Below are 52,859 nucleotides of genomic sequence, written 5' to 3' on the forward strand. Positions count from 1 at the left end.
CCCACGACCAAGACGGCGACTGTCAAGACTCTCGACCAGCTCAACACGGCGCTCGCAGTGGCGGGAGTCAACCTGTCGGCTTCAATCACCGGCCCGGACGATCTGACCTTCACGTCGACCAACGACGGTGCAGGCCAGACGATCACCGGCACCGCGGCTGCAACTGCGCCGGTGACGCTCGACGCGATCAACATCAGCGCCAACGCGTTCGGTGGCGGTGCCGGCGGTGCAGTCGTTGCAGCGATTCCCGACGCAGTTTCGCAAACCGCGCGCGCCACCCTGGTCAGCCAGTACAATCAGGTCATTGACCAGATCAAGACCACGGCGCAGGATGCATCGTTCAACGGCATCAACCTTTTGGACGGCAACTCGCTGAAGCTGATCTTCAACGAAACCGGCAAGTCGACGCTGACGATTGCAGGCGTCAGCTTCGACCCGAATGGCCTTGGTCTCGCAAAGCTCGCCGCCGGCACCGACTTCATCGACAACGTGTTGACCGGCAAGGTGCTGACGGCGCTCAACAACGCCAGCAGCACGCTGCGCTCGCAGGCCTCGGCGTTCGGCGCCAACCTCTCGATCGTGCAGATCCGCCAGGATTTCGCGAAAAACATCATCAACGTGCTGCAGACCGGTTCGGCCAACCTGACCCTGGCCGACTCCAACGAGGAGGCGGCCAACAGCCAGGCGCTGTCGACCCGCCAGTCGATCGCGGTCTCCGCGCTCGCGCTCGCCAACCAGTCGCAGCAGAGCGTGCTCAAGCTCCTGCAGTAAGCGGAGAAACGTTTCGAGCCATCAAACGGCGGGGCAGGGCCCCGCCGCTTTTCCTTAAGCCACGATGGAGCCGACGGACGACGCCCAAAACTCGCTCCGTTGATGAAGCAAAAGCCTTTTTTTTGATGCAGTTTTGCATTCGAATGTTCGGGTATTGTTCATGGTGATTCGTGTAACTGTTTCCGGACACGCGCGCCGCGCTGCGGCGGTTTGCAAGGGATAAGGCGATGGCGCTGAAGGTTGAATTGAAGCCGTTCGAGCGGATCATCATCGGTGAAAGCGTCATCACCAATTCGGAGACGCGAGCCCACTTTTTGATCGATGGCGCAGCGCCGATCCTGCGCGAGAAGGACATCCTGACGGCGGAGACAGCCAATTCTCCGGTGAAGCGGCTCTATCTCTGCGCGCAGATGATGTACCTGGAAAAGGACATCCCGAAGTACCAGGAGCTTTATATGGGCTTCGTCAAGGATTTGCTGGAGGCGGTGCCGAGCTTCAGGCCGCAGATCGAGGACGCAAGTAAGCTAATTTTAAGCGGCCAGCTCTACAATTCGTTAAAGGAAATCCGCAAGCTTATCAAACTGGAAGAGGAGTTGCTGAGGTGACGAATGTCTAGTGCTGCCGCCAATGCCTACGCGCGTGTTGCGACCACTACCTCCTCCCCCCGTGATATCGAAGCCCAGGCCCTGCTGAAGGCGGCGAACAAGTTGCAGGCCATTGTCGGCAACGAAAACGCGACGAGCGAACAGATCTCCGAAGCGCTGATGTTCAACCGCAAGCTATGGGCCATCTTTCTCAGCGACGTCTTGCGCGACGAAAATCAGCAACCGTTGGCAGTGCGACAGAACATCGCCAACCTCGGTATCTTCGTTCTGAGCCAGACCATGGCGCTGCAGATCAGCCCGCAGGTCGAGCACATCAAGCCGCTGATCGAGATCAACCGCAATCTCGCGGCCGGCCTCAGCGGCCGCGCCTGAACAGCAACGGGCATCAAGCAGGAAGGTTCAGCTATGGGTGATATCTTCAGCACTCTTGCAGCCGGCTACACGTCCAAACCCCCGACGCCTCCGTCGCATACGAAGTATGTCCCCGTCGATGCCACGCAGTGGGAAGGGACCTGGAAGGGGACCTATTCGACGGGCGAGAAGTTTTCCTTCTCGGTGTCCAACGTGGAGGGATTTCGCGGGAAGGTGAGATATCAGAGCGGCAACGGTCCGATCAAATACCAGGACATCCTGATCAAGGACAACGCCTTCAAGATGGGCGACTCCAAATTCCTGCTGTCGAAGGAGGGCCACGGCACGATCAAGACCGTGGTCACCAATCCCGCCACCGGGCAGTCGACCCTGAACTCGGCGCCGGTCGATCGGGTCTGATTGTCCTGAACCTCGCTTCGCCGCAATCGACGTCACGACCGTCAACGATGCAGCTCATCGACGATCGGCGCGGTCGCCGGTGAAAATGCCGCGAGTCCGTCACATTTGGTAACCGTTCCTAACCACATTTAAAGGCACGGACTGTATGAAAGTTGGGCAGTTTTGAAGTCCCCCCAGCGCGAACCGCTCCCATCGAGGTCGTGAATGTCCAATGCAGCCCAAGCCTACTCGCGTACGTCACATACAACGGCATCCCCCCGTGAAATCGAGGCGCAGGCGCTGCTGAAGGCTGCGAGACAGCTTCTGGATGTCCAGGCCAATTGGGCGGGCCCCGACAAGAACATGCACAATGCGCTGCTCTTCAATCGTCGGCTGTGGTCGATCTTCATGAGCGCGGTGGAGACCAACGACAATCCGCAGCCGCTGGAAATCCGTCAGAACATCGCCAATATCGGCGTGTTCGTGATGAAGCAGACCATCGATATGCAGATGAATCCGGATCCGGCGAAACTGAAGTCGCTGATCGACATCAATTGCAACCTCGCCGCGGGCTTGTCAGGCAAGGCTTGACGGTTTCGCGGCTTGACGGTTCGCGCGTCAAGCCTTGCGATCGGTGGCAAGAGCGCGCGTCGGCGCGCCCTTGGTCAGGTCGAGGGCGTGGAAATAGGCGCGACGGCGCAGCACCGCTTCATCGGGAAACTGCTGCACCACTGCGCTGGTCCTGGTATCGACGACCTGGTAGACGATCGAGGCGGCTGCGCGATCGAAAACCACCTGGCGCGATCTGGAAGCATTGACCGCATCTGACTCCGAACGCGCACGTGCGCTCGCATCCGCCGCCGTGACGCTTTGCGCCACCGGCAGATCTGTCGTGACCGCCTTATGCACCGCTTCGCTCACGGGCGGTGTGATCGGCGTTGCAACCGGGGCCCCTACCGGTTTGATGCTGAAATCCGTACTCATGGCAGCCTCCTGGCTTCCCTCGAGTCAAATCCCAACCCCTCATCGATCGCAATATAGCTCCACACCTCTCAATGGGATGTTAGGGAATACGCTAAACCCCGCGCTGACGCTGGTGCGGCAATTTAGTGAAAAATTTAGCGACCGCATGCCCCCGGATGTGAGCGGCTTGGCGACGAGATCAAGCGCGCTTAGAGGTTTACAGCGAACGGCTGACCGTGAGCGGCGTGATGTTGCGCGGTCCCGGCGCGGCGCGCTGTCCCGAAGCTGTATAGGTGCTCGGAATGTTCTTGCGCTGGATCTCGGTGTTGACGCCGCGCACGATGCCTTCGGATACCGCGTGCGCGGTCGCAAGAACGGTGAGATTGATCTGCAGCATCGCGCGGAAGGTGTCGTGATGACGTCGGAGCGTGGTCAACAATTCAGGCGATACCTGCGCCAGATATTTTTGCGCGTTCTTCAGGTTCTCGACCGCGACCATGTAGCGGCGCGACAGCTCGCCTTTCTGCTCTTCCAGCCGCATCGCTTCCGGAATCTTGCCGGCGCGAACCAACTCGGTTTCGCGCTCGATGATGCCGAGCAGGGCGCTCATCACGTCCATCAGCTCTTCGGCGAGCTTGCGCGCCTCGGCCGGCGTGGAGATCGCTCTTGCCGGTGCGGGTGCGGGACTGGCCTGAGGACGCTGATTCATGTCGGGGTTTCCTTTTGGATCAGCCGGCGCGGTTGGCTTGCTGCAGGATCAAGGAGCGGAAGACGTCGTTGGAAATGCCGATGCCGCCGGATTTGGCGAACGATTTCGAGTATTCGTCCGTCAGCATCGAGCGCCAGACGCCGGTGCCGGTCGTGTCGCCGAACGGTCCTTCGCCTTTGACGCCGGTGGTCATCTGCGAAAACATCGAGTTGAGGAACATCGCCTCGAACTCCTGGGCCTTGGCGCGCGTCTTCTTCTGCGCCTCGGGCGAGATCTTCTTGAGCGCGTCGGCGAGTTGCGGATCGTTGCGGCCGTTGATCAGCGAAGTCTTTTTCTTCGAGTATGCACCTATGCCATTGATAAGGCTCGTGTCCATCACATCACCTCGATGTCGGCCTGGATCGCGCCGGCGGCCTTGATCGCCTGCAGGATGCCGATCAGGTCACGCGGGCCGATGCCGAGGCCGTTGAGGCCGTCGACGAGCTGCTGCAGCGAGACGCCGTCTTTCACGACCGCGAATTTCTTGCCGTCTTCGCTGACGCTGACCCCGGTCCGCGGCGTCACCACAGTGCGGCCGCGCGACAGCGGATTGGGCTGGCTCACTTGCGGGCTTTCCGTAATCGTCACGGTGAGATTGCCTTGCGCTACCGCCACGGTGGCGACGCGGACGTCGCGGCCCATCACGATGATGCCGGAACGTTCGTCGATGACGATCTTCGCGGCCAGGTCGGGATCGACCTGCAATTGTTCGATCTCGGTCAGGAAGGCGACGACGTTGCCCTTGAATTCGGCGGGGATCGCGAGCTGTACCGTGGAGGGATCGATCGGCTCGGCGGTCTTGACGCCGAGGAAATCGTTGACGGCCGCCGCAATGCGCTTGGCGGTGGTGAAGTCGGCGTTGCGCAGCGCCAGCCGGACATTGGGCAGGCGATTGAGCGCGAATTCGATCTCGCGCTCGATGATGGCCCCGTTGGCGATGCGGCCGACGGTCGGCACGCCGCGGGTGATCTTGGCGGCTTCGCCTTCGGCCTGGAAGCCGGAGATCGCAAGCGAGCCCTGGGCGACCGCGTAGACGTTGCCGTCGGCGCCGAGCAGGGGGGTGACGAGCAGGGTGCCGCCCTGCAGATTCTTGGCGTCGCCGAGCGCGGACACGGTGACGTCCATCCGCGTGCCCTGGGTGCCGAACGCCGGCAGGTTGCCGGTGACCATGACGGCGGCGACGTTGCCGGTGCGGATGGTGGCGCCGCGGATGTTGACGCCCATGCGCTCCAGCATCGCCTGCAGCGATTGCTTGGTGAAGGGGATGTTGTTCAGGGTGTCGCCGGTGCCGTTGAGGCCGACCACGAGGCCGTAGCCGATCAGCTGGTTCTGCCGCACGCCTTCGATATTGGCGAGATCCTTGATCCGCGACGTCGCGCCCGCGGCCGAGGGCGATAGCACCAGCGCCACCAGCGCGGCGCAGGCCACCCAAATCAGTCTTGCCGAACGGACGCCGGGCATCCTGTGCTCCCCTCGAGATCTTCCACTGGACCGCTGATGCCACTCCCATGGCGGCGGTCCGCCATTAACTATGCGAGCGCCGTGCCATGTCGCGCGTCTGATGCAATGCCTTGATATTGCTGAATGTTCGCGGAGGTGCGATGCCGGCGCGGCTTCACCATGATGGGCGAAACTGCCGCGCGTCGGCAGATTTTGCCGAGCTGTTTACGCGTCATTAACCATAAGAAGGCGAAGGTCTCGCTACTCTCACGGCGAGACCATCCCGATGCGCATCTACGGACCGAACGGCACCACGCTTGGATCGCCCGCGAGCCACACGCGGCGAACCAGTTCGACCGGCTTCTCGCTGCCGGAAACGCCGACAACGCCCGAAGAGCCGCGCTCGGCCGCGGCACCGAAGGCAGCCGGCAACATCGATGCGCTGCTCGCCCTGCAGGGCGTCGAAGATCCGACCGAGCGCCGCAAGCGTTCGGTGGCGCGGGGCAGGGGCGCGCTCGACGTGCTCGACGAACTCAAGATCGGACTGCTCTCCGGCAATCTCGATGCTTCGACGGTGCACCGGCTGCGCGACGCCGCGGCCAATCTAAAATCCTCCTCAGGCGATCCCGGCCTCGATGCCGTGCTGTCCGAGATCGAGCTGCGTGTTGAAGTTGAGCTCGCAAAGGCCGGACAGTTCTAAGATTTACGCCGCTATGTCCTTGCGCGCCGCGTCGTAACGGCGCTGCGCGTTCAATACCTCCTTCAGATTGTTCTCCGCCCACTCCCGCAACGGATCGACCGCACCGGCGAGTGTCGCGCCGAGCGGCGTGATCGAATACTCCACCGTGACAGGCACGGTCGCGATCGCGCGTCGCCGGATCAGTCCGTCGCGTTCGAGCGACTTGAGAACCTGGCTGAGCATTTTCTGCGAGATGCCTTCAATCGTCCGCCGTAACGCATTGAAACGCATCGGCTCGTCGCGCACGAGAAGTAGAATTAACACCGCCCATTTGTCGCCGACGCGATCGAGGATCTGGCGTGTCGGGCAATCGGCCGAATAGGCGTTCGGGGTTTTCGAATTGGCGGCTTTCACGGCGGTTACTCCGGCGTAATCAGGTGACCCAAAAGTGCTCTCTTCACACTTACATCCATATGGCTATCTAGTCACTATTGGATACCACATTCGCGTATCGCAAGGGAGACTTCCATGAAAATCGCCGTCATCGGCGCGTCCGGCAATGCCGGTTCGCGCATCACCGCTGAGCTCGCCCGCCGCGGCCATGCCGTGACCGCCATCGCCCGCCATCCCGAAAAGATCGCTGGCGAGGCCAACGTCACGCCGGCCAAAGGCGACGTGATGGACCAGGCCGGCCTTGCCCGGCTGCTGGCCGGCCACGACGCCGCAATCAGCTCGGTTCATTTTCTTGCCAGCGATCCGGCCAAGCTGATCGGTGCCGCCAAAGAATCGAAGGTCGGCCGCTACCTCGTCGTCGGCGGCGCCGGCAGCCTCGAAGTGGCTCCGGGGGTCCGGCTGGTGACGACCCCGGGCTTTCCCGTGGCATACAAGGCGGAAGCCGAGAAGGGCGCCGCCTTCCTCGACCTGCTCCGGGCCGAAAAGGAACTCAACTGGACCTTCCTGTCGCCCTCGGCCTTGTTTGTGGCCGGCGAGCGAACCGGCAAGTTCCGTCTCGGGACTGAGCAGCTTTTGACCGCCACCGACGGCAAAAGCTCGATTTCCTTCGAGGATTTCGCAGTCGCACTCGCCGACGAGATCGAACGCCCGGCCCATATCCGCCAGCGTTTTACGGTCGGATATTAAGGCAGCGGACCGTCCCGATAGCTTTGCCTGTGCAAGGCCTTGGGGGCGGTACTCCCACGGGGACGGACGATATTGTCTGTCACAACCCGCCGCTATATAAGGCCGGCGCGGACGGACAATTTTCCGCCCCGCCTTGTACGTAAAGATGGGCTGGCCTTGGAAAAGTTGAAGAATTATCGACCCTCCGAAAAAGAGCCTTTCATGAACGACCGCCAGCGCGATTATTTTCGCGCCAAGCTGCTGGCGTGGAAGGATGAGATCCTGAGGGAATCAAAGATCACCCTGCAGACCCTTCAGGAAGAGAACGTCAATCATCCCGATCTGGCTGATCGCGCCTCTTCTGAAACCGACCGCGCCATCGAACTGCGCGCCCGCGATCGCCAGCGCAAATTGATCTCCAAGATCGACGCCGCGCTGCAACGCATCGAGGACAACACCTACGGCTATTGCGAGGAGACCGGCGAGCCGATCTCGCTCAAGCGGCTGGAGGCCCGCCCGATTGCAACGCTGTCGGTGGAAGCGCAGGAACGTCACGAGAAGCGCGAGAAGGTTTATCGCGACGAGTAGGGCAACGCCTGATGTCTGACCGCGTCCGGTCAGCGTTGCAGGTTGCAAACGAGAAAGCCGCCGCTGATGGACAACATTCTTGCGGCCGCACAGATCATCGCTACTGCCCGCCGCAACCGCACGCCGCTGGCCTCGCTTCCCGTTGAGCTCGTGCCCGGTGATGAGGCGGCCGGCTATGGCATTCAGCGCGCCGTCCACGACCTGCTGCTGCCGCAGACCGGCAGCCTGGTCGGTTACAAGATCGGCTGCACCAGCGCGGTGATGCAGCAATATCTCGACATCCCCCATCCCTGCGCCGGCGGCGTGTTTGCCAAGGGCGTTCACGACAGCGGCGCCAAGCTGCGCTACGGCGACTATGTCCGTGTCGGCGTCGAATGCGAGATCGCGGTGCGGCTCGCGCGCAATCTTGCGCCGTCGGAGGCCCCGTTCACCGCGGAATGGATGATGGAGGCGATCGAGGCCTATCACCCCGCGATCGAGATCGTCGACGACCGTTACGTCAAATGGGAGACGATGGGCGCGCCGACGCTTGTTGCCGATGATTTCTTCGCCGCCGGCTGCGTGCTCGGCAAGGCCGTGGCGCGCACCAGGGCGCCGGATTTGCTGAAGGTCGCGGGCCGCGCCCTCATCAACGGCGAGGAAGCCGGCCGCGGCACCGGCGCCGACGTGCTCGGCCATCCCCACAACGCGCTGGCCTGGCTCGCCAATCATCTCGCCGACGAAGGCAAGGGACTGCATGCGGGCCAGATCGTGCTGACCGGAAGTCTGGTGAAGACCGTGTGGCTCAATGCTGGCGACCGCGTGAAGATGGAGCTCGACGGGCTGGGGACCGTGGAAGCGAAGTTCGCGTAGATTTCGCATGGTGGGCAAAGCGACTTGTCCGCCGACCTCAACAAGCGAAGGCGGAAGCGTGCCCCACTATTCAGCACAATGATTTTGAGAGATGATGGGCACAGCGCAAGGCGCGCCCTTGCCCACCCTCATGGACGAGTGGGTACGATGGCTGAGAGCGTTCCGTCGGTTCTCGAATCTGACGCCAGGGGTGAAATCGCCGACATCTATGCCGACATTCGAAAAATTCTCGGCACCAGCGTGGTCAACCTGATCTGGCGCAACCTCGCGACCATGCCGGGCGCGTTGGAATGGACGTGGTCCACCGTCCGTCCGCTCTATCTCGGCGACGGCCCATTGCATGCCGAAGCCGTCAGGCAAACGATCGCGCTGCCGGACTGGCCCGGCTTCTCCACCGACACCTTGCTTGCCGCAGGCGTGGACGAGGCCGAACGCGGGCTCATTCGTGACGTGCTCGACAGCTATCAATATACCAACGCGCTCGCACTCGTCGTGCTCTCGGCGCTGCTGGCGCATTACGAGCCGCGCCCGGCCAATACGGTGACGGCCGCCGATACCGCGCCAAAACCGTCCGGCGCCAAGATCCCGGAATTGCCGCCGATGGACGCGCTCGATCCCGAAGTGGCGGCGCTGGTCAGCGAATTGAATTCCTTCGGCGAAGACGCTGAACCGCAACTGATCGCGAGCATGTACCGGCACCTGGCGTATTGGCCGGCCTATCTGGCGCTGGTGCGAACCATGCTGGCGCCGCTGCAGCGCCAAGGCCGGCTGAATGCGCTTACGCTTTCGACTCGCGCGCTTGGCTATGCCCATGGCGGTGTTCTCGCGTCGCAACTGAAACCTGCCACGCCGCCGGACACGCTGAAGGGTGCGCTCGCTTCCTGCCGCCTGTTCGTTGAACATCCGATCGCGCGGATGACCGGACTCTGCGCCCTGATCCGGCGCGCGACGCCGCAGTGAGGCGTCAGCTATCAGAGCACTTCAGATCGGACTTGTCCCAGAATGCCTTGATGGCATTGAAGGGAACGGTAAGGCGTTCCCGATTCCCCATGAAACGCAGCAGGACCTCGAAGCGGTCGTCCTTGATGCTCAACTGCTCGAAGTCATTCTGCAGGATGATCGTCATATCGTCGGGATACTTCGACTTGAGGCCGATCGACAGTTTCACGCCGTCGGCGTGGGTGCGGAACGTGACATTGACCGGCCGCTGCTCCGAGGCGAGCTTGAGCGTCTCGGCAATCCTGGTGCGTGCCGTCGGCTTGCTGCACGGCTCGGCGAACGCAGACGAGGCCGGGATGAGGATCGCGAGGAGGAGAAGCAGCATCGCTTCATAAGAGATGGCCATGCTCCGCGCTTGCGGGGTATCCGGTACGCCGCGACCTGTCGTTTCCATCACTGCTGTCTCTGGAATACTCGATCGCCTGCCTTCACGGGCGAATCACAACGAGGTCGGCGTTCGCGTCCCGTGGCTCGCCCTTGCCCGCGGTTATGCTAACGGGTTCCCTCAAAAAGGAAAGAGGGCGCAGGGAACGTCGGCTCGCCGCGCACCCGCCGCCCGTGTGTATTGCGAGCAGGCACACGCCGGTTACCACAGGTACCAGCGCTTCCTTGCAATGGCTTTAACGGGTTGAGTCGTGTTCTCGCGGCCGGCGAATTCGTCTGCCACCGTCGCTGGGGAGTTAATGGTTAATTGAAAAACCGGTCGGGACTGGAAGAGAGGGTTCGCGTGCATGGCGCTAGTAACGGTTGCCAGGACACCCGATCTTGTCGCCCGCAGCCTCGTTAGCCAAACGATCGGGCGGGCATGCGCTGCTGACTGATGCTTAGGGGGTTACCGTCCTGCGACAAACTTGCACACCCGGCCTACCGCATCGTCCGCGACGATCGCAGCATGTCTGTTGTCGGTACTGCTGCGCCGCGCTTGCGCGCACCGCCGAGGAGAGGCGTAAGCGCGGTTTCGCTTCTTTCGCGGCGGCGATGGCGGCGGCTGCGTCCCTCTGGCGCGCGCGATGCGCGCTCCTCATCGGGGTGAGGTTGTAGGAGCGATGGTTTGGGGCGACGCGATTTAATAAGCGGTATCGGGAAATGACGGTGGCCGATTCCGCTTCTTTTTGTCGGGCGGTCGGCAACCGCATCGCCGTCACAGGCTGATGACATACGCGCTCATCGCCAACAGAACGGCGACGCTTATGGCGATAATAATCAGGAAGAATTTTCCCATTGCTCTGCCTCTTTAGGTCCCCAACGCAAAGCAACAGGAATAGTTCTGTGCTGACGGACGAACATACCTGCGTTCGCAGAAGGCCCGCCCATCTTGGCGGGCCTTCCGAGGTCAGGGCGTGACCGCGATCAGATCGCGACGCCGTAATAGTCGTTGACGGCGCGGGTCCTGGTCGGGTCGCTCCAGTTCCAGGTGTTGTCGTTGCGGTAATGCGGTGCGCCCTTGAGCTGCGCTTCCGTCACGCCGGTCACGTAGCCGCCGAGCGAGGTATCGTATTTCAGCGATTGCCAGGGCAGCGGATAGTGGTCGTCGCCGATGCCGAGAAAGCCGCCGAAAGAGAGCACGGCGTAAGATACCCTGCCGCTTTTCTTGTCGATCATGACGCGCTCGATCGAGCCGATCTTGTTGCGATCGGCGCCATAGACCGCAGTTCCCTCGACCTTGTCGCTGCCGATCAGGTTGCCGGTTTCGTTTGCTTCCAAAGACATGGTTCCCTCCGTCGAGGTTGATGGATGAAAAACGAGGAGGGGCGGGGAAACGTTCCGGCGGGAAAAGTTGCGCATCGAAGCACGCCCACGACACCCGAGTAGCGCAGCATCCTGTCAATGATTTTCAAATCGACCACGGCTTCCGCAGTAGTGCTGATGCCATCAACTAACAGTGACCCTCGCGATGTGAAGTACCTCATGCGGCCACAACGGGCCTGGACCTACGAAGGCGCTGTTAGCGTAGGAGGGAAACATGCGTATGGTATTTCTTGCCCTCGTGACATCGGCATTTGTCTTCTTCACCGGTCTTAGCGCGGCCTCTGCGAAGGATTACCGCATTCAGGGTGATGACTTCGCCGGCGGGTCGGGCGAGTGCATTTCGCGACCAACACGCAGCTCGTCGACAAAAGCCGTGTGGGGCGTCGTCCGAACTGACATCGGACCGCGCGAATAGCAACGTCCATCACCAGCTCGCAGTAGCGGGCATGCGAGCCCTGCAGGGCTTTCCCCTGCGGGGCTTGGCTGTTATTGTCCCGACAGAGAGCCGGAATGGCCCGCGAGACGACACCGGGAGATGACGGATGGCAAGGACGTTGGTGACGATGGCCGGCGCTGCCGCGCTGACCGGGGTGCTGGCTGTTTTATCGGCGCCGGCGATGGCGCAATATCCCGACCGCCCCATCAAGATGATCGTGCCATGGGCCGCGGGCGGCGATACCGACAATATCTTCCGGCCGTTCGCCGCTGAACTTCAGAAGCACATCGGCCAACCAGTGGTCGTCGCCAATGTCAGCGGTGCATCCGGCACCACCGGCGCGCGCGAGGCCAAGGCTGCGGCGCCCGATGGTTATACGGTCTACGCGGTGCACGACTATATCCATCTGACGTTCTACGCGGGCATCAGTGACGTCAAATACAGCGACTTCGAGCCGATCTGCCTGGTCTCAGCGACACCCTCAGTGCTGACCGCGAGCGCCAAAACGCCCTGGAAGAGCTGGCAGGAGCTCGCCGACGACGCCAAGAAGCGGCCGGGCGAGATCACGGTCGGCGCCACGCTCGGCTCGACCAGCCATATCTTTCCGGCAATGATCGAGAAGGCGGCCGGCGTGAAGTTCAAGTTCGTGTCCTATGACGGCTTGGCCCCGCGGATGAACGCGCTGCTCGGCGGCCACGTCAACCTCACGGATTCCAACCTGACGCAGAAGGGCAAGGTGGAGGCCGGCCTGCTGCGCTACATCGCGATCGCGAGCGAGAAGCGCGATCCGGAGGCGCCCGACGTGCCGACGCTCAGGGAGCTCGGCATGAACATCGTGTACGAAGTGGCGCGCGGCATCTTCGTCCCCAAAGGGACGCCGGCGCCGGTGCGCGCCAAGCTCGAGGAGGGTTGCGCCAGGGCGACCAAGGAGCCGAGCTTCGCTCAATCGATGAAAGTGCAGGGCACCCGCGTGGCGTTCCTCAATGCCAATGACTATGCGCAGTTCCTCGCCAAGATCGACAATGAGAACAAGGTCGTCATGACCGATCTCGGCCTGATCAAGAAATGAGTATCGGCCGCGATGGAATTGCCGGGCTGATCCTGCTCGCGGTCAGCTTGTTCCTCTTGGTCAAGTCCTTTCAGCTTCCCTCTCTTCCCATCGTTCCGGTCGGGCCGGGCTTTTACCCGGCCATTGTACTGTCGTTGATGGCAGCCGCGAGTGCGCTGCTGGTCCTGCAAGACCTCTTGAAGCGCCGCGCATCGGCCGGCGCGGGCGCCGCGCCGCGACGAAACTATCGGCTGGTCGTGATCGCATTCGCGATCGTCGGCATCTATGTGGTGCTGCTGCCGCTTTTGGGATTTCGCGTCGCCACTGCCTTGTTCGTCGGCGCGTTGCAGGCCGCATTGGACCGGCCGCGAACGGTGCGGCAATGGGTTGTGCTCGCCACGATCGCGCTCGGCACCGCCGTGGTGAGCTATTTCGTCTTCGAACGATACCTGCTGGTGCTGCTGCCACGCGGTGCGTGGACGGATTTCTGATGCTCGATTTGCTCTGGAACGGCCTCGTCAATATCGCCCAGTGGAAATACTTGTTGCCGCTGTTTGCAGGCACGTTCATCGGCGTGGTCGGCGGCTCTCTGCCGGGCGTCACCATCACCATGACTGTCATCGTGGTGCTGCCGTTCACCTACGGGCTGGATCCGCTGGCGGGCCTTGCGGCGATGACCGGCGTCTATGTTGGCGGATCGACCGGCGGCCTCATCACCTGCTGTCTGCTCGGTATCCCGGGCTCGCCCGCTTCGATCGCCACCACGTTCGACGGCTTTCCAATGGCGCGCAACGGCGAGCCGGGCCGCGCCATCTGGCTCGGCGTCTGGGCTTCGGTCTGGGGCGGCCTGCTCGGCGCTTTGTTCCTGGTGTTCCTCACCGGGCCGCTCGCGGCGATCGCGTTGGAATTCGGGCCGTGGGAATACTTCTCGCTGTTCGTGCTCGCCATGGCGATGGTAGCGGGTCTCACGGAATCATCGCTCCTCAAGGGACTGATCTCGACCGCCATCGGGTTGTTGATCACGGTGGTCGGACACGATCCGATCGGCAGCGTGCCGCGCTTTACCTTCGGCTCGCAATTCATCGGCGGCGGCTTTCCGTTCCTCCCCGTGCTGATCGGCATTTTCGCTTTCGCGCAGATCATGACCGATTTGGAAAAGCTGAATTCGCCGCGCGGCCAGGCGGTAGAATCGCTGGTCGGGACCAAGCTGGAGCGTTTCTCGCACCTCAAGGTGAACCTGGAAATCTTCAGGCAACCCTTCCTGCTCGCGTGGGCAACGATCGTCGGGCTGATCATCGGAATCCTGCCTGCCATCGGCGGCAGCGCATCGAGCGTCATGGCCTATGACCAGGCCAAGAAATTCTCGAAAACGCCGGAGCGTTTCGGCAGGGGGCACCCCGAGGGCATCATCGCTTCGGAAGCCTCGAACAACGCCAATGTCAGCGGCTCGCTGATGACCATCATGGCATTCGGCATTCCCGGTGACGCTGTCACCGCCGTAATGCTCGGCGCGATGACGATCCACGGCATTCAGTCGGGACCGCTATTCATCTCGCAAAACCCCGACATCGCCTATGGCATCTATGCGGCCTACATCCTGGCGCACCCCTGCATGCTGCTGATCTGCGTTGCGCTGATGCCGCTGATGTTGCGCGTGACCTCGGTGCGGATGGCGGTGCTGGCGCCGGTCGTGCTCGTGCTCTGCATCGTCGGCGCTTATGCACTCAACAACACGATGCAGAGCGTCTACGTGCTGCTGCTGTTCGGCTTCGTCGGCTACGTGCTGGTCAAGCTCGGCTTTCCGCTCGCGCCCCTGATCCTCGGCTTGATTCTCGGCGACCAGATCGAGATCAACCTTGTGCGCGCGATCATGACCGACGCGAATCCCTGGCTCTTCCTGACGCGACCGATTTCCGGCTTGCTGCTGCTCGCGGCGGCGACCTCGGTCGGGCTGGCGATATGGCAGCATTGGCGCCACCAGAATCGGATGGCTGAGGAAGATCCGGATTTTTGAACCGAGGTGATGGCGCTCTTTGGAGATTGCGACGGCGATGTCGCCATTCCAGACATTCAGACAAACGACCACGGCCTCCGCCAGGGGAGCTGGCGGAGGCCGCGTTGATACACTTCATCGCGCCTAGGTTCGCGATGCAGTGTGGGAGCTCGGAGAAAAACTAGAACGGCAGCAGTACGTCCATCACCTGCTGGCCGTAGCGGGGTTGCTGCACGTCGGTGATCTGGCCGCGGCCGCCATAGGCGATGCGGGCCTGCGCGATCTTCGAGGAATCGATGGTGTTGTCGCTCTGGATGTCTTCGGGGCGGACGATGCCGGCGACGATCAGTTCGCGGATTTCGAAGTTGACGCGGATCTCCTGCTTGCCTTCGACCACAAGATTGCCGTTCGGCAGCACCTGCGTCACCACGGCGGCGACGTTGGTCTGCAATGCTTCCTGGCGGTTGACCGAACCCTTGCCGTCGGTCGACGACGTCGAGTCCGTGGTCAGGATCTTGCCGGGCAGGATCTTGTTTGCCTGCGTGATCGTGCTTGACCCAATGAAGTCGGTGATCCCCGAATCTTCCTTGCTGGACCGGCTGCGTTGGGTCTCGTTGGACAGGTTGGCCTTGTCGGTGATGTTGACGGTCACCGTCAGCAGATCGCCGATCCGCGCCGCGCGCTGATCCTTGAAGAAGGCGCGAGAGCCGTTCCGCCATAGCGAGTTGGCATTGTAGGAAGCCTGCTCCGGCTTTGGCATCGGCATCTGCACCGGCTTGTAGCCGGGCTGCGTGGTCGGGTTTTCGATTTCCGTCAGCTTCGGCTTTTCGCCGATCTGCGATAGACGGTCGATCGAGGAACAACCGCTGGCCAAGGCGGCCAACGACAGCATGGCGCCCGTGAGAATGATGCGGTTGAGACGTATGACTGACATTTACATTACTCGGCTTTTGGAGCGACTGGCGAACTGACGGTGGCGACCGCAACGGGCGCGGCTTGTATTGTGCCGAGCGAGGAGGTGGCATCGCTGGTCTGCGGGGAGCGGGACGCCGCCGGCGTGATCGAGACGGGAGTAATCGAGACGGGAGTAATCGAGACGGGAGTAATCGAGACTTGGCCACGGCCGATGACGGTGCCGGACAGCGTGCGCTTCGACTGCAGGTTCATGACGTTGACGACGTCGCCTTCGGTGCCGCTCTCCAGCGCCTTGCCGCGCATGGTGAGGTAGATGCCGGGCGCCTCGTAGATCAACGTGACGTTCTGGTCGCGCTGTACCAGATCGGGCTTGGCGAGATCGGCGGTCCGGATTGCCTGGCCGGTGCGGAGCTGGCGGCGGGCCTGCATGCCCACCGTGCGATCGCGCGCGGCGGCATCCACGCCGACTTCCGCTTTCGGGCGGCGCTCGAGCACCACGTCGGATGATTTTAAGATCTCATTGCGTTCGATGGTGCGCGTCAGCACCGCGGCCTCGACGGTCTCGATCGCCGTGCCGGTAAAGCGCAGCTTGGCTGGGGCGCCGTTCTCGTTGGCGATTTCAAAGGTGAGGTCGAAGCGGCCGTTGCGGTTGTCGTAGCGCACGATGGTTGGTTGCATGCCGCCGGTGAAGCCGGCGTCCAGCCTGACGTCGCCGGGATCGCGGTCGAAGGTCAGCGATAGATTGGCGGCTTCGCCGAGACCGTTGCGGCGCTCCAGCGCGCGCGCGACCTGCAGCTCGATGTCCTTGCCTTCGAGCGTGCGGGCCAGGCGCGTCACCGAAATTTCCCTGAGGTCGCGGGTGTCGACGCCGATCACATGATGGGTGCGAAGGGTGTTGAGTACCTGTGCGACCGGCAGCGAGCCCGTGGTGCCCAGATCCGGCGCGCGGTAGATCGCGATCTGCCCGGCGCTGCCGGCATTGTCGATGACGTCGCCGATCCGCACCAGATCGCCCGACACCTGCACGTTGGCGCGCAGCACGGGCGCGGCAATCATGTTGCGGTTGGCGAAGGTTTCCCGGGTCTGCGCGACCGCAGCCGCGCTCGATGCGGCGATCAGGGCTGTGGCCAGGAGGAGGGCGCGGGCGATCATGACCAGTCCTTTAGCGGAACATGTTGGAGGTGGATTGCAGCATCTGGTCGGCCGCACTGACGACCTTGGCGTTCATCTCGTAGGCGCGCTGGGCGGCGATCAGGTCGGAGATTTCGGTCACCACCTCGACATTGGCCTGTTCGAGATTGCCCTGCTGCATGTCGCCAAAGCCGTCGGTGTTTGCGACGCCATCCTGCGGCGTGCCGGAGGCTGGGGTATCCGTGAACAGATTGTCGCCGATCGGGTTGAGGCCGGCCTTGTTGATGAAACGCGTCAGGCCGATCTGGCCGACCAGGGTCGGCGTGGTCGAACCCGGCAGCATCACAGTGAGTTGGCCCTGCGCGTTGATGGTGATCTGCGAGGAATTCTGCGGAATCGTGATCGTCGGCTGCACCGGATTGCCCTGCGCGGTGACGACGCGGCCCTGCGCGTCCATCATGAACGAACCGTCGCGGGTATAGGCATAGGTGCCGTCGGGCACCTGGATCTTGAAGAAGCCTTCGCCGCGGATGGCGACGTCGAGATCATTGCCGGTCGGCGACAGCGTGCCCTGGCTCATCAGGCGCGGCGTGCCGACGGTCTTGACGCCGCCGCCGACATCGACGCCGACCGGCAGGATGGTGCCCTGGTCGGAAGCCTGCGCGCCGACGCGGCGCACATGGTCGTAGATCAGGTCCTGAAACGCCGCGCGCTGCTTTTTGTAGCCGGTGGTGCGCATGTTGGCGATGTTGTTGGAGATCACCTGAACATTGAGTTCCTGTGCCGCCATGCCGGTCGCTGCTGTGTAGAGGGCGCGCATCGATCAATGCCTTACGGTTATGCCGGAACGTCGGCGAGTTTCTCGACTGCGGTTCGGTGCAGGTCGTGCTGCTGCTGCAGCATCGCCGAGATCTGCGTGTAGGTGCGCGTGATCTCGATCATGCGGCTCATTTCGTGGACGGAATTGACGTTCGACTTCTCGATAAAACCCTGGCGGATCCGCGAGCTGGTGTCGGGCTGGGCCGCGACGCCCTGGCCCGCGGAGTAGAGGTTGCCGCCTTCCTTCACGAGCTTCTGCGCATCGGCAAAACTGACCAGCCGCAGCTTGCCGCGGACCGAGTCAGTGCTGCCGGTGCCCTCGAGGACGGTGATATTGCCGTCGGCTGCGATGTTGATCGCCTTGTCGGTCGGCTGGAATACGATCGGGCCGGAGTTACCCAGCACCGGATCGCCGCTCGCGGTCACGAGCTGGCCCTGATTGTTGATCTGCAGGCCGCCGTCGCGGGTGTAGCGCTCGCCGGCCGCCGTCTGCACCACCAGGAAGGCGTTGCCGTCGATTGCGATGTCGAGCGGGTTTTTGGTCTGCTCGGACGGGCCGGGCGCGAAATCGTGGAAGGTGGCGCGGTCGTGCACGAAGGAGACGCGGCGGTCGGCGCGCACGAAATTATCTTCATGCGCAGGCGAGCGCAGATATTCCTCGAACAGCGACCGGTCGGCCTTGAAGCCGGTCGTGTTGATGTTGGCGACGTTGTTGGCGACGACATCCAACTGCCGTTCCAGCGTCATCTGCCGCGAAAGTCCGACGAGAAGCATATTCTCCATCGGTGGTTCTCCCCTTGATTGATCCGAAGCAGGCTCTCCCAAGCCCGTGGTCCGGATCCGTCGTAAACCTTTGGGCTCTCCCAAGCCGGCAGGTCACGCCGATTACTCAGCGAAAGCCGTGCCAAGTCGGGAAGTGCCTATTTTTGAAGGGGTTGGGCGTTTTTCGGGATGCTGGGCGGGCGGCAGAAAGCTCTTGTTGACCATGTTTGCCCGGCAGATTTTTCCTACTTGGGCGTTAATGGAAAGGTTCCGTTAACCATTATTACCCTAGCGTTGCACGTGTAGAGAGCGCGTGTGCGCTGGCGGCTTTTGTTTCGCGTTGTGGGGGCATCGTTACCCAGGCTGGTGGCAACCGCGTTCGTTTTCGGAATCGAAGCGGGCGGGGCAATGGCTGACAACGAGCAGGCGGAAGGCGCAGACGGCGCAGAAGCCGCGTCGTCGAAAAAGGGCAAGCTCAAGCTGATCATTGCGGTGGCGGGGTTCGTCGCAATCCTCGGCGCCGGCGCCGGCTGGTTCTTCCTGACGCGCGGCCATGGCGAGGTGCAGCACGCCGAAGCGCCGCCGCCGAAGCCGCCGTCCTTCGTCGAAGTGCCCGACATGATGGTCAACCTGGTCGGGGCCCCCGGCGAGCGGGTGCAATATCTCCGCGTCAAGGTCGTGCTCGAGATCAAGGAAGAGAAGCAGGTCGAGGCGATCAAGCCGAACCTGCCCCGCGTCACCGACCTGTTCCAGACCTACCTGCGCGAATTGCGTCCCTCCGACATCAACGGTTCGGCCGGGCTGTTTCGGCTGAAGGAAGAGCTGACCAAGCGGGTCAATCTGGCGGTGGCGCCGCAGCAGGTGAGCGCCGTGCTGTTCAAAGAAATCATGGTTCAGTGATGGGACGGATTTAAAGATCATGGCTGGCAACGACCAGATGGACCAGGATGCGATAGCCGCCCAATGGGAGGCGTCGCTCGATTCCGAGGATCCCGCGGCGGCCGCGGAAGAAGCGGCCGCCAATGAACTCTCCGAGAGCATGGCGCTGCAATGGGCGGCCATGGTCGAGGATGGCGGCCGCGAGTTCGGCAACAAGAATTCCGGCGAACGGGTTCTGTCGCAGGAAGAAATCGACAACCTGCTCGGTTTCAGCGTCGGCGACGTCAATCTCGACGACCATTCCGGCATTCGCGCCATCATCGATTCCGCGATGGTGTCCTACGAGCGTCTGCCGATGCTCGAGATCGTGTTCGACCGCCTGGTGCGGCTGATGACCACGAGCCTGCGCAACTTCACCTCGGACAACGTCGAAGTCTCGCTCGACCGCATCACCTCGGTCCGCTTCGGCGACTACATGAATTCAATTCCCTTGCCGGCGGTGCTCAGCGTGTTCAAGGCCGAGGAGTGGGAGAATTTCGGTCTCGCCACGGTCGATTCCAGCCTGATCTATTCGATCATCGACGTGCTGCTCGGCGGCCGCCGCGGCCAGACCTCGCTGCGCATCGAGGGGCGGCCCTACACCACGATCGAAACCAACCTGGTCAAGCGGCTGGTCGAGGTGGTGCTATCAGACGCCGAGCAGGCGTTCCGGCCGCTGTCGCCGGTGACGTTCTCGATCGACCGGCTGGAAACCAACCCGCGCTTCGCCGCGATCTCGAGGCCGGCCAACGCCGCGATCCTGGTGCGGCTGCGCATCGACATGGAAGACCGCGGCGGCAATATCGAACTGCTGCTGCCTTACGCGACTATCGAGCCGATCCGCCCGGTTCTGCTCCAGATGTTCATGGGCGAAAAGTTCGGCCGCGATCCGATCTGGGAAGGCCATTTCGCGACCGAAGTGGCACAGGCCGAGATATCGGTCGATGCCGTGCTGTATGAAGCCGACATTCCGCTCAAGCACCTGATGAAGCTGAAGGTCGGCGACACCCTGCCGCTGGAGATGCGTCCCGACGCGCTGGTCTCGGTCCGCTGCGGCAACGTCACGCTGACTGAAGGGCGGATGGGCCGGGTCGGCGACCGTGTCGCCATTCGCGTCACCAAGCAATTGCGCAAGCCCAATACCACCTTCGCGATGTTCGAGAAGGCCGACGAACAAACCAAGTTGATGGAGGCACAATGAGTCATTCCCTTGGCATTGTAATCGAGAGTCTGGTCGCGGTGCTGCTGATGCTCACGATCGGCTACTGCATGCTGCTCAACAAGCGGCTGCAGCGGCTGAAGGCGGACGAGCATTCGCTGAAGGCCACGATCGCGGAACTGATCACCGCGACCGAGATTGCCGAGCGGGCGATCGGCGGCCTCAAGCACACCGTGCGCGACGTCAATGAGAATCTCGGCAGCCAGCTCACGGCGGCGACGCAGATGGCGGGGCATCTGAAGAACATGCTCGCCGAAGGCGACGGCGTCATTCGCCGGCTGTCCAAGATCGCGATCGCGGCGCGGCCCTCGCAGGAGGCCGAATCCGCAGCACCCAAGGTCTCTACTGCCAAGGCGGTGGCCGCTGCGGCGGAAGCCTTCTCTGAACGCCGAAGGGCGAGCGGCCTCGCTGCATGAAATCGTTCCGGGACATCCGCGTCATTCCGGTCGTGCTGGTCGCGATCTTCGGCCTTGCAGTGCTGAAGGTCGCAGGCCTCGTGATCGATGGCGGCTATGTCTTCGAATATCAGGCGAGCCAAATCGAGCCGCCGAGCCCTCCCGCTCCATCCGCCAAGCGGTCCTGGGCGCAGGACAATCTGGGCTATCCGAGTAGTGCCAAGGCAGATTCCGCCGACATCACCGGTTCGGTCAAGAAGGAAGAGGCGCCGAAGCCGGCCGCTCCCGCCACCGAAGCGCCGAAGCCTGACGGCGTCGTGGTGTTTCCCGACCAGAACCCGCAATCGGTGTCGCCGTCGGAGCGCGCCATCCTGGAACGGCTGCAGGCGCGGCGCCAGGAACTGGAGCAGCGTGCCCGTGAAATCGAAATTCGCGAAAGCCTTTTGAAATCGGCCGAGAAGCGCATCGAGGGCCGGGTCGAGGACATGAAGGCGACCGAGGCGCGGATCTCGACCGCGAGCGGGCAAAAGGCGGAGCAGGACGCCGCCCGCTTCAAGGGTATCATCACGATGTATGAGAACATGAAGCCAAAGGACGCCGCCAAGGTGTTCGACCGGCTGGAAATGTCCGTGCTCTACGAAATCGCTTCCCAGATCGCGCCGCGCAAGATGTCGGACATTCTGGGCCTGATGCAGCCGGAAGCCGCCGAACGGCTGACGGTCGAACTGGCCCGCCGCGCCGGCACCGACAAATCCATCTCTGCGGCCGAGCTGCCGAAGATCGAAGGCAAGATCCTGCAGCAAAAGCCCAATTGACCGCGCAGCGCCGGCGCCCCGGTCAAAGGGCGTCGGCGCCACCCGGTCAGAACCTGCGCGGCCCCGATGACACGAACGAGCGATGGGCTACGGCGAGCGCGCCACGCTCATTGGTTTCAAGGGCGATCTTCTGCGCCAGCATGACATCGCCCGCCACGAGGTCGCCATCCGGAACGAAGCACCACTTGCAGACGTGGTAGCCCGTGCTGCTGAGTTCCTCGATGTTCGTCTGCGTGCCATGATGGATCCGATAGCGCGTCCCGGTGTCGCTGCCGGTGACGTCGAAATACCGGAATCGCTCATAGCAGGCGCGCTGCTTCGGCGAGAGCCAGCCCTTCAATAGCGCCAGCGCCCGCGCCTCGGTTTCGAGACGAAACGATCTGCCGCCGGAACCAGATCGCGCCACGACCAGCGAAAGCGCCGAAAGCAGCAGCGTGCCAAGCAATGCCAGGAAGAACGAGCCTATCGCAAGGACGATCTGCTGGGTCACTGCTGTCAGCCACCAACGAGACGCGGATAAAACAGCGTTTCCTCGGCCGTCGGATCGAAGGAGCGGATAACCCGCTGCTCGCCGGGCCCCGTTCGCACCGCTGCCGTAAAACCTGCGCCGGTCAATTCCTTGAAACGCCGCTCGGCCTTTTCGACCTCCGCGCGATCATGGATGTCGAATGTGTGGCGGGTGTCACCGGTACGATCCATCACGATCTGGGTTGCCATTTCACGCACTCCGAATTGGCTGCCTGAGGCAGGTTTGGCGACCCGGGAGCGTTGGTTGATTGACTGCCGGCCCCGCGTCCCGGGTCCATTGTTTCCCTAAGACGGGATGCCTGATGTTGGTTCCAACCGTCGTGAGATTAATGATGCGGATCACGGCGCAGGCGGCGCGAGCCGGCCGCGGCGGCCGGATGATCGCGAGAAGGGCCGAATTCCGACCCATACTGCGCTCCACCTGGGGCAATCATCTGCCCTTCAATGAAATCAATGAGTTGACGTTAACAAAACCTTAAGTCGGCCAATCCAAGATTCAAACCCGCAGGCGAGCGCGCTTCGCCGCAGAATTCATTGAGGCCGCGAGATTTCCTGGATGGGGCAAAGGGCTGCCGCTGGAACTGGGTCGCAGGGCCGCGCTTTGGCGCGGGCGGCCCGGCTGTGCCTCGGCCGGTCGCTTGCCGCTGTCCTGCTGCTCGCCGGCCTCGCCATGTCGCAGCCCAGCCGCGCCGAGGATCCGGTCCGGGGGGAGGCGACCTTTACCGCCGGAGGCGGCTTCGCCCGGCTGGTGCTGAAGCTGGCCGAAGACGTCGAATCCGATGTTTCGACCGCAGGTTCGATCATCATCATCCAATTCAAGCGCGCGGTGGATATTCCCGTCGACAAATTGTCGGACGCCGTTCCCGATTATGTCGGCTCGGCGCGGCGTGATCCCGACGGTACGGCGATCCGGCTGTCGCTGTCGCGGCGGGCAACCGTCAACACCATGACGGCGGGGGAGCGGATTTTCGTCGACTTCCTGCCCGATAGCTGGACCGGCCCGCCGCCCGCGCTCCCTGCTGCGGTCGTGCGCGAACTGGCGGAGCGGGCACGCGCCGCCGAGCGCGCGCTGCGCGCGCAGATGGCGGTGGCAGCCGCAAAGAAGCGGCCACCGGTGCGCGTCCGCGCCTCGGTGCAGCCGACTTTCGTCCGTTTCGTGTTCGAGATGCCCGACGGCGTCAACGTGTCATCGGTGCTGAACGATCAGAAGCTGACGCTGCAGTTCAACAGCGTGCTCAATTTCGACCTGGCGGATGCGAAGGTGGCGGCGCCGCCGAACATTGCCTCGATCAGCCAGCGGGCCGACGTCGATTCTTCCGCAGTCGACATCGTGCTGATCGGCGAGGTCGACGTGCATTCGTTCCGCGAGGAAAAGAACTATGTGATCGATGTCGCCTTCCAGCAGGCGGAAAAGCCCGTTTTGGCCGAGCCGCAGGCCGCAGCCAAGCCGGCCGTGCCGGCCAGGCCGGGGCCTGCCTCGCGGATTTCGCGCGACAAGGCCCTGAAGGAATCGGCGTCGCCACAACTGCCGGCGGAGATTCCGCCCATTACCTCGGAGACGATTGCCGAACAGGCCAGAATCGACATCAAGCCCGCCCAGGTGACCGAGGCGCTGGCTGTGGCCGAGGCCGCAATGCCTGCCGTCGAAAAAGTCACGCCAGCCAAGGACAACGCGGCTCCCGTGGCCGAGAAGACGGTAGCCGCACCGGAAAAAACAGCACCTGCGGCGGAAAAAACAGCGCCTGCGGCGGAAAAAAACGCGCCTGCGGCGGAAACCGCGAAGGCGGCGCAGCCTGCCGAACAGGTCCAGGCCGCCGCGGCAGAAGCGCCGAAGGCCGTGGCGCCCAAGCAGGCTCCGCCTGGCGCGGAGCCGCCCAGGAAGGCTGCGCCGGCATTATCCAGTCCGCCGCCAGAAAGCGGCGCCAAGGACAAGACCGCCACCGTCGAGGCGAGGCGTGACAGCGACGGCTTGCGTGTGACGTTCTCCTTTGCCGCGCCGACCCCGGCTGCGCTGTTCCGCCGCGCCGATATGGTGTGGCTGGTGTTCGACCAGACCAAGCCGATCGATGTCGAGCCGATCCGCGCCAAGGGCGGCGCCATTGTCGGCGATGTCAGCCGGCTGCCGATGGAAAAGGGCCAGGCGATCCGCATCCGCCTCAACCGGCCGCAGATTCCCTCGCTCGAAAGCGAAGGCCGCGCCAATGGCGCCGAGTGGACGCTGACCTTCGCCGACCGCGGCCAGGCGTCGCCGTTGCCGCTGACGGTGCTGCGGAACATCACTGATCCCGCGCTTGCCAATGTCACCGTGCCGCTGGCCAGTCCCGGTGCGATGCACCGGCTGGTCGATCCCGACGCCGGCGATACGTTGTTGGTCGTCACGGCGCCGCCGCCGACCCGCGGCCTCATCAAGCGGCAGGATTTTGTCGAGTTGTCGCTGCTGGAATCCGTGCACGGCGTGGTCGTGCATCCGAACTCCGACGATATCAGCGCCGAGGTCGGCGCCGACAAGGTGATGCTTGGACGGCCCGGCGGATTGACGCTGTCGTCCGCCGACGTCGCGGCCGAACGCGCCACCGCGGCAGTGAGGCCGCTGTTCGACGCCAACGAATGGCGCACGAACCGGGAGGAGAAATTTCTCGCCAAACTGGATGCGTTGACCAAGGCCGCGGCCGCCGCGGGGCCGGAGCAAAAGGCGCAAGCGCGCCTCGAGCTTGCCAATTTCTACATGTCGCGCGGGATGTATCAGGAAGCGAGGGGGATGACCAACCTCATGCTCTCCGAGACCACCCAGGGGAACGAGGATGCCGCCGTGCTGATGGTGCACGCGGTCGCCAGCATCCTGATCGGCCATCCTGAGCGGGCGCTGAAGGATCTTGCAAGTCCTGCGATCGGCAACGGCTACGATTCCCAGTTGTGGAAGGGGTTCGCGTTCGCCCGTCAGGAGAAATGGGCGGACGCACGCGAAAAGTTCAAGAACGCCGAATTCTCGATTGCCGCGTTGCCGCTGGAACTGCAGCGCATCGTTACCGCGGATGCGATGCGGGCCTCGCTCGAGGTCAAGGATTATGCCGGGGCCTCGCGGCGGCGCAGCGAACTCGAAGTGATCGGCATTCCCAGCGAGATGAAGCCCGAGATCGCGGTGCTGCGCGGACGGCTCGCCGAGGCGCTGGGGCACGACAAGGACGCGCTCGACGCCTACAGGTACGCGGCGCAGTCCCCCGACCGGCAAGCGTCCGCCGAGGCGAGGCTGCTGGAGGCCATGCTGCGGCACCGGCGCGGTGACCTCGGCCAGGCCGAGTTCCTGCGCGAGCTGGAGACGTTGGCGGTCACCTGGCGCGGCGACGCGATCGAGTTGAGGGCGTTGAACAAGCTGGCCCAGATTTACGCTGAAACCGCCCGCTACGCTGACTCGCTCGCCGCCGCCAAGACCGCGACGAAGCTGCAGCCCAATTCCGAACTGTCGCGGCAGGGCCAGGATGCGGCGTCCGCGTTGTTTGCCGAGCTTTATCTCGGCCCGAAGGGCGATGATATGAAGCCGGTCGATGCGCTCGCCATGTTCTATGAGTATCGCGAATTGACGCCGATCGGCCGGCGCGGCGACGAGATGATCCGACGCCTCGCGGACCGGCTGGCGACGGTGGATCTGCTCGACCAGGCCGCCGAACTGCTGCAGTACCAGGTCGACAAACGGCTGGAGGGAGCTGCGCGCGCGCAGGTGGCCGCGCGCCTTGCCATGGTCTACCTGACCAACCGCAAGCCGGACCGGGCGATCGCGGCGCTGCGCTTGACCCGGATCGCCGATCTCTCCGGCGAACTGCGGCAGCAGCGGCTGCTGCTGGAGGCACGGGCCCAGAGCGATGTCGGCCGCCATGACCTCGCGCTCGATATCATCTCCAACATCACCGGCCGCGAAGCGATCCGGCTGCGCTCCGACATCTACTGGGCTTCGCGGCAGTGGCGGGAGGCTTCCGAACAGATCGAACTGTACTACGCCGACCGCTGGCGGGATTTCAGGCCGCTGAACGCCGCCGAGAAGAGCGACGTGATCCGCGCCGTGGTCGGCTATGCGCTGGCCGAGGACGCGATCGGCCTGGCCCGTTTCCGCGAGAAATACGCCCCCCTGATGACCGGGGAGGCCGACCGGCTTGCATTCGAGACCGCGAGCAAGCCGGCCGCCTCCAACAGCACCGAATTCGCGCTGATCGCCAAGATGGCCGCCAGCGTCGACACGCTCGACGGCTTCATCCGCGAAATGAAGATCCGCTTCCCGGATGCCACCGCCCGCGCGCCGCTGTCACCGGAGATGTCCCGGAGCGAGCCGGTCCACACCGGCGCCTTGCCCGCGATTTCAGGCATCAGGCGGATCGAACTGAAGAAGCAGGCGAAGTAGCGGATTCGGCCGCAGGTTCGGCCAATTTTTGACCAGTTGACGCATTAGGAACGACGTCGGTGCCGCTCAGGCGCCCTCTGGATCGTCTCTAGCTAACCGTCCAAAGCGAACCGTCCAACACCGCCCGTCCGATGCCACTGACCCGGGACCGAATTATAGGACACGACCTCGAACGCCTGGCGTTCAGGTTCACCATGCTGAACGGCGCCGATACCGTCGAGTGTCAGATCAGCGATGCCGCGATGGACGACCTGGCCGGCACCCGAGGAACAGAAAGCATGGCCAGGCAGGCGCAATTCCTGGCGTTGCGGGATGCCGTCGAAGGCATCGCATCCGATATGTTCGACAGTGTGCCTGTGGTCAAAGGCCGGATCATCAGGATATTCACCAAGCACATTCAGAAGTTACCATCGTCGTTGGCCGACCCGATCGCGACCGGCTCGGGACTGGATACGGACAAAACCGCTTCAATGCGGGTCATTGCTGAATCGAGTTCGGCGAGCGCGACGCAATAGCGCGCCACGCTGCGATCGCCTTGAGAGCGGGCGGCAATCGCAATGGCGAGCAAAATGGGCTTTCTCGCGCGATGAGATGGCGCGTCGTTCTATCACCCCTCGACAGATGCGCGTCAAAGCGGCAACCTGCGGGCAAACAACCTGCCGGAGGACGCCATCACGATGAGCAAGCCCGCCAAGACCGAAGCCGAACTCATCGCGATGGCGCGGGCCGAATTGAAAGTTCACGCCGATTGCCCCGACGGCATCGTTATATCCGTGCTCCGCGATGGCAATAGCTGGGAATTCCGCGCCGAGGCCGATGAAGCCACCGTCGCCAAACCCGGCTATCCCGAATGTGTCGCCATGCTGGTCCAGATCGGCGACCACCTCTGCAAGCAGTATGATTTCAAGGGGTGAGGGAGGCGGACGTCCGGTTCGGCTTGACCGCGCAATGCTCCTTCACACCGTAAAAATTCACACTGTAAAAATTCGCCCCGGGTTCAAAATGTTCTTCGGGTCGAGCGCGCGCTTGAGCGTGCGCATGGTTTCGATTTCCTCTTCTGTCCGGCTCATTTTCAGGTAGGGCCGCTTCAGGATGCCGATGCCGTGTTCGGCCGAGATCGAGCCGCCGAATTCACCGGTGATGTCGTAGACCAGCTTCTCGAATTCGTCGTGCTTGTCGGGCGTGTGCTCGTGATGCACGTTGAGATGCAGATTGCCGTCGCCGGCATGGCCGAACACGATGGCGAACGCTTGCGGATCGATCGCCCTGACGCGCGATCCGATCGTGTCGGCATATTCCTCCATCCGGTCGATGGCGAGGCTGACATCGAAGCCGACGCGGGCGGTATAGGGGAAGGTACGGCCCAGTTCGACGCTGGAATCGCGGATGCGCCAGATCGCGGCGGCGGAGGCATTCGAGGTCGAGAGCGTGGCGTCGAGGATCAGGTTGTCGTCCATCGCGGTCTCAAGCAATTTTTCGAGATCGGCGTGGATACGCCCGGCGTCGCTACCAGAAGCCTCCAGCAGAACGTAGAACGGGTGATGGGTCGGCAGCGGCCCGGCCACGCCCTTCACGCGTTCGACGACAAGGCGGTAGTAGGCATTCCACATCACCTCGAAGGCGGTCAATTCGCCGCCGAGACTTTGCCGCGCCATCCTCAGGAATGCGGTGACCTGCCCGAACGAGGTCAGCGCGCACAGCGCCACCTGCCGCGCCGCCGGTGCGGGAAAGACGCGCAGCGCCGCGCGCGTCACCACGCCGAGGATGCCCTCGCTGCCGATGAAAAGCTGCTTCAAGTCGATGCCGGTATTGTTCTTGATGTATTTGCGCAGACCCTTGAGCACGGTGCCGTCGGCGGTGACGACTTCGAGGCCGAGGATCAGGTCACGCGTCATGCCGTAACGGATGACGCGGTTGCCGCCGGCGTTGGTCGAGATGTTGCCGCCGATGGTGCAACTGCCGCGCGCGCCGAGGTCGAGCGGAAACATCAAGCCGTCCTGCTCGACCTGCTCCTGGAGCTTTTGCAGCGGCGTGCCGGCTTGCGCGATGGCGACACCGGCGGAGGCATCGACCTCTTCAACGCTGTTCATGCGCTCCATCGACAGCACGATTTCGTTCGCGTTCGGCAACGCGCCCCGCACCAGCCCGGTCATGCCGCCCTGCGTCGTCACGGGGACACCTTCGCGATGGCAGAGCCGAAGTAGTACGGAGACATCCTCCGTCGTTCTCGGGCGGATAACCGCGCGCGGTTTCGGCACCGGATTGCCGGCGAGATCGTGATGATAGCGCGCGTCGATGTCGCCGCCTGATAGCACCGCGCCCTTGTCGAGCGCGTTGCGCAGTTCGTCGATGAAGCCCTCGGACATGCCCCTGCCTCTTCTTTGTGAGAAGTTTGGCCGAAGCTTTACATACGGCATGGCCAGGAGGAAACCCGGCCCGGCATGGGGAAATGCGTTTTTAAAGATGGCGGTCTATCTCGACTAGCGCCGCGGCCGCCGCGCCGACACTGGGCGGCGGCGGATCGTTTCTTCCTGCCGCTCCGGCTCGACTGACGTGATCTGGTTGCAGGCGTCGCACTTGTAGACGTAGATGAGCGGGCGCAATCCGATTCGCGGCAGCTTTCCGATCCTGACCGTGCCGATGCCGCAAATTTCGCAGCGCGGCGGCAGACCGGTTTCTGGATGCGGCACGGGCATATCGAATTATCGCTGAGCAACCAATGAACAAAGGAAAGGCACCGGCGAAACTGGGCGTTGATTGCATCTTAATCAAGGAAATGGGGGTCCGTAAGAATACGAGGTCCGCCACCGGCGTCCCTCTTTTGCCACCAAATCGACCCCGGCCGGGCATCCAAACAACACACTGCAGGGGGCAGATTCGGAAGGCCAGCGCGCGACCACACGGACAAATCCGCCGGATCCTGTCCGGCCGGATTCCAATTTGTGAGGCGTGCAGAAATGTCTTCCAACGGTCACGACACATCGATGCGAGCGGCGCTGGCGACCGCGGAGGCTGCGGCATCCCGTCCATCGCCCGCAGACAGATTCAATATCGATCGGGAAGGGCCGGCGAAACGCGCCGGAAAGCTTCGGGCGCTGCAGCAACAATTCCAGAAGCTGAACGAATATTGCGACGAGACAGTCGCTGAAATTCGCGCTTCGCTGGAGCGGGCACCGCCGCACTAGTCCGCAGGAAACCGGTGCCGGGTTTTCCGGGGGCGAAATCGAGCGGGCGTTTGCGGAAGATCAAGGTAAGCCGGCCGAATTACCCTGCAGTGCATTTCGTACCGAGCGGCTCTATCCGGAAAAGAGCAGTTCAGGTTACGAGGCCCGGACTCCCAAAGCATGATGGGCAACTCCGGGCCTCGCCGTTGTCCTGGCGAAGCGAGACATCACGAGGTTGGATGCCGCTTCGGCAATGTCTCACTTCTTGTCGATCTTCGTCACCGCGTCCGTCTTGTCGATCTTCGTGATGGTCTTGGTGCCTGCTGCGTCGCTCACGGCAAAGGTGACCCTGTCGCCGGCGTGCAGGGCGTTCAGCCGCGCGCCATCCTGGATCTTGAATTCTTCGGTCGCGGCGCCGGTGTTCGCACCGGTGGTGCCATCCGGCATATCCTTGATCGAGATGGTGCCGCTGATCCGGTCTATTCTCGTCACCATTCCCGTACGCGCTTGCTGGGCAAGCGCCGACGTACCGACGATGCTGAGGGCCGCAGTGGCAGCCATAATCATCCCTGCGATTTTCATGGAATACTCCCGGCTGAAGGCGTCTACGATAAGCCGGGATTGCGGCAGAAGTTCCGCGCACGAGCGCGGTGCGGCAATTTCTTTCTGCACGCTTCAAATAAGGCAGCCGAATGAGGCGCGCTGGCGTTGACGCCATTCCGCTACGCTGCGCCGGCCTCGGGCTCGAGTTCGGTCTCCGTCACCGTGCGGTTGCGGCCGAGCCGTTTGGCTTGATAGAGCCCGCGGTCGCAGCGCTCAATCATGGCTTCCGCGGATTCGGCGAGGCGGAATTGCGCGACCCCGATTGAAACCGTGATGCTGCCGATTTCCTTGCCGGTTGCGCGGCGGGTCAGCTTCGCTTCGGCAATGCGACGGCGAATGCGCTCGGCGACCGACGTACACGCCTCGAGATCGGCGCCCGGAAGCACCGCGATCAATTCCTCGCCGCCATAGCGGGCTGCCAGATCCACTTCGCGAACACCTTCCTGCAGGACCTTGGCCACCAGCCGAAGCACTTGGTCGCCGACCTGGTGGCCATAATCGTCGTTGAATTTCTTGAAGTGGTCGATGTCGATCAGGAAGACGCTGAGCGCCTCGTCCTTTTCCATCGCCGTGATCTGGGCGAGGCGGAGGAATTCATCCATCGAGTGCCGGTTGGCGAGCCCGGTCAGCGCATCGGTATTGGAACGTTGCTCGGCTGCCTTCAGGGAGTCGCGGATGCTGTCCAGTTCCTCCGAGGTGGCGGCGAAATTTGCCTCCAGCGTTGCGGCCCGCGCCGTCGCCTTTGACAATTCGTCAACCAGCTTCGCAATGATCGTCCGGGGATCGCTGGTTCCGGCCGCTTCGGAAGACACTTCGCCGAGCGCCTTGATGTGGGTCTGGTTGTCGGTGACGGCGGTGTTCAGGAATTGCTGGGCGGTGGCGATCAGGCCGCTCAATTGCTCGGGAAGGTCACCGAGCGGGTCGCCGCCGGACTGCGGCGCCACATAGGTAATGTAGAGCTCGTGGTTGATCGCCGGGTCGAATTTGCGCTTGCCGGCGATCAGGATATCGATGGTCTTTCGCAGCGCAAGCGAATTGCCCAGGGAATATTCGAACCAGACGGCGAAGTTGGTGGGGGTGGCGGGAACCGACTGCTGCGACATCAACCGCATAGCCCGATCGGCAATCGTCGTGGCGTATTCGGCGTCCATATCGCCGATCGGCTGGCCTGCCATCGTTTGACCCGGTGATGCTTTTGCTGCGAAATTCAGTTCCCTGGCATCCACTGTGCACGAAGGGAACTAATCTGACCTTAAATTCGCCCGGAAACTCCGCAGCAAATACGTAACTAATATTGACCCATTTCCACGTGGAACCTTGGGAACAGACCGTTAACTGCCGCCGTAGCTCTGCACCAGGCTTCCCGCCACCAGCGACCAGCCGTCGACCAGCACGAAAAAGATCAGCTTGAACGGCAGGGACACCACCACCGGTGGCAGCATCATCATACCCATCGACATCAGGACCGATGCGACCACGAGATCGATGATCAGGAAGGGGAGGAACAGCAGGAAACCGATCTCGAAGGCGCGTTTCAGTTCGGAGATCATGAAGGCGGGCACCAGTATCCGCAGCGACAGGTCTTCCGGCGTCGCCGGCGGCGGCTCGCCGGAGAGATCGACGAACAGCTTCAGATCCTTTTCGCGAACGTTCTTCTGCATGAAACCGCGCAGCGGCACCGAAGCCTTTTGCAGGGCTTCCTCGACCCCAATCTGGTTTGGCGACCAGCGGCTTGATGCCGTCGTCATAGGACTTCTGCAGGACAGGGCCCATCACGAACGCGGTCAGGAACATCGCGAGCGCAATGACCACGGAATTGGGTGGGGCGGTCGCGGTACCCAATGCGGTGCGCAGCAGCGACAGCACGACGACGATCCGTGTGAACGACGTCATCATGATCAGGATCGACGGCGCGATCGACAGCACCGTCAACAGCGCGATCAACTGGATCGCGCGCTCGGTGACGCCGCCGCCCCCCTGGCCGAGGTTGATGCTGATGTCCTGCGCCATCGCCGGATCGGCGAGCGATCCGGCGGCGGTCAGGATTAGGAAAACTAAAACTCTACGCGGAGAAGTCGCCGGCCTCACGAAGGGTTCTTCGGACGGCCCAGCAAAGACGCCATTTCGTCTTCGAGATTCTCGAAGCCGCTCTTCTGCGGAGCGGGGGTGGGAACGGGAGGCTCGCTGCGGGAGGTTCGGGCGGGCGGCGTTTCCGGCGCAACCGGCGGCGCCACCGGCTCGGCCGGCCGGCGCAGGGCGGCTTCTAGCCGCTGCGCCATCTCGGCGAGATTCTGGTCGGCGCTCGACGGCGCGGGGGCCGGCGGCGGAGGGGGCGCAGGCGGCGGTGCCGCGGCGCGTTCAGGCGCTCGGGCCGGGGTCTCTCGAACCGGCGGAGCAGCATCACGGAGAGGCAGCGCCTCACGGATTGGCGGCGCTTCGCGGGCGGGCGATGCCTCACGGACTGCCGACGCCTCACGCACCGGCGGCGCCTCGCGGACTGGCGGCGCCTCACGGACTGGCGGTGCCTTGGGCAACTCACGCTGTGGCAACTCACGCTGCGGCCGCGGCATCAGCGGCTCGTTGCGGCCGAGGCGCGGGGGGGCCGCTTCGGGACGACCGCTGATCGATTCCGGCGCAAAGCCCGTCAATGGATCGCTGCGGCGCTCCGGCATCGGCGGCGGCGCGGGACGGCGGATTTCGTCGACGAAAGAAGGCCGTGACGGGCGCGGCGGCGGCTCCGGCATTTGCGGTTCGGCATGGTGATCGAAGGTGTCGGCCGATCGCGAATCGGATCTTGCAGCCTCCCTTGCCGCCTCCTCGCTCCAGGCGGTATCAGGCAGCGGCGCGATGCGCGGCGGCTGCTCGCCGACGGCCGGGCGCGGCGCCATCTGATCGCGGTTGGGCATCGCGCGCACGATATTGGGTTCGACCACGATGTCGCTCGGGCCGCCGATCATCAGGAGATGCTCGACATTGTCGCGCCGTACCAGCACGAGGCGCCGGCGGCCGTCCACGGCGGCGGCGTCGATCACGGCGAGCCGCGGCATCCGTCCGCGCTGGGTGTTGGCGCCGAGGCGGTTGTTGGCGAAACGGCGAACCAGCCATGCAGCCAAGCCGATCAGCGCCAGAACGGCGATGAATGCGAAGAGGAATGTCAGAGGTGATTGCATTCTTTAGTCCCCGGCCACGGGCCGTTCTCTTGATGCTGGCTTCGTCGAGTGCGGTCTTAGGTCCTGCTGTCCGAGCGTGTTCCCCGGGAAACGGGTTCCCGCCATCCCGATCATGCTCTGAAGCGATCCGCGAGACGGCGAATCACGCCCGAGATCAGCCTTATTCCTTAATTCCCCGCGGCGGATGCCGCCGTCCGGTTAATTAATAGACCAAGAATCGCTTGAGCCAAAACGACTTCTGAGCGCCCCAAGCCGCGTCGGCGGTTGCTGGTTAACGCAGTTTTCGTGGCGAAAATGCGCTCGTTTTGTCGCTGTCGGCGGGCATTGGCTGCTGTCGACGACGGCGGGGCGCGATTTTAACCAGCCGTTAACCATACACCGGGCAAATTCTGCCTACCTCGCGGCGTCTGCCAGAGGTTAACGGGGAACAGCGCGATGGCCATCAACGATCTTCCGATCCTGTCGGCGCTGCGCACCAAGATGCAGTGGCACCAGGAACGCCAGCGCGTGCTCGCCGAAAACGTCTCCAACGCCAACACCCCGAATTTCAGGCCGAGCGACCTGGTCGAACCGAAGTTCGACAACAAGGGCGCGAACATTGGTGGCGCGATGGGCTCGCTGGCCACGATGCGCACCAGCGCCACCCATATCAGCGTCTCCGGCGGCGGGCAGAGCTTCAGGGGCGATGGCGGCAAGAGCGGCTTCCTGACCAAGCCAGCCGGCAATTCGGTCAATCTGGAAGACCAGATGCTGAAGGTCTCGGCCAACCAGATGGACTATGCCGCCGCCACGTCGCTCTACACCCGCAGTCTCGGCCTGCTCAAAACCGCCATCGGAAAACGCTGAAGCGCTGCGGCTAGGAGGACTGGATCATGGCAGATGATGGAAGCGATTTCGCCCGCTCGATGAGCATCGCGACCTCAGGCCTGCGCGCGCAGGCGGGACGGATGCGGGTGATTTCGGAAAACATCGCCAATGCGGATTCCACCGCACCCACCGCCGCCGACAATCCCTATCGCCGCAAGGTGCCGACATTTTCATCCGCTCTCGACCGCACGCTGGACGCAAGGGTGGTGACGCTCGGCAAGGTCAGGACCGACCAGTCGGCGTTTCGCGTCAAGCACGAGCCGAGCAATCCGGCGGCGGATGCGGCCGGCAATGTCAAATATCCGAACGTCAATCCGCTGGTCGAAATGACCGACATGCGCGAGGCGCAGCGGTCCTATGAGGCCAACCTCAACATCATCAGCGCCACGCGCCGCATGATTCAACGCACGCTCGACATCCTCAAGGCCTGAACAGGAACCATAGAAAATGGCTTCACCGACCGTTGCAGCAAATGCCTACGCCGCGCTTTCGCGCATCATGGAATCCGGCGGCGCCGAGAAGGGCAGTCAATCCACCGGCGGCCCGTCCTTCAGCGCGCTGCTCAAGGACGCGGTGGGAAGCGTGCTGGATTCCGGCAAGAAATCCGACGCCCAGGCCATGGCGATGAGTTCGGGCAAGGCCAACGTCATGGACGTGGTGACCGCTGTCGCGGAAACCGACGTCGCGGTCTCGACGCTGGTCTCGGTGCGCGACCGGGTGATCCAGTCCTACGAAGACATCATGAAGATGCCGATCTGAGGATGGCGAATAGCGAATAGGAAATGGCGAGGGAAATGCGGCCGCATCGCCGCATCGCTGGCCCCATTCGCTATTCGCCACTCGCCATTCGCGTGCCTCGGAATGACAGAACAAGTGAAAACTGAGAGAATTGCAATGACCGGTGCTGAAACCCTCGACGTGGCGCGCGATGCGATCTGGACCATCGTGGTGGTGTCGTCGCCCTTGATGGTGATCGGGCTCGTGGTCGGCGTCGTGGTGTCGCTGTTCCAGGCGCTCACTCAAATCCAGGAGCAGACGCTGATCTTCGTGCCGAAGATTCTCGCGATCTTTGTCACGCTGTTGCTGGCATTGCCGTTCATGGCGGATTCGCTACACAGTCACATGATGCGGATATCGTCGCGAATCATAGGCGGTTGATGCATTGTGAATAAATGCGTGTCGACATATCGCTGCTGCCGGCCCTTGCCGCCACCTTCATGCTGGTGTTCGCCCGCGTGGGAGCGATGGTGATGCTGTTGCCGGGATTTGGCGAGAGCAATATCCCCGTGCGCATCAAGCTCGCGATCGCGCTCCTGCTGACGCTGCTCATCCTGCCGTTGCACCGCACTGCCTACCAGATCGACCTGACCTCGATGAGCGGACTCGGCGTGCTGCTGGTTCACGAGATTGCCATCGGCATCGTGCTCGGCGCCACCGCGCGCGTGACGCTGGCGGCGCTTGCAGTGGCGGGCTCGGTGATCGCCCAGCAGCTCGGCCTCGGCTTCGTCACCGCCGTCGATCCGACCCAGGGCCAGCAGGGCGTGCTGATCGGCAATTTCCTCTCCATTCTCGGCATGACGCTGCTGTTCGCCACCGATACCCATCACCTCGTCATCGCGGCGCTGAACGAGAGCTACCGGATATTCTCGCCGGGCGAACTGATGCCGAGCGGCGACGTGGCGGCACTGGCCACGCGCGCCTTTGCTACCGCCTTCAAGATCGGCATACAGCTCTCGGCGCCGTTCCTGGTGTTCGGCCTCGTCTTCAACATCGGGCTTGGCGTGCTGGCGCGGCTGATGCCGGCGATGCAGGTATATTTCGTCGGCGTGCCGCTGTCGATCATGGTGGGCTTTCTGATCTTCGCCCTCGTGCTCACCGGGATGATGGCGACCTATCTCAACTACTTCATCGGCGTGATGCACGAGCTGACGCCGCTGAAATAGAACATGATCCGGAACAGTGGTAGAGCGCCGCGATGGCCGACGATACCGACGACAAGACAGAAGACCCTACGCAAAAGCGTCTCGACGATGCGCTTGCCAAGGGGGACGTCGCCAAGAGCCAGGAAGTCAACACCTGGTTCATCATCGCGGGCGGCACGCTGATATTGTCGACGTTCTCCGGATCGATCGGCGGCGGCATCCTGACGCCGTTGCGCAACCTGGTCGCCAATGCCGGCCAGCTCCATACCGACGGTGCGGCGCTGCTCGCGCTCTGCAACACGCTGGCCTATGCCGTGCTTGGCGCGATCGGCGTGCCGCTGTTGATGCTGGCGCTCGCCGCGATCGCCGGCAACATGATCCAGCACCGCCTGGTGTGGTCGTCGGAATCGCTGAAGCCGAAGTTCAGCAAAGTATCGCCGGGCGCCGGACTGAAGCGCATCTTCGGCAAGCAGGCGGTGGCTAATTTCGCCAAGGGCGTGTTCAAGCTGATCGCGCTCGGCGCCGTCATGATGGCGGTGCTGTGGCCCGAGCGGCATCGCCTGGAATCGTTCCTGATGTTCGACCCTTCGGCGATCCTCGGCGTGACCACCAATCTGACGCTGCATCTGATGGGCGCGGTGGTGGCGATGCTGGCCGCGGTCGCGATCGCCGATTACTTCTTCCAGTACCGGCAATGGTACCAGCGGCAGAGGATGTCGCTGCAGGAAATCAAGGATGAGTTCAAGCAGTCCGAAGGCGACCCTCACATCAAGGGCCGCATCCGCCAGTTGCGGGTGCAGCGGATGAAGAAGCGCATGATGGCCGCCGTTCCCAAGGCCAGCGTGATCATCACCAACCCGACCCACTATTCGGTGGCGCTGTCCTACGACCGCGGCATGTCGGCGCCGGTCTGCGTCGCCAAGGGCGCCGACAACATCGCGCTCAAGATCAGGGAAATCGCCAAGAAGCACGACATTCCGATCGTGGAGAACGTGCCGCTGGCGCGGGCGCTCTATGCCACCGTCCAGATCGACGAGGAGATTCCGGTCGAGCACTATCACGCGGTCGCCGAGATCATCGGCTATGTCATGGGCCTGAAGCGCGGGCTTTCCACCCCGAGAACGTGAGAGGAACCGCTGGAAATCCCCTTGAAATGCCTTCAATTTGTCAAATAGCCGCCTGACGGACTTGCGCTTGCGGGTCCGATTCAGGCACTCAGGAGGGGCGCGCGACTCTGCGCGTCACCTCTATGCCGAAGGGCAGCGCCTCTTCAGATGACCGCCGGGACTGACAGCCATCCGCCCACCGAGCCCTTCGCGGCCCATGAACCGGCGCGGCGGGGCGGCAGCATCGTGCTGGTGCTGCTGGTGGCCGCCGGCATCGTCGCGGTGGCGGTGGCGCTGATGACCATCGGTCGCGCCCAGGCCCAGCCCTATATCCTCGGCGTGCTGGCGCTATTGGCCATGGTCGGCCTGTTCAATCTGTTCGCCTTTGCCGCCGGTATCGTCCGCTTCACCGACCGCGCCGCCGACGATCCCGTGATGGGCCGCATCGCCGATCATGCCCATGACGGTCTGGCCGTGACCGACGCGAAGGGCCATGTGGTCTATTCGAACGTCGCCTATCTGGCGCTGACGGGGGCTGCGAGCCCGCAGGACGTGCGGCCCGTCGAACGCGTCTTTATCGGCAATCCCGACGTCTCCGAAGCCGTGTTCCGCCTGCTCAAGGCCGCCCGCGAAGGCAAGCGGCAGCAGGAGGAGGTTCGCATCGCGGGCTCTGACGGCGCCCAGGGCCGTTGGCTGCGGATGCGGGTTCGTCCGCTCGGCCAGAGCAAGCGCGAAGCGAAATATGCGGTGTGGTCGATCGCCGACATCACGCGGGACCGCGAGCGCCAGGAGGACGTGTTCCGGGAGCTGCAGCACGCGATCGAATATCTCGACCACGCGCCCTGCGGCTTCTTCTCGGTCAATCCGACCGGCGACGTCATCTATGTCAATGCCACGCTGGCGAACTGGCTCGATTACGACCTCGCCGAGATCGGCTCGGGCGGATTGAAGCTATCCGATATCGTCTCCGGCGACGGCGCCTCGCTCCTGACTTCGATCGTGGCGGTGCCGGGCGAAGTCAAAACCGAAGTGTTCGACATCGACCTGCGCATGCGCGGCGGCAAGACCATGCCGGTGCGGCTCTATCACAAGCTCGCCTTCGGCGCCGACGGCTCGCCGGGTTCGTCCCGCACGCTGGTGATCAGCCGCGCGCGCGACGAGCATTCCGATCCGGAACGCGCCGCCGAAGTCCGCTTCATGCGATTCTTCGACCATACGCCGATGGCGATTGCGACGGTGGACCGCGACGGTACGGTGGTGCGTGCCAACGCCCGCTTCGCCAAGCTCGCGCAAAGCCTGGGCGCGGATGGTGCAGCCAACAAGTCGATCTTCCGTGCGGTGAATGCGCGCGACCGCGGCCTCTTGATCGCGGCGATCAACCAGGCGGCCGAAGGGCAGGGCGACATCGCCCCCGTCGAGGCCATGCTCGACGGGGTCAAGGAGCGCTGGGGGCAGTTCTTCGTCACCGCGGTCGAGGAGGACGAGCGCGATACCGAAGCCGCCATCGTCTATCTCCTGGAGACCACCGAGCGGCGCACGCTGGAGAACCAGATCAACCAGTCGCAGAAGATGGACATGGTCGGCCAGCTTGCCGGCGGCATCGCGCACGACTTCAACAACGTGCTGTCCGCCATCATGATGGCCAACGACTTCCTGCTGAACGCGCACAAGCCGACCGATCCGTCGTTCCAGGACATCATGCAGATCAAGCAGAACGCGACTCGCGCGGCGACGCTGGTGCGGCAACTGCTCGCGTTCTCGCGCCGCCAGACGCTGCGGCCGCAGGTGCTCGACCTCGGCGACGCACTTTCCGATCTCACCATGCTGCTGCGGCGCCTGATCGGCGAGAAGGTCAAGCTCGACCTCGTGCATGGCCGCGACCTCTGGCCGGTCAAGGTCGACGTCTCGCAGTTCGAGCAGGTGGTCGTCAATCTCGCGGTCAACGCCCGCGACGCGATGCCCGATGGCGGCAAGCTGACGGTGAGAACCGCCAATGTGACGGTGGATGAAGCAGCCCAGCTCTCCCACAAGGGCATGCCGGCGGCCGACTATGTGCGGATCGACATTTCCGATACCGGCACCGGAATCCCGGCCGACATCGTCGACAAGATCTTCGAGCCGTTCTTCTCGACCAAGGAGGTCGGCAAGGGCACCGGGCTTGGGCTTTCGACGGTATACGGCATCGTCAAGCAGACCGGCGGTTTCGTCTACGTCGACTCCACGCCCGGCGAAGGCACCACGTTCCGCATCTTCCTGCCGCGTCACCGGCCCGAACTGGAAGCGCAGCCGGAGGCGCAGGCGACCAACGGTGCGGGCAAGGAAGCAGCCGCCGAGCCGCCGAAGCCGCGGCCCGATCTGACCGGGCAGGGCACCATCCTGCTGGTGGAAGACGAGGACGGCCTGCGTTCGCTGAATGCGCGCGGCCTTCGTTCGCGCGGCTACAGCGTGATCGAGGCCTCCAACGGCATCGAGGCGATGGAGGCGCTCGACGAAAAGGACGGTGCGGTCGACCTTGTCGTCTCCGACGTCGTGATGCCGGAAATGGACGGCCCGACGCTGTTGCGCGAAATGCGCAAGCGCAATCCGAATCTCAAGATCATCTTCGTCTCCGGCTACGCCGAAGAGGCCTTCGACAAGAGCCTGCCGGAGAACGAGCAGTTCGCCTTCCTGCCGAAACCGTTCGCGCTCAGCGCGCTGGTCGAGAAGGTGAAGGAGACGATGACGGCGTCGTGAGCTCGGCCCGTCATATCCGCCCGTATGAAATGCTTCAGCACGCCGGAGCCATCGCCATTTCGAAGGCGAATTCTCCCGGCTACGCATCCTGCGCGAGCTGACATTGCTAGCCGCTAAACCATTGATTAATGTTGGTTCACGGCTAAATCGTCACATCCCCGCGACCGAGGGCCGCAGCCATGCGTCCCTATGGCGGCTTCACTTTTGGGCGGTCCTGCCCATCTTAGGGGCACTTCTCCAATGTCGGGGAACGAGGAAAAAGACATGAATTTCACGCAGACTGCGCGCGGAATTATACGGACTATCGCGATCGTTATGTCGGTGGCGGTTCCGTTGGCGATCACGATTTCGGCGGCTGACGCCCGCGTCGGCGGTGGCGGCAGCTCCGGTTCGCGGGGATCGCGCACCTATTCGGCGCCTCCGAGCACCACCACCGCGCCGGGCACGGCGCAGCCCATGAACCGTACCTTCACCCAGCCGGGAACCCCTGGCGTGGGCGCGCCGGCGGCCGGCGCGGCCAACAAGGGCGGCTTCTTCAACCGGCCCGGCATGGGCATGCTCGGCGGTCTCGCCGCGGGCTTCCTCGGCGCCGGCCTGCTCGGCATGCTGTTCGGCGGTGGATTGTTCTCCGGCCTCGGCGGTCTGTCGTCGATCATCGGCCTGCTGCTGCAGATCGCCCTGATCGTGATCGTGGTGCGGCTGGCGATGTCGTGGTGGCAGCGCCGCCATACGCCGGCCTCCGCCTATGCCGGCGCGCCTGCTGCCGAAGGCCCTGGTGCCCAGACCAGCTTCCGCTCCGGCCTCGGTGGCTTTGGGCTGGGTTCGAGCCAGCCGCCGCTGGAAATCCAGCCGGCCGACTATGAAGCCTTCGAGCGGCTGCTTGGCGAGATCCAGGCCGCGTGGTCCAACGAGGACACAGCCAGACTGCATACGCTGGCGACGCCCGAGATGGTGTCCTACTTCTCCAAGGATCTGGAGGAGAACAAGGCCCGCAACGACGTCAACAAGGTGACCGACGTCAAGCTGCTGCAGGGCGACCTTGCGGAAGCCTGGCGCGAAGGCGAAACCGATTACGCCAGCGTGGCGATGCGGTTCTCGCTGGTCGACAAGACCCTGGAGCGCACCACCGGCCGTGTGATCGCGGGCAGCGACACGCCGATCGAAGCCACCGAGGTTTGGACCTTCGCCCGTCGGCGCGGCGCCGATTGGGAACTCTCGGCGATCCAGCAGACGAGCTGATCGCCACAACGTGACGAGGAAGGCGCTGCGGTTCGTTCCGCGGCGCCTTTTTCTTTGCCAGAATGCCCGTTTCATTTCGTACCGGAATAACGGTCGCCGGGATGTGTTGATGCCAACGAACCAAAAACAACAGGGAGAAACCAGATGAACAGCTTCGCCAGAATCATCTCGCCGGCATGCTTTGCGCTTGCCGCCATATCGGCTCTCGCCAGCGCGCCCGCGCAGGCGCAATCGGCCGATACCAGTTTCTTCCTGACCAGCAACGGCATCGGCAATGGCGGCAATCTCGGCGGGCTCGCCGGCGCCGACAATCACTGCCAGACATTGGCGCAGGCGGCTGGAGCGGGCGGCAAGACCTGGCGCGCCTACCTCTCGACGCAAGCCGCCGACGGTCAGCCTGCCGTCAATGCGCGCGATCGCATCGGCAAGGGACCGTGGAAGAATGCCAAGGGCGCGGTGGTCGCCAAGGACGTCGCCGAATTGCACGGTGCCAACGGCCTCACCAAGCAGAGCGCGCTCAGCGAGAAGGGCGAAGTCATCAATGGCCGCGGCGATACGCCCAACCGCCACGACGTGCTGACGGGATCGCAGCCCGACGGGTCAGCGTTTGCGGCGGGCGAGGATCGCACCTGCAAGAACTGGACGAGCTCGACGCAGGGAGCCGCGATGGTCGGTCATTCCGATCGCATGGGGCTGCGCGACGACGACGCCTCGAAGTCCTGGAATTCCTCGCATCCCTCGCGCGGTCCGGACGGTGGCTGCTCGCAGGCCGACCTGAAGAGCACCGGCGGTGACGGGCTGTTCTATTGCTTCGCGGCTAACTGAGTTCAGAGGCCGTCGCTAGGCGGCCTTTTTCTTTGCGCGCTTCTTTGTCGTTTTCCGGGGAATCTTGCGGGCGCTCTTCTTCGCCTTCTTCGCGGCCTTGCGCTTGGCGAGATGGGCGGCGACGGCTTTCGACGAGTGCCCGACGGCGGCGACGGCGGCCTTCAGCCTGGCGGGCGTGACCTTGAACTTCTTCGACCAGTAGCTGACTTCGTAGGGCTGGCTTACCGCGATCCGTGCCCGGTCGGTGGCCTTGTGTTTCTGCAGCTTGATATAGGCATCCACCTTGTTGGCGGAGTGTCCCACTTTCTTGACGGTGGCTTTCAGCCTGGCCGGCGTGATCTTGAATTTCTTCGACCAGTAGGCGACCTCGTAAGGCTCGCTCAACGCGATCAGCCCGCGATCGGCCCCGCCGCGCCTCTTCCTGTTGTCCGCCATCCGCATTCTCCTGTCGTATTGAGAAAATCGACGCTTCAAACGGGAAGCAATCTAACACGCCCGCTTGCATCAGGACAGATTCGGACCTGTGGAGATCGGCGCGAGGCAGTCTATGCCGCGTTTGGCGTGACGAACGAACCGCGAGATGATTTGTTATGTCAGTCAAACCGGCAGCGGAGGTCATCGATGCGTTACGAGCTCTATTACTGGCCGAGCATTCAGGGCCGCGGCGAATACGTCCGTCTCGCGCTGGAGGAGGCGGGCGCCCGCTACGCCGACGTCGCGCGCCGTGGCAACGGCATGGCGGCGATGACGCGCATGATGGAAACGCGGAGGGGAACGCCGCCCTTCGCGCCGCCGTTCCTCAAAGACGGAAAGCTCGTGATCGGGCAGACCGCCAACATCCTGCTCTATCTCGGATCGCGGCACGGCCTGGCGCCGAAGGCGGAAGCCGGCAAACTCTGGGTGCATCAGTTGCAGCTCACGATCGCCGATCTGGTGCTGGAAGTGCACGACACCCATCACCCGCTCGGTCCGTCGCTCTACTACGAGGAGCAGAAAGCACCGGCGAAGAAACGCACCGACGAGTTCTGGAAGGCGCGCGTGCCGAAATATCTCGGCTATTTCGAGGACCTGCTGGCGGCCAATGGCGGGACTTACGTCACCGGCCGCCGCCTGACCTACGTTGATCTCTCGCTATTCCAGATCGTGGAAGGTCTGCGCTACGCCTTTCCGAAGCGCATGAAGGCGTTCGAGAAGAAAATTCCCGGCCTCGTCGAACTACGCGACCGCGTTGCGACGCGGCCGAACATCAAGGCCTATCTGGCGAGCGACCGGCGGATTGCGTTCAACGAAGACGGGATTTTCCGGAGGTACAAGGTGCTGGATAGGTGAAGCTCGAACCGCGCTCTCTCAACCGTCGTGCCCGGGCTTGACCCGGGCAAGCCCGGCCATGACGAGCAGTGGTAGTCCCTACATGCTCCGCCCGTCCACCGGCGTCATCTTCAGCTTGGACAGTTCGATGCCGTCGATGCAGCTCACATTGAGCGCCACCACGTCGCTGCCATCGGGCTTCTTGCCGCGCGCGAAGACGTCGACGCCGCAATCGACGCAGAGCTGGTGGTGGATCGCGTGCTTGTTGAAGAGATATTCCTTCAGGTTTTCCTCGCCGGCACGGAGCTGAAAGCTCTTCGGATCGAGGAACGTGAAATGCAGCCCCTTCTTGGTGCAGATCGAGCAGTTACAGTCGGTGACCATCGCGAGGTCGGTGGTGCATTCGAAGCGCACCTGGCCGCAATGGCAGCCGCCGGTGTAGGTCTTGCTATCGGGCATCCTGGTCCACCATTCTTGTCTTTCACCAAAGTCCGGGCACCAGACGATAGCGCACGCGCTCGGCGTAGTCAGCATAATCAGGCAGTCCTTCGAGCAGCGCGCGCTCCTCGATGCGGGCGCGAATGGCGAACAGGACGGCGAATACCGGCGCGAACGCCAAGCCCCACCACGATCCCAGGAGCAGCGGTATTCCAAGGAAGTACAGCATGACGCCGCTGTACATGGGATGACGGACGAAGGCGTAGGGCCCGCTCGAGATCACGCGTTGGTGGCGCGCGGCCTGCACCTTGACGACCGGCGCAGCGAACGAATTCTCGCGGAACACCCACATGATGAAGGCGATCGAGAGTAGATACATCGCAAGCCCGAGCACCTGCAGCAGCAGCGGAACGTCGGAGGCGTTCGCGCGCCGGTCGAGGCCGATCACAACGAGCCAGAGCAACAGCGCCAGCAAGAAGATCAGCATGAATATCTTGTCGGCGGCAGGCTGGTTGGCCTGAAATGTCGGCCGCATGCGCTCGGCGAGCAGCGCCGGATCGGTCTTGGCTAGCCACAATCCGCAGGCGGGACCAAGGATCGCGCTGACGATCAGCATCACCCACGCCGCCGGCCAGTCCAGCGAACCCGCCGCGGCGAACAGTAGCGCGCCCATGGCAATGACGACGATGGTGTTTTGCAGCAGAAGCTTTGCGATCATGCCCGGGGTTCCATTCGCCCGTGACAGCATGATCGCGTGATTTTCCGGCAAACTTGCGGCGTTGGTTTCGCCCTGGCCGGAACGTGAACCGTTACGCCAGTTGGTCGACCCGCGTTCCCTGACCCGGCGGCAGGGGGGCGACCAGCGTCGGCCGCGGCGTGCGGGTGCCGTCGGCGGCAGCGCCGTTCTGAACGTCGGGGGTCTTGTCGGGAGCCTTGAACACGGGGACTTCAGGCGGTTTGACCACCACCGTTGGGGCGACAGCAGAGACACTCATCGGAAGCATCCTTTTGGTTGCCTCCGACACTGGCTAGGTTGAAACGAACGATTGGTGAATCCGAGGCGTTATTCGCGCTTCCCCGCCGTCAATCCCAGCCAATGGTGAACGGGCGGCTCGCGAAATCGTTAGAATGCGACGGATCGGGAGCTGGACCTACTCGTCCTTGCCACGCGTCACCACGATCGAGGCCTCGGTCTTGGTGCGCGTGCATTCCATGTTGAGCCGGCGGAAGCGCATGGAGACCTTGTCGCCGCGGAGTAAGCCCATGCGCTTGATGCAGCGCGAGGACCCGGTCGCAACGTCGGGCTTCGGAATCGTGAAGATGATGGCGCCGGCCGAGGCGATCAGTTCGAAGAATTGCGACTTCGGCTTGCGGTCCGCCTTGGCGTAGAGCTCGTTGGAATAATTGCGGCCGCGGCAGCCGAGCGACAGCTCTTTCGCCGCCGGATGCGTCAGATAGATCATGTTGCCGGTATTGACGCTGATCTTGAGGCCGTCGATCTGGTTCTTCAATTCCTTGGCGATATCGTCGCAGCGGTCCGCCTGCGCCGGCGATGCGCCGACCACAGCCACCAGCGCCAGCGTGGCGGCAAGCAAGGTCGGTCGGCGAAATTGTGGTCCCAAAGCCATGGTGAATGCCCCTTTGCGCCATTGAACCCCGCGCGCGGATTTCCTGCAAGGGTCGCGCGCGGAAGTCAACTTGCTTGTCAGAAACCGTAGAGGAAGATGCCGATCCCGAAGGCGATCACGGCGAACACGCTGTACAGCGTGGGAATACTGACCAGCACGGTAGCAAGCCCGAGCCGCTCGCTGCGTGCGGAAAGTGCGATGGCGCAGGCGGCCATCAGCGGGAATGCGATGATCCGGACCGGCGTCTCGAAGGCGGAGACTCCACGGAAATCGAACCCGTGCCGCACCACCGAGGGCATGAAGTTCAGCCACGTCATGAGCACGAGCGCGCCAAGCGCCATGATCGCGTAACGCAGCCGGCCGACGGTGGCGAACGCCAGCGCTGCCAGCGCCAGCAACGGGTGGCTTGCGATATACGTCTTGATGATCGCGCCGCCGACACCGGGGCCGGGAATTTTCGACATATCGTCGAACAGGATCGGCGCATGCGAAAGCCCGTCGAAGGCTTCGATGGCGGCAATGATGATCAGAAGCAGATAAAGCCCGAGCAGCCGCGGGGGACGGACCGGGGCAGGGGCTGCATCAGGCAATGTGGTGGCGGAGCTCATTACAATCGCAATCGGTGGGGGATCATTGGAAATCTCCGGTTTGTCTGTAGAGCGCCCGGAACGGTTCAACGGCGATTGGGGGCCGCACCCGCTGCTTGTCAGCGAGGGGTAACAGCTAGGGCGATGCGGAATCCGCCGGTCTGGAAGCTCCGCAAAACCTTCCCTTTATCCAAAAAGTGCTTAGAACGGCTCTATCGCCGGCCCGAAGTCCCCCTGGACGTCTCCGGCCTTTCGAACAGACGAGCCAGCCATGAACGCCCCGACCGCTTTCCCCGACCAGAAGCCTGTTCCGCCCTACAAGCACACGCCGCTGTTTCCGCTGGGGGCGGACACCACGCCCTACAAGAAGATCACGACTGAGGGCGTGCGGGTCGAGAAGGTCTTGGGTAAGGACATGCTCGTCGTGTCGCGCGAGGCGCTGCGGGCGCTGTCGGAGGCCGCCTTTGGTGACATCAATCATTACCTGCGGCCGGGCCACCTGAAGCAATTGCGCGCGATCCTGGAAGACAAGGAAGCCAGCGACAACGACAAGTTCGTCGCCTTCGACTTCCTGAAGAACGCCAACATCGCCGCCGGCGGCGTGCTGCCGATGTGCCAGGATACCGGCACCGCGATCATCATGGGCAAGAAGGGCTGCAACGTCATAACCGACGGCGACGACGAGGCCGCGCTGTCGGAAGGCGCGCGCGACGCCTATCTGCGCCGCAATCTGCGCTATTCGCAGGTGGCGCCATTGTCGATGTATGAGGAGAAGAACACCGCCAACAACATGCCGGCGCAGTGCGAGATCTACGCCGAGGGTGATGACGCCTACAAGTTCATGTTCATGGCCAAGGGCGGCGGTTCCGCCAACAAGAGCTTTCTGTTCCAGGCGACGCCGTCGGTGCTGACCAGGGATCGCCTGCTGGCGTTCCTGAAGGAGAAGGTGCTGACGCTTGGCACCGCGGCGTGCCCGCCGTACCACCTTGCCATCGTGATCGGCGGCACTTCCGCCGAGCTCTGCATGAAGACGGTGAAGCTTGCATCCGCGCGCTATCTCGATGCGCTGCCGACCCATGGCTCGGCCGACGGCAACGCGTTCCGCGATCTGGAGATGGAGCAAGAGATTCTGAAGATGACGCAGTCGCTCGGCGTCGGCGCGCAGTTCGGCGGCAAGTATTTCTGCCACGACGTGCGCGTGATCCGGATGCCGCGGCATGGCGCGTCGCTGCCGATCGGGCTCGGCGTGTCCTGCTCGGCGGACCGCCAGGTGCTCGGCAAGATCACCAGGGACGGCGTCTATCTCGAGGAGCTCGAGCACAATCCGGCGCAGTATCTGCCGGCGGTCGAACAGTCGCTCGGCGGCGAGGTCGTGAAGATTGATCTCAACAAGCCGATGAAGGAGATTTTGGCGACGCTGTCGCAATATCCGATCAAGACCCGCGTCTCGATGACCGGCACCATGATCGTGGCGCGCGATTCCGCCCACGCCAAGCTGCGCGAGCGGCTGGAGAAGGGCGAGCCGCTGCCGGATTACTTCAAGAACCATCCGGTGTACTACGCCGGTCCCGCCAAGACGCCCGACGGCTACGCCTCCGGCGCGTTCGGCCCGACCACGGCGGGGCGGATGGATTCCTTCGTCGACCAATTCCAGGCGGCAGGCGGATCGATGGTGATGGTAGCCAAGGGCAACCGCGCGGTCGCGGTGCGCGAGGCCTGCAAGAAGCACGGCGGCTTCTATCTCGGCTCGATCGGCGGCGCGGCAGCAAATCTCGCCGAGCACTGCATCAAGAAGGTCGAGGTCGTCGAATATCCCGAACTCGGCATGGAAGCGATCTGGCGCATCGAGGTGGTGGATTTCCCGGCCTTCATCATCATCGACGACAAGGGCAACGACTTCTTCAAGGAATTGAATCTGGGGTAACCTGTTCGCGTTCGGCGTGAAATGTGAGCGAGGACGCGATGATCGAGTGGTTCGACGACCTGAAGATCGGGATGCGCTTCAAGAGTGAGGCGGCGACGGTGTCGAAGGAGGACATCATCCGCTTCGCCAAAGAGTACGATCCGCAGCCGTTTCATCTCGATGAGGAGGCGGCCAAGAAGTCCATTCTCGGGGGGCTCGCCGCTTCCGGATGGCAGACGGCGGCGATCGCCATGCGGCTCGCCGCGAGCGCGCGCCCGTTCGGGCCGCATCCGCTGTTCGGCGCCGGCGTCGACGATCTGCGCTGGCTGAAGCCGGTGCGGCCCGGCGACACTATTTTTCTCGAAGGGGAGGTGGTGGAATTGGCGGCGTCGCGCACGAAGCCGCAAGGCATCGCCCGGGTCAAGTGGACCGCCTACAACCAGCATGGCGAAGCGGTCTATACCTTCAATCCGATTGCAATCGTGCCCAGCCGGCCGAAGTGAGCAAGAGGTCGGGCTGCAGGGCGCTTGGCCTCGACGGGTTCAGCAAAGGCTGGGTCGCCGTTCTCCTCGACGGTGACGTGCAGGAAATCTCTTTTCATCGCGACATCACGGACGCGCTGTCGCGTTCTTGCGACAGAGCGGGGATCGATATCCCGATCGGGATGAGCGATCACGGCGAACGCTACTGCGACCTGCTGGCTCGCGCAAAATTGCGGCCGCACGCGTCGCGCATCTTTGCCGGCGCTCGCCGCTGGCTGTGGTCGGAGTTCAGCGATCCCAATGATGCCAACCGGGAGGCGCAGCGGCGCGGGCAGAAGCGGGTGTCCCGCCAGCTCTGGCATCTGGGTGCGAAGATCATGGAGGTCGACGCGTTCGTGCGCGCGGATCCATCTCGCGATATTCGCGAGGTGCATCCCGAACTGGTGTTTCTGCGATTGAACGACAACGAGCCCTTGCCGTCGAAGAAATCCGCCGGGGGAGTTGCGCTGCGCCGCGCGCTGCTCAAGCAATCAGGCTTTCGGCAGATCGATCGCTGGCTGACCGATGAACGTAGCGGTGCAAAGCCTGACGATGTGCTGGATGCCTGCGCGGTTGCGATTGCGGCCCGCGAGCCTGCGGGCAGCGTCCCCGAGGGGGCGCCGCCCGTTGATGCGCACGGCTTGCCGATGCGGATCTGGTTTTAGGGAGAACCTACGCCCGCGCCCCCGTGAACGGGAAGCTGCCCATCGGGCCGATGCCCATTTCGCCGGACATGCTGTCGCCGGAAACCTTGCCGGTGAAGGCAAGCGTCAGCGGCATCGGGTTGGTGATGGAGATCTTCCAGGCGACGTCGTCGCCGTTCACGGTGCCGTCAAAAATTTCGCCGGAATTGCCGTCGGCGCCCTGCGTGCCGGTCAGCGTACCATCCGCGCTCGTCAACGACAGCGTCGCCTTGCGCTCACCCATCGGCGTGCTCATGGTGATGTTCCAGTTTCCGTCCACGGCCATCTTTGTCTCCCCGACATTTCTCCGGCAAACCGGAATGGCTTGCGAGATCCGCTCAACTCGATCGGCGGTATAGCCTATCTCGCCATACAAGCCCAACCGCCTCAAGCGTCCTTTTTGACGCGTATTTCTTTAGGCGCGTTGGGCGGCTGCGCGAATCCGGCCGCCGACCAAAACACGAAACGCGATGTATTGAATGGCAAAGGCGGCAATCTTGGCGCCGACCAGCACGACCGTCACATAGAACGTCCACAGCTTCATGTCGCCGGTCATGGCGACGCCGATGGTGCCGGCGGCGAGCACGAAGCACAGTGCGGCCCAGCCATAACCAGCGAAGGTGACATATTCGGGAATGGTCTGCGTCACGATCGGCGGCATATAGCGCAGCATCCAGCCGCGCTTGAGCATGATGATGCCGATCGCGAAGTGCCCGATCGCGGGCTTCGCCAGCACGAAGCGCGGATCATGCGTCAGCAGCGTGGCGCTGCCGAGCACGATGACGAGCGCCAGGCTCGCCCACGTCATGTAGCCGAGCTCCTTGCCCTTGACGCGCGAGTAGATCACCTGCGCGATGGCGCCGGCGATGGCGACGCCGGTCGCCAGCAGAACGTTGTCGGTGGTGAGATAGATCGCGATGAACAGGATGGTGGAGAAAAAATCGGCGCCCAGTCTGGCGAATACGTCCTTCATCGTCTTGCTTTCTGCTGATGGTGTTTCGGTTGGATGGACATCTTAGTTGGTGCCGGGCAGGGCGTTCGCCGGAGGCGTACCATACCTCGCCTTGCGATATTGTGGATACCATGCCGTAAAATACGCGGCGCTATTGCGGGCAGCGAAGGCAATCACCAGTCCTGACCAGAGCGGCAAACCAGGCACATAGATCGTCAGCACGTTGCCGATGATCATCAGCACGAAAGCGCCGGTCCAGGCCCAGGTGATGATGTAAGTCGCCTTCAAAAAGCCGGGCAGCTTGGCCGTAGCGGCGTCGACTTCCTCGAGCGCATATTGCAGCACGAACGGCTTGCGGATGACGATCGATGTCAGCGAGATCGCGAGCACGCCGATATCGGCTGCGAGCTTTACGGCCGAACTGCTCAGGTTCGGGTCAATCAGCGTGACATAGGCGCCGATGCCGGAGAAGACGACGACGCTGCCGGCACCAAGCGCCTTGACCGAGCGCCCACGCGCGATGTCGATGCCGATGACGGTGAGGCAGATCGCGGCCGCTGCGAACAGGCTGATTTGGGCTGATGTCACCAGCATCAGCAGGGCGAACGAACCGAAGGGGGCGAGGATCAGGAAGATGGTCATGACAGCCTCTCAGGCCAATCTTTACAGCGTAAAGATACACTAGGGGCGAGGCCGGGAGTCGTCAAGAAAAATCTTTACAGTGTCAAAATGAAGCTTGGAAAGCGAAGAAAAGATTTATTTGCAATGCCTTGTGCCTAGATCGGGATTCCGGGCTCGCGACTTCGTCGCGGCCCGGAATGACAGGAGCGGAGTCCTAAGCCGCACCAACCCAATTGCCATGAAAGCCATCCGGCACGCGATGGCCGAGATGCACCAGCGCGACGGGGCCTGCTTCGATGTCCTGCGCGTTGAGCACCGCAAGATCGCTGCGGTTCTCCCGCGCGCGCCAGATGGCGGCGAGCAGCCAGCCGTCTCCCTCGGCGGCGTCAGCACTGCGTTCGACAAACACCGGCTCGGAAATCGTGTCGCCGGCCGGCAAGAGATAGTGTCCGAGACGCTTGCCCTCGCCGTTGACATGGACGATGCCGGACAGCGCGCCGAACATCGGCAAATCGGGGTTGGCGCAGGCGTACCAGCCATGGCTATTCGCCTGTCCGGCGCGGCGGTCGTCGATGCGCGGGAATTCGCCGGTGAGATCGTCGAGATAGGTTTGCGTGAAGCGGTCGGTATTGCCTGCGAGGTCGAAAGTCCAGCGGCAGTACCGCGCGCGTGATTTCTGCGGATCGGTCTCCGTGCCGTCGGGATGGGAGAATAGCGGCGCCTCCTCGAACTGCATCACGTCGGCAATGATGCGGTTGCCTTCCTCCCACGCATTCATGACGTGGAAGACGTAGCAGCTCTCGGCGCGGAACCAGACGAGATCCGCAGGCGTGCCGTTGCGTTTCATGACGCCGACATAAGCGCCTTTCTCCGGCTCCCAGGCGTAAGGCGGCCTGCCGCGTATCGCCCGCTCCATGCTGCCGGTGATGGGCAGGATCGGAAACAGCACATGATTTTCTGTGACGATGAAGTCGTGCACCATGCTGGCATAGGGGGATTCGAAACGATCGAACCGTGTCACCACCCCCGCGGCGCTGACCGATCCGAAGGAGAGGGCGGGGGAAAGGGGACCTGTGGCGTTATAGCCGAAGAACACCATCTCGCCGGTGACGGGATCGACCTTGGGATGCGCGGTGAAGGGGCCCTTGATGGCGCCCTTGTAATCGCAATAGCCCAGACGTTTGAGCGTGCCGGGCTCGATCTCGGTCGGCAGATGGCCTTCCTCCAGCGCCAGCAGCTTTCCGCCGTGGAAGATGATGTTGGTGTTGGCGACGCCGCCATCGTCGGTGATCGCGGCCGGCGCACCCGGCAGCTTGTGGCCGAAGCCACCGAACAGCGCGCGGCCGGCGTCGTGCTCGGCGAGCCATTTCGGGGTGCGGACCCAGCGGTTGCGATAGCTGGCGCGGCCGTTCTCCAGATGGAAGGCGTGGAGCATGCCGTCGCCGACGAACCAGTGCGCGCCTGATACCTCGAATTGCGGGTTGGGACCGTTGCGATAGAGCGTGCCGTTGAGTTCGCGCGGCAATTCGCCGGTCACCGTGAGATGCGGCGCGTCGCATTCCATCGGGATCGGCGCCAGATTGTTCAGGGCTGCCTCGGTCTTCACCTGGTCGAGCATCGCACGTTTCCTCTGGTTTAAATCTTTACATCGTAAAGATTTTAGTAGGGATGTTGAGGCGCACCGTCAAGCAAAATCTTTACAGTGTAAAAATTGCGGTTATAACGAGTCGCATGGCAAGAACATCGCGAGAAACCCGAACGATTCGTCCCGCCGCAAGGCGCAGACTGGCGAAACCCGTAGCAGAAAGGCCGGCCAGTCGGCGCAGCCGTCCGGCAGGCGAGACGCCCTATCATCATGGCGATCTGCATGACGCCTTGCTCGCCGCCGCCGAGCGGGTGCTGGAACGCGACGGATTGCCGGGCCTGACTTTGCGGGCCGTGGCGCGCGAGGCCGGCG

Annotated in this window: 63 protein-coding genes and 1 pseudogene (2 of these 64 cut by a window edge); 35 read left to right on the forward strand and 29 right to left on the reverse strand. The window is 63.2% G+C overall.

The window, feature by feature from the left end:
- The 5 genes from V1288_RS21685 to flaF (V1288_RS21705) form a co-directional block, all read left to right on the forward strand.
- A protein-coding gene (locus V1288_RS21685; RefSeq protein WP_334358983.1) for a flagellin N-terminal helical domain-containing protein crosses the window boundary here: on the forward strand, positions 1 to 771 show its 3' portion. The gene continues 489 nt to the left of window position 1, outside the view; 771 of the gene's 1,260 nt are visible here — the last part of the coding sequence; its start codon lies off the left edge, out of view; it ends in the stop codon at positions 769 to 771.
- 227 nt (positions 772 to 998) lie between these two features.
- A complete protein-coding gene (gene flbT / locus V1288_RS21690; protein WP_334358984.1) occupies positions 999 to 1,376 on the forward strand; it encodes a flagellar biosynthesis repressor FlbT in 378 nt (125 codons plus the stop codon).
- 3 nt (positions 1,377 to 1,379) lie between these two features.
- Entirely contained in the window at positions 1,380 to 1,748 is a 369-nt protein-coding gene (flaF, locus tag V1288_RS21695; protein ID WP_334358985.1) for a flagellar biosynthesis regulator FlaF, read from the forward strand.
- 33 nt (positions 1,749 to 1,781) lie between these two features.
- Positions 1,782 to 2,147, forward strand: coding sequence for a hypothetical protein (locus V1288_RS21700; protein ID WP_334358986.1), 366 nt, complete (start codon positions 1,782 to 1,784; stop codon positions 2,145 to 2,147).
- A gap of 204 nt (positions 2,148 to 2,351) precedes the next feature.
- Complete coding sequence (gene flaF, locus V1288_RS21705; RefSeq protein WP_334358987.1) at positions 2,352 to 2,717, forward strand: flagellar biosynthesis regulator FlaF; 366 nt, start codon at positions 2,352 to 2,354, stop codon at positions 2,715 to 2,717.
- 27 nt (positions 2,718 to 2,744) lie between these two features.
- Here the strand turns inward: flaF (V1288_RS21705) and V1288_RS21710 are convergent, their stop codons facing one another.
- The 4 genes from V1288_RS21710 to V1288_RS21725 form a co-directional block, all read right to left on the reverse strand.
- On the reverse strand, positions 2,745 to 3,110 hold the full coding sequence (locus V1288_RS21710; protein WP_334358988.1) for a hypothetical protein: 366 nt from the start codon (positions 3,108 to 3,110) through the stop codon (positions 2,745 to 2,747).
- 196 nt (positions 3,111 to 3,306) lie between these two features.
- Entirely contained in the window at positions 3,307 to 3,798 is a 492-nt protein-coding gene (locus V1288_RS21715; RefSeq protein ID WP_334358989.1) for a hypothetical protein, read from the reverse strand.
- A gap of 19 nt (positions 3,799 to 3,817) precedes the next feature.
- Positions 3,818 to 4,174 (reverse strand): flagellar assembly peptidoglycan hydrolase FlgJ, encoded by a 357-nt coding sequence (gene flgJ, locus V1288_RS21720; RefSeq protein ID WP_334358990.1) that lies wholly within the window; start codon positions 4,172 to 4,174, stop codon positions 3,818 to 3,820.
- A complete protein-coding gene (locus tag V1288_RS21725; RefSeq protein WP_334358991.1) occupies positions 4,174 to 5,298 on the reverse strand; it encodes a flagellar basal body P-ring protein FlgI in 1,125 nt (374 codons plus the stop codon). Before V1288_RS21725 ends, flgJ begins: the two co-directional genes overlap by 1 nt.
- 265 nt (positions 5,299 to 5,563) lie before the next feature.
- On the opposite strand from V1288_RS21725, the gene V1288_RS21730 reads away from it, so the two are divergent.
- Positions 5,564 to 5,977 carry a flagellar assembly protein FliX gene (locus V1288_RS21730; protein ID WP_334358992.1) on the forward strand — a complete coding sequence of 138 codons (414 nt, stop codon included), beginning with the start codon at positions 5,564 to 5,566 and terminating at the stop codon, positions 5,975 to 5,977.
- A 3-nt stretch (positions 5,978 to 5,980) separates the two neighbouring features.
- Here the strand turns inward: V1288_RS21730 and V1288_RS21735 are convergent, their stop codons facing one another.
- Complete coding sequence (locus V1288_RS21735; RefSeq protein WP_334358993.1) at positions 5,981 to 6,370, reverse strand: winged helix-turn-helix transcriptional regulator; 390 nt, start codon at positions 6,368 to 6,370, stop codon at positions 5,981 to 5,983.
- 114 nt (positions 6,371 to 6,484) lie between these two features.
- Here V1288_RS21735 and V1288_RS21740 point away from each other — a divergent pair, with 114 nt between their 5' ends.
- The 4 genes from V1288_RS21740 to V1288_RS21755 all read left to right on the forward strand — a co-directional run bounded on the left by V1288_RS21740 (position 6,485) and on the right by V1288_RS21755 (position 9,475).
- Complete coding sequence (locus V1288_RS21740) at positions 6,485 to 7,096, forward strand: NAD(P)-dependent oxidoreductase (RefSeq protein WP_334358994.1); 612 nt, start codon at positions 6,485 to 6,487, stop codon at positions 7,094 to 7,096.
- Between the two features lie 201 nt (positions 7,097 to 7,297).
- A complete protein-coding gene (dksA, locus tag V1288_RS21745; RefSeq protein WP_092509290.1) occupies positions 7,298 to 7,663 on the forward strand; it encodes an RNA polymerase-binding protein DksA in 366 nt (121 codons plus the stop codon).
- Between the two features lie 66 nt (positions 7,664 to 7,729).
- On the forward strand, positions 7,730 to 8,515 hold the full coding sequence (locus tag V1288_RS21750; RefSeq protein WP_334358995.1) for a 2-keto-4-pentenoate hydratase: 786 nt from the start codon (positions 7,730 to 7,732) through the stop codon (positions 8,513 to 8,515).
- A gap of 147 nt (positions 8,516 to 8,662) precedes the next feature.
- Positions 8,663 to 9,475, forward strand: a complete 813-nt coding sequence (locus V1288_RS21755; RefSeq protein ID WP_334358996.1) for a hypothetical protein — start codon at positions 8,663 to 8,665, stop codon at positions 9,473 to 9,475.
- 4 nt (positions 9,476 to 9,479) lie between these two features.
- On the opposite strand, the gene V1288_RS21760 is transcribed toward V1288_RS21755, so the two are convergent.
- Entirely contained in the window at positions 9,480 to 9,860 is a 381-nt protein-coding gene (locus V1288_RS21760) for a ClpXP protease specificity-enhancing factor SspB (RefSeq protein ID WP_334358997.1), read from the reverse strand.
- 1,004 nt (positions 9,861 to 10,864) lie between these two features.
- Positions 10,865 to 11,224: a PRC-barrel domain-containing protein gene (locus V1288_RS21765; protein ID WP_334358998.1), complete on the reverse strand. Its 360-nt coding sequence runs from the start codon at positions 11,222 to 11,224 to the stop codon at positions 10,865 to 10,867.
- 581 nt (positions 11,225 to 11,805) lie between these two features.
- Between V1288_RS21765 and V1288_RS21770 the strand changes: the two genes are divergently transcribed.
- From V1288_RS21770 to V1288_RS21780, 3 genes are read left to right on the forward strand one after another with little or no spacing between them, the layout of a single operon-like run.
- Complete coding sequence (locus V1288_RS21770) at positions 11,806 to 12,768, forward strand: Bug family tripartite tricarboxylate transporter substrate binding protein (protein ID WP_334358999.1); 963 nt, start codon at positions 11,806 to 11,808, stop codon at positions 12,766 to 12,768.
- Positions 12,765 to 13,238, forward strand: a complete 474-nt coding sequence (locus V1288_RS21775) for a tripartite tricarboxylate transporter TctB family protein (protein ID WP_334359000.1) — start codon at positions 12,765 to 12,767, stop codon at positions 13,236 to 13,238. Before V1288_RS21770 ends, V1288_RS21775 begins: the two co-directional genes overlap by 4 nt.
- On the forward strand, positions 13,238 to 14,761 hold the full coding sequence (locus tag V1288_RS21780) for a tripartite tricarboxylate transporter permease (RefSeq protein WP_334359001.1): 1,524 nt from the start codon (positions 13,238 to 13,240) through the stop codon (positions 14,759 to 14,761). The genes V1288_RS21775 and V1288_RS21780 overlap by 1 nt, the downstream gene beginning before the upstream one ends.
- Positions 14,762 to 14,921: 160 nt before the next feature.
- On the opposite strand, the gene flgH is transcribed toward V1288_RS21780, so the two are convergent.
- From flgH to flgF, 4 genes are read right to left on the reverse strand one after another with little or no spacing between them, the layout of a single operon-like run.
- Positions 14,922 to 15,674 carry a flagellar basal body L-ring protein FlgH gene (gene flgH, locus V1288_RS21785; RefSeq protein WP_334359002.1) on the reverse strand — a complete coding sequence of 251 codons (753 nt, stop codon included), beginning with the start codon at positions 15,672 to 15,674 and terminating at the stop codon, positions 14,922 to 14,924.
- 5 nt (positions 15,675 to 15,679) lie between these two features.
- Complete coding sequence (gene flgA / locus V1288_RS21790) at positions 15,680 to 16,807, reverse strand: flagellar basal body P-ring formation chaperone FlgA (RefSeq protein WP_334359003.1); 1,128 nt, start codon at positions 16,805 to 16,807, stop codon at positions 15,680 to 15,682.
- A 10-nt stretch (positions 16,808 to 16,817) separates the two neighbouring features.
- Positions 16,818 to 17,606 (reverse strand): flagellar basal-body rod protein FlgG, encoded by a 789-nt coding sequence (flgG, locus tag V1288_RS21795; RefSeq protein ID WP_334359004.1) that lies wholly within the window; start codon positions 17,604 to 17,606, stop codon positions 16,818 to 16,820.
- Between the two features lie 17 nt (positions 17,607 to 17,623).
- The gene (gene flgF / locus V1288_RS21800; RefSeq protein ID WP_334359005.1) at positions 17,624 to 18,388 is read right to left on the reverse strand and encodes a flagellar basal-body rod protein FlgF; all 765 of its coding nucleotides are present in this window, start codon (positions 18,386 to 18,388) and stop codon (positions 17,624 to 17,626) included.
- A gap of 387 nt (positions 18,389 to 18,775) precedes the next feature.
- Here flgF and fliL point away from each other — a divergent pair, with 387 nt between their 5' ends.
- From fliL to V1288_RS21820, 4 genes are read left to right on the forward strand one after another with little or no spacing between them, the layout of a single operon-like run.
- Positions 18,776 to 19,267: a flagellar basal body-associated protein FliL gene (fliL, locus tag V1288_RS21805; RefSeq protein WP_334359006.1), complete on the forward strand. Its 492-nt coding sequence runs from the start codon at positions 18,776 to 18,778 to the stop codon at positions 19,265 to 19,267.
- A gap of 19 nt (positions 19,268 to 19,286) precedes the next feature.
- Complete coding sequence (gene fliM, locus V1288_RS21810; RefSeq protein WP_334359007.1) at positions 19,287 to 20,486, forward strand: flagellar motor switch protein FliM; 1,200 nt, start codon at positions 19,287 to 19,289, stop codon at positions 20,484 to 20,486.
- The gene (locus V1288_RS21815; protein WP_334359008.1) at positions 20,483 to 20,920 is read left to right on the forward strand and encodes a DUF6468 domain-containing protein; all 438 of its coding nucleotides are present in this window, start codon (positions 20,483 to 20,485) and stop codon (positions 20,918 to 20,920) included. The genes fliM and V1288_RS21815 overlap by 4 nt, the downstream gene beginning before the upstream one ends.
- Complete coding sequence (locus tag V1288_RS21820) at positions 20,917 to 21,714, forward strand: MotE family protein (protein ID WP_334359009.1); 798 nt, start codon at positions 20,917 to 20,919, stop codon at positions 21,712 to 21,714. Before V1288_RS21815 ends, V1288_RS21820 begins: the two co-directional genes overlap by 4 nt.
- A gap of 46 nt (positions 21,715 to 21,760) precedes the next feature.
- On the opposite strand, the gene V1288_RS21825 is transcribed toward V1288_RS21820, so the two are convergent.
- Positions 21,761 to 22,204, reverse strand: a complete 444-nt coding sequence (locus V1288_RS21825; RefSeq protein WP_334359010.1) for a hypothetical protein — start codon at positions 22,202 to 22,204, stop codon at positions 21,761 to 21,763.
- 5 nt (positions 22,205 to 22,209) lie between these two features.
- On the reverse strand, positions 22,210 to 22,431 hold the full coding sequence (locus V1288_RS21830) for a hypothetical protein (RefSeq protein ID WP_334359011.1): 222 nt from the start codon (positions 22,429 to 22,431) through the stop codon (positions 22,210 to 22,212).
- 367 nt (positions 22,432 to 22,798) lie between these two features.
- On the opposite strand from V1288_RS21830, the gene V1288_RS21835 reads away from it, so the two are divergent.
- From V1288_RS21835 to V1288_RS21845, 3 genes are all read left to right on the forward strand, one after another.
- Complete coding sequence (locus V1288_RS21835; RefSeq protein WP_334359012.1) at positions 22,799 to 26,632, forward strand: tetratricopeptide repeat protein; 3,834 nt, start codon at positions 22,799 to 22,801, stop codon at positions 26,630 to 26,632.
- Positions 26,633 to 26,763: 131 nt separating this feature from the next.
- Positions 26,764 to 27,147 (forward strand): DUF1488 family protein, encoded by a 384-nt coding sequence (locus V1288_RS21840; RefSeq protein WP_334359013.1) that lies wholly within the window; start codon positions 26,764 to 26,766, stop codon positions 27,145 to 27,147.
- A gap of 162 nt (positions 27,148 to 27,309) precedes the next feature.
- On the forward strand, positions 27,310 to 27,546 hold the full coding sequence (locus V1288_RS21845) for a hypothetical protein (protein WP_334359014.1): 237 nt from the start codon (positions 27,310 to 27,312) through the stop codon (positions 27,544 to 27,546).
- Between the two features lie 57 nt (positions 27,547 to 27,603).
- On the opposite strand, the gene V1288_RS21850 is transcribed toward V1288_RS21845, so the two are convergent.
- Entirely contained in the window at positions 27,604 to 28,998 is a 1,395-nt protein-coding gene (locus V1288_RS21850) for an FAD-binding oxidoreductase (RefSeq protein ID WP_334359015.1), read from the reverse strand.
- A 114-nt stretch (positions 28,999 to 29,112) separates the two neighbouring features.
- A complete protein-coding gene (locus V1288_RS21855; protein WP_334359016.1) occupies positions 29,113 to 29,322 on the reverse strand; it encodes a hypothetical protein in 210 nt (69 codons plus the stop codon).
- Positions 29,323 to 29,589: 267 nt separating this feature from the next.
- On the opposite strand from V1288_RS21855, the gene V1288_RS21860 reads away from it, so the two are divergent.
- On the forward strand, positions 29,590 to 29,817 hold the full coding sequence (locus V1288_RS21860) for a hypothetical protein (protein ID WP_334359017.1): 228 nt from the start codon (positions 29,590 to 29,592) through the stop codon (positions 29,815 to 29,817).
- A gap of 237 nt (positions 29,818 to 30,054) precedes the next feature.
- On the opposite strand, the gene V1288_RS21865 is transcribed toward V1288_RS21860, so the two are convergent.
- The 4 genes and pseudogenes from V1288_RS21865 to V1288_RS21880 form a co-directional block, all read right to left on the reverse strand.
- Complete coding sequence (locus V1288_RS21865; protein ID WP_334359018.1) at positions 30,055 to 30,468, reverse strand: copper-binding protein; 414 nt, start codon at positions 30,466 to 30,468, stop codon at positions 30,055 to 30,057.
- Between the two features lie 50 nt (positions 30,469 to 30,518).
- Positions 30,519 to 31,502, reverse strand: coding sequence for a GGDEF domain-containing protein (locus V1288_RS21870; RefSeq protein WP_334361367.1), 984 nt, complete (start codon positions 31,500 to 31,502; stop codon positions 30,519 to 30,521).
- Between the two features lie 228 nt (positions 31,503 to 31,730).
- Positions 31,731 to 32,487, reverse strand: a pseudogene (gene fliP / locus V1288_RS21875) (flagellar type III secretion system pore protein FliP).
- Entirely contained in the window at positions 32,484 to 33,569 is a 1,086-nt protein-coding gene (locus V1288_RS21880) for a flagellar biosynthetic protein FliO (protein ID WP_334359019.1), read from the reverse strand. The pseudogene fliP and the gene V1288_RS21880 overlap by 4 nt, the downstream one beginning before the upstream one ends.
- Before the next feature lie 435 nt (positions 33,570 to 34,004).
- Between V1288_RS21880 and flgB the strand changes: the two genes are divergently transcribed.
- The 9 genes from flgB to V1288_RS21925 all read left to right on the forward strand — a co-directional run bounded on the left by flgB (position 34,005) and on the right by V1288_RS21925 (position 42,261).
- Positions 34,005 to 34,415 carry a flagellar basal body rod protein FlgB gene (gene flgB, locus V1288_RS21885; RefSeq protein ID WP_334359020.1) on the forward strand — a complete coding sequence of 137 codons (411 nt, stop codon included), beginning with the start codon at positions 34,005 to 34,007 and terminating at the stop codon, positions 34,413 to 34,415.
- Between the two features lie 26 nt (positions 34,416 to 34,441).
- Positions 34,442 to 34,867 (forward strand): flagellar basal body rod protein FlgC, encoded by a 426-nt coding sequence (gene flgC / locus V1288_RS21890; RefSeq protein ID WP_334359021.1) that lies wholly within the window; start codon positions 34,442 to 34,444, stop codon positions 34,865 to 34,867.
- A 16-nt stretch (positions 34,868 to 34,883) separates the two neighbouring features.
- Positions 34,884 to 35,195 carry a flagellar hook-basal body complex protein FliE gene (fliE, locus tag V1288_RS21895; protein WP_334359022.1) on the forward strand — a complete coding sequence of 104 codons (312 nt, stop codon included), beginning with the start codon at positions 34,884 to 34,886 and terminating at the stop codon, positions 35,193 to 35,195.
- A gap of 135 nt (positions 35,196 to 35,330) precedes the next feature.
- Positions 35,331 to 35,594, forward strand: a complete 264-nt coding sequence (fliQ, locus tag V1288_RS21900) for a flagellar biosynthesis protein FliQ (RefSeq protein ID WP_025588824.1) — start codon at positions 35,331 to 35,333, stop codon at positions 35,592 to 35,594.
- 14 nt (positions 35,595 to 35,608) lie between these two features.
- A complete protein-coding gene (fliR, locus tag V1288_RS21905) occupies positions 35,609 to 36,379 on the forward strand; it encodes a flagellar biosynthetic protein FliR (protein WP_334359023.1) in 771 nt (256 codons plus the stop codon).
- A gap of 32 nt (positions 36,380 to 36,411) precedes the next feature.
- On the forward strand, positions 36,412 to 37,485 hold the full coding sequence (flhB, locus tag V1288_RS21910; protein ID WP_334359024.1) for a flagellar biosynthesis protein FlhB: 1,074 nt from the start codon (positions 36,412 to 36,414) through the stop codon (positions 37,483 to 37,485).
- Positions 37,486 to 37,632: 147 nt separating this feature from the next.
- Positions 37,633 to 40,197: a cell cycle histidine kinase CckA gene (gene cckA, locus V1288_RS21915; RefSeq protein WP_334359025.1), complete on the forward strand. Its 2,565-nt coding sequence runs from the start codon at positions 37,633 to 37,635 to the stop codon at positions 40,195 to 40,197.
- A gap of 264 nt (positions 40,198 to 40,461) precedes the next feature.
- Positions 40,462 to 41,436, forward strand: a complete 975-nt coding sequence (locus tag V1288_RS21920; RefSeq protein ID WP_334359026.1) for a Tim44 domain-containing protein — start codon at positions 40,462 to 40,464, stop codon at positions 41,434 to 41,436.
- A 144-nt stretch (positions 41,437 to 41,580) separates the two neighbouring features.
- A complete protein-coding gene (locus tag V1288_RS21925; protein WP_334359027.1) occupies positions 41,581 to 42,261 on the forward strand; it encodes a lectin in 681 nt (226 codons plus the stop codon).
- Positions 42,262 to 42,276: 15 nt separating this feature from the next.
- Here the strand turns inward: V1288_RS21925 and V1288_RS21930 are convergent, their stop codons facing one another.
- On the reverse strand, positions 42,277 to 42,696 hold the full coding sequence (locus V1288_RS21930) for a DUF3606 domain-containing protein (protein WP_334359028.1): 420 nt from the start codon (positions 42,694 to 42,696) through the stop codon (positions 42,277 to 42,279).
- 186 nt (positions 42,697 to 42,882) lie between these two features.
- Here V1288_RS21930 and V1288_RS21935 point away from each other — a divergent pair, with 186 nt between their 5' ends.
- Positions 42,883 to 43,590 carry a glutathione S-transferase gene (locus V1288_RS21935; RefSeq protein WP_334359029.1) on the forward strand — a complete coding sequence of 236 codons (708 nt, stop codon included), beginning with the start codon at positions 42,883 to 42,885 and terminating at the stop codon, positions 43,588 to 43,590.
- Between the two features lie 78 nt (positions 43,591 to 43,668).
- Here the strand turns inward: V1288_RS21935 and V1288_RS21940 are convergent, their stop codons facing one another.
- The 5 genes from V1288_RS21940 to V1288_RS21960 form a co-directional block, all read right to left on the reverse strand.
- Entirely contained in the window at positions 43,669 to 44,028 is a 360-nt protein-coding gene (locus tag V1288_RS21940; RefSeq protein WP_334359030.1) for a GFA family protein, read from the reverse strand.
- Positions 44,029 to 44,050: 22 nt separating this feature from the next.
- Positions 44,051 to 44,725: a methyltransferase family protein gene (locus V1288_RS21945; protein WP_334359031.1), complete on the reverse strand. Its 675-nt coding sequence runs from the start codon at positions 44,723 to 44,725 to the stop codon at positions 44,051 to 44,053.
- 91 nt (positions 44,726 to 44,816) lie between these two features.
- Positions 44,817 to 45,002: a hypothetical protein gene (locus tag V1288_RS21950; protein WP_334359032.1), complete on the reverse strand. Its 186-nt coding sequence runs from the start codon at positions 45,000 to 45,002 to the stop codon at positions 44,817 to 44,819.
- A gap of 156 nt (positions 45,003 to 45,158) precedes the next feature.
- Positions 45,159 to 45,635, reverse strand: a complete 477-nt coding sequence (locus V1288_RS21955; RefSeq protein WP_334359033.1) for a hypothetical protein — start codon at positions 45,633 to 45,635, stop codon at positions 45,159 to 45,161.
- A gap of 77 nt (positions 45,636 to 45,712) precedes the next feature.
- Complete coding sequence (locus tag V1288_RS21960) at positions 45,713 to 46,243, reverse strand: hypothetical protein (protein WP_334359034.1); 531 nt, start codon at positions 46,241 to 46,243, stop codon at positions 45,713 to 45,715.
- Between the two features lie 250 nt (positions 46,244 to 46,493).
- Between V1288_RS21960 and V1288_RS21965 the strand changes: the two genes are divergently transcribed.
- The 3 genes from V1288_RS21965 to V1288_RS21975 are packed head-to-tail and all read left to right on the forward strand — an operon-like array spanning position 46,494 to position 49,311.
- Positions 46,494 to 48,146: a fumarate hydratase gene (locus V1288_RS21965; protein ID WP_334359035.1), complete on the forward strand. Its 1,653-nt coding sequence runs from the start codon at positions 46,494 to 46,496 to the stop codon at positions 48,144 to 48,146.
- A 38-nt stretch (positions 48,147 to 48,184) separates the two neighbouring features.
- Complete coding sequence (locus V1288_RS21970) at positions 48,185 to 48,628, forward strand: MaoC family dehydratase (RefSeq protein ID WP_057900711.1); 444 nt, start codon at positions 48,185 to 48,187, stop codon at positions 48,626 to 48,628.
- Complete coding sequence (locus V1288_RS21975) at positions 48,625 to 49,311, forward strand: DUF429 domain-containing protein (RefSeq protein ID WP_334359036.1); 687 nt, start codon at positions 48,625 to 48,627, stop codon at positions 49,309 to 49,311. The genes V1288_RS21970 and V1288_RS21975 overlap by 4 nt, the downstream gene beginning before the upstream one ends.
- A 7-nt stretch (positions 49,312 to 49,318) precedes the next feature.
- On the opposite strand, the gene V1288_RS21980 is transcribed toward V1288_RS21975, so the two are convergent.
- The 4 genes from V1288_RS21980 to V1288_RS21995 all read right to left on the reverse strand — a co-directional run bounded on the left by V1288_RS21980 (position 49,319) and on the right by V1288_RS21995 (position 52,520).
- Positions 49,319 to 49,615 carry a hypothetical protein gene (locus tag V1288_RS21980; RefSeq protein WP_334359037.1) on the reverse strand — a complete coding sequence of 99 codons (297 nt, stop codon included), beginning with the start codon at positions 49,613 to 49,615 and terminating at the stop codon, positions 49,319 to 49,321.
- Positions 49,616 to 49,744: 129 nt separating this feature from the next.
- Positions 49,745 to 50,302, reverse strand: a complete 558-nt coding sequence (locus tag V1288_RS21985) for an inner membrane-spanning protein YciB (RefSeq protein WP_334359038.1) — start codon at positions 50,300 to 50,302, stop codon at positions 49,745 to 49,747.
- A gap of 42 nt (positions 50,303 to 50,344) precedes the next feature.
- On the reverse strand, positions 50,345 to 50,923 hold the full coding sequence (locus V1288_RS21990; RefSeq protein WP_334359039.1) for a hypothetical protein: 579 nt from the start codon (positions 50,921 to 50,923) through the stop codon (positions 50,345 to 50,347).
- Positions 50,924 to 51,116: 193 nt separating this feature from the next.
- The gene (locus V1288_RS21995) at positions 51,117 to 52,520 is read right to left on the reverse strand and encodes a carotenoid oxygenase family protein (RefSeq protein ID WP_334359040.1); all 1,404 of its coding nucleotides are present in this window, start codon (positions 52,518 to 52,520) and stop codon (positions 51,117 to 51,119) included.
- A 113-nt stretch (positions 52,521 to 52,633) separates the two neighbouring features.
- Between V1288_RS21995 and V1288_RS22000 the strand changes: the two genes are divergently transcribed.
- Positions 52,634 to 52,859 carry the 5' end (the start) of a TetR/AcrR family transcriptional regulator gene (locus V1288_RS22000; RefSeq protein ID WP_334359041.1) on the forward strand. It continues 509 nt past the right edge of the window, so only the first 226 of its 735 coding nucleotides appear in the window; its start codon is at positions 52,634 to 52,636; the stop codon falls past the right edge of the window.

Origin of the sequence: Bradyrhizobium sp. AZCC 2176 (assembly GCF_036924645.1) — a bacterium.
Classification (GTDB): domain Bacteria; phylum Pseudomonadota; class Alphaproteobacteria; order Rhizobiales; family Xanthobacteraceae; genus Bradyrhizobium.

Excerpts from the sequence above, each read along its gene's own strand:
- flbT (WP_334358984.1), top strand. The coding sequence starts at position 999 with ATGGCGCTGAAGGTTGAATTGAAGCCGTTCGAGCGGATCATCATCGGT.
- flaF (WP_334358985.1), top strand. The coding sequence starts at position 1,380 with ATGTCTAGTGCTGCCGCCAATGCCTACGCGCGTGTTGCGACCACTACC.
- V1288_RS21700 (WP_334358986.1), top strand. The coding sequence starts at position 1,782 with ATGGGTGATATCTTCAGCACTCTTGCAGCCGGCTACACGTCCAAACCC.
- flaF (WP_334358987.1), top strand. The coding sequence starts at position 2,352 with ATGTCCAATGCAGCCCAAGCCTACTCGCGTACGTCACATACAACGGCA.
- V1288_RS21710 (WP_334358988.1), bottom strand. The coding sequence starts at position 3,110 with ATGAGTACGGATTTCAGCATCAAACCGGTAGGGGCCCCGGTTGCAACG.
- V1288_RS21715 (WP_334358989.1), bottom strand. The coding sequence starts at position 3,798 with ATGAATCAGCGTCCTCAGGCCAGTCCCGCACCCGCACCGGCAAGAGCG.
- flgJ (WP_334358990.1), bottom strand. The coding sequence starts at position 4,174 with ATGGACACGAGCCTTATCAATGGCATAGGTGCATACTCGAAGAAAAAG.
- V1288_RS21725 (WP_334358991.1), bottom strand. The coding sequence starts at position 5,298 with ATGCCCGGCGTCCGTTCGGCAAGACTGATTTGGGTGGCCTGCGCCGCG.
- V1288_RS21730 (WP_334358992.1), top strand. The coding sequence starts at position 5,564 with ATGCGCATCTACGGACCGAACGGCACCACGCTTGGATCGCCCGCGAGC.
- V1288_RS21740 (WP_334358994.1), top strand. The coding sequence starts at position 6,485 with ATGAAAATCGCCGTCATCGGCGCGTCCGGCAATGCCGGTTCGCGCATC.
- dksA (WP_092509290.1), top strand. The coding sequence starts at position 7,298 with ATGAACGACCGCCAGCGCGATTATTTTCGCGCCAAGCTGCTGGCGTGG.
- V1288_RS21750 (WP_334358995.1), top strand. The coding sequence starts at position 7,730 with ATGGACAACATTCTTGCGGCCGCACAGATCATCGCTACTGCCCGCCGC.
- V1288_RS21755 (WP_334358996.1), top strand. The coding sequence starts at position 8,663 with ATGGCTGAGAGCGTTCCGTCGGTTCTCGAATCTGACGCCAGGGGTGAA.
- V1288_RS21760 (WP_334358997.1), bottom strand. The coding sequence starts at position 9,860 with ATGGCCATCTCTTATGAAGCGATGCTGCTTCTCCTCCTCGCGATCCTC.
- V1288_RS21765 (WP_334358998.1), bottom strand. The coding sequence starts at position 11,224 with ATGTCTTTGGAAGCAAACGAAACCGGCAACCTGATCGGCAGCGACAAG.
- V1288_RS21770 (WP_334358999.1), top strand. The coding sequence starts at position 11,806 with ATGGCAAGGACGTTGGTGACGATGGCCGGCGCTGCCGCGCTGACCGGG.
- V1288_RS21775 (WP_334359000.1), top strand. The coding sequence starts at position 12,765 with ATGAGTATCGGCCGCGATGGAATTGCCGGGCTGATCCTGCTCGCGGTC.
- V1288_RS21780 (WP_334359001.1), top strand. The coding sequence starts at position 13,238 with ATGCTCGATTTGCTCTGGAACGGCCTCGTCAATATCGCCCAGTGGAAA.
- flgH (WP_334359002.1), bottom strand. The coding sequence starts at position 15,674 with ATGTCAGTCATACGTCTCAACCGCATCATTCTCACGGGCGCCATGCTG.
- flgA (WP_334359003.1), bottom strand. The coding sequence starts at position 16,807 with ATGATCGCCCGCGCCCTCCTCCTGGCCACAGCCCTGATCGCCGCATCG.
- flgG (WP_334359004.1), bottom strand. The coding sequence starts at position 17,606 with ATGCGCGCCCTCTACACAGCAGCGACCGGCATGGCGGCACAGGAACTC.
- flgF (WP_334359005.1), bottom strand. The coding sequence starts at position 18,388 with ATGGAGAATATGCTTCTCGTCGGACTTTCGCGGCAGATGACGCTGGAA.
- fliL (WP_334359006.1), top strand. The coding sequence starts at position 18,776 with ATGGCTGACAACGAGCAGGCGGAAGGCGCAGACGGCGCAGAAGCCGCG.
- fliM (WP_334359007.1), top strand. The coding sequence starts at position 19,287 with ATGGCTGGCAACGACCAGATGGACCAGGATGCGATAGCCGCCCAATGG.
- V1288_RS21815 (WP_334359008.1), top strand. The coding sequence starts at position 20,483 with ATGAGTCATTCCCTTGGCATTGTAATCGAGAGTCTGGTCGCGGTGCTG.
- V1288_RS21820 (WP_334359009.1), top strand. The coding sequence starts at position 20,917 with ATGAAATCGTTCCGGGACATCCGCGTCATTCCGGTCGTGCTGGTCGCG.
- V1288_RS21830 (WP_334359011.1), bottom strand. The coding sequence starts at position 22,431 with ATGGCAACCCAGATCGTGATGGATCGTACCGGTGACACCCGCCACACA.
- V1288_RS21835 (WP_334359012.1), top strand. The coding sequence starts at position 22,799 with ATGGGGCAAAGGGCTGCCGCTGGAACTGGGTCGCAGGGCCGCGCTTTG.
- V1288_RS21840 (WP_334359013.1), top strand. The coding sequence starts at position 26,764 with ATGCCACTGACCCGGGACCGAATTATAGGACACGACCTCGAACGCCTG.
- V1288_RS21845 (WP_334359014.1), top strand. The coding sequence starts at position 27,310 with ATGAGCAAGCCCGCCAAGACCGAAGCCGAACTCATCGCGATGGCGCGG.
- V1288_RS21850 (WP_334359015.1), bottom strand. The coding sequence starts at position 28,998 with ATGTCCGAGGGCTTCATCGACGAACTGCGCAACGCGCTCGACAAGGGC.
- V1288_RS21860 (WP_334359017.1), top strand. The coding sequence starts at position 29,590 with ATGTCTTCCAACGGTCACGACACATCGATGCGAGCGGCGCTGGCGACC.
- V1288_RS21870 (WP_334361367.1), bottom strand. The coding sequence starts at position 31,502 with ATGTCGCAGCAGTCGGTTCCCGCCACCCCCACCAACTTCGCCGTCTGG.
- V1288_RS21880 (WP_334359019.1), bottom strand. The coding sequence starts at position 33,569 with ATGCAATCACCTCTGACATTCCTCTTCGCATTCATCGCCGTTCTGGCG.
- flgB (WP_334359020.1), top strand. The coding sequence starts at position 34,005 with ATGGCCATCAACGATCTTCCGATCCTGTCGGCGCTGCGCACCAAGATG.
- flgC (WP_334359021.1), top strand. The coding sequence starts at position 34,442 with ATGGCAGATGATGGAAGCGATTTCGCCCGCTCGATGAGCATCGCGACC.
- fliE (WP_334359022.1), top strand. The coding sequence starts at position 34,884 with ATGGCTTCACCGACCGTTGCAGCAAATGCCTACGCCGCGCTTTCGCGC.
- fliQ (WP_025588824.1), top strand. The coding sequence starts at position 35,331 with ATGACCGGTGCTGAAACCCTCGACGTGGCGCGCGATGCGATCTGGACC.
- fliR (WP_334359023.1), top strand. The coding sequence starts at position 35,609 with ATGCGTGTCGACATATCGCTGCTGCCGGCCCTTGCCGCCACCTTCATG.
- flhB (WP_334359024.1), top strand. The coding sequence starts at position 36,412 with ATGGCCGACGATACCGACGACAAGACAGAAGACCCTACGCAAAAGCGT.
- cckA (WP_334359025.1), top strand. The coding sequence starts at position 37,633 with ATGACCGCCGGGACTGACAGCCATCCGCCCACCGAGCCCTTCGCGGCC.
- V1288_RS21920 (WP_334359026.1), top strand. The coding sequence starts at position 40,462 with ATGAATTTCACGCAGACTGCGCGCGGAATTATACGGACTATCGCGATC.
- V1288_RS21925 (WP_334359027.1), top strand. The coding sequence starts at position 41,581 with ATGAACAGCTTCGCCAGAATCATCTCGCCGGCATGCTTTGCGCTTGCC.
- V1288_RS21930 (WP_334359028.1), bottom strand. The coding sequence starts at position 42,696 with ATGGCGGACAACAGGAAGAGGCGCGGCGGGGCCGATCGCGGGCTGATC.
- V1288_RS21935 (WP_334359029.1), top strand. The coding sequence starts at position 42,883 with ATGCGTTACGAGCTCTATTACTGGCCGAGCATTCAGGGCCGCGGCGAA.
- V1288_RS21940 (WP_334359030.1), bottom strand. The coding sequence starts at position 44,028 with ATGCCCGATAGCAAGACCTACACCGGCGGCTGCCATTGCGGCCAGGTG.
- V1288_RS21945 (WP_334359031.1), bottom strand. The coding sequence starts at position 44,725 with ATGATCGCAAAGCTTCTGCTGCAAAACACCATCGTCGTCATTGCCATG.
- V1288_RS21950 (WP_334359032.1), bottom strand. The coding sequence starts at position 45,002 with ATGAGTGTCTCTGCTGTCGCCCCAACGGTGGTGGTCAAACCGCCTGAA.
- V1288_RS21955 (WP_334359033.1), bottom strand. The coding sequence starts at position 45,635 with ATGGCTTTGGGACCACAATTTCGCCGACCGACCTTGCTTGCCGCCACG.
- V1288_RS21960 (WP_334359034.1), bottom strand. The coding sequence starts at position 46,243 with ATGAGCTCCGCCACCACATTGCCTGATGCAGCCCCTGCCCCGGTCCGT.
- V1288_RS21965 (WP_334359035.1), top strand. The coding sequence starts at position 46,494 with ATGAACGCCCCGACCGCTTTCCCCGACCAGAAGCCTGTTCCGCCCTAC.
- V1288_RS21970 (WP_057900711.1), top strand. The coding sequence starts at position 48,185 with ATGATCGAGTGGTTCGACGACCTGAAGATCGGGATGCGCTTCAAGAGT.
- V1288_RS21980 (WP_334359037.1), bottom strand. The coding sequence starts at position 49,615 with ATGGCCGTGGACGGAAACTGGAACATCACCATGAGCACGCCGATGGGT.
- V1288_RS21985 (WP_334359038.1), bottom strand. The coding sequence starts at position 50,302 with ATGAAGGACGTATTCGCCAGACTGGGCGCCGATTTTTTCTCCACCATC.
- V1288_RS21990 (WP_334359039.1), bottom strand. The coding sequence starts at position 50,923 with ATGACCATCTTCCTGATCCTCGCCCCCTTCGGTTCGTTCGCCCTGCTG.
- V1288_RS21995 (WP_334359040.1), bottom strand. The coding sequence starts at position 52,520 with ATGCTCGACCAGGTGAAGACCGAGGCAGCCCTGAACAATCTGGCGCCG.